Source organism: Granulicella sp. L46 (genome assembly GCF_009765785.1).
In the GTDB taxonomy this organism is placed as follows: Bacteria; Acidobacteriota; Terriglobia; order Terriglobales; family Acidobacteriaceae; genus Granulicella.
Genome location: NZ_LMUT01000005.1, coordinates 57,672 through 105,776, shown reverse-complemented (window position 1 = coordinate 105,776; position 48,105 = coordinate 57,672). Strand labels below are relative to the sequence as shown.

Annotated in this window: 41 protein-coding genes, 2 tRNA genes and 2 rRNA genes; 22 read left to right on the top strand and 23 right to left on the bottom strand. The window is 57.1% G+C overall.

The window, feature by feature from the left end:
• The 3 genes from GSQ80_RS04570 to GSQ80_RS04560 all read right to left on the bottom strand — a co-directional run.
• The coding region (locus tag GSQ80_RS04570) for a zf-HC2 domain-containing protein (protein WP_158786332.1) at window positions 1–211 on the bottom strand (211 nt) is incomplete at its 3' end.
• Entirely contained in the window at window positions 201–788 is a 588-nt protein-coding gene (locus GSQ80_RS04565; protein ID WP_158786331.1) for an RNA polymerase sigma factor, read from the bottom strand. The genes GSQ80_RS04570 and GSQ80_RS04565, both read right to left, overlap by 11 nt.
• Before the next feature lie 64 nt (window positions 789–852).
• A complete protein-coding gene (locus GSQ80_RS04560) occupies window positions 853–1,188 on the bottom strand; it encodes a hypothetical protein (protein WP_158786330.1) in 336 nt (111 codons plus the stop codon).
• A gap of 29 nt (window positions 1,189–1,217) precedes the next feature.
• Between GSQ80_RS04560 and GSQ80_RS04555 the strand changes: the two genes are divergently transcribed.
• Window positions 1,218–2,444, top strand: a complete 1,227-nt coding sequence (locus GSQ80_RS04555; RefSeq protein WP_254059438.1) for an SGNH/GDSL hydrolase family protein — start codon at window positions 1,218–1,220, stop codon at window positions 2,442–2,444.
• A gap of 31 nt (window positions 2,445–2,475) precedes the next feature.
• Here the strand turns inward: GSQ80_RS04555 and GSQ80_RS04550 are convergent, their stop codons facing one another.
• Both GSQ80_RS04550 and ndk read right to left on the bottom strand, forming a co-directional pair.
• Window positions 2,476–2,727 carry a hypothetical protein gene (locus GSQ80_RS04550; protein ID WP_158786329.1) on the bottom strand — a complete coding sequence of 84 codons (252 nt, stop codon included), beginning with the start codon at window positions 2,725–2,727 and terminating at the stop codon, window positions 2,476–2,478.
• Window positions 2,728–2,976: 249 nt separating this feature from the next.
• Window positions 2,977–3,393 carry a nucleoside-diphosphate kinase gene (gene ndk / locus GSQ80_RS04545; RefSeq protein ID WP_158786328.1) on the bottom strand — a complete coding sequence of 139 codons (417 nt, stop codon included), beginning with the start codon at window positions 3,391–3,393 and terminating at the stop codon, window positions 2,977–2,979.
• 260 nt (window positions 3,394–3,653) lie between these two features.
• On the opposite strand from ndk, the gene GSQ80_RS04540 reads away from it, so the two are divergent.
• Entirely contained in the window at window positions 3,654–4,055 is a 402-nt protein-coding gene (locus tag GSQ80_RS04540; RefSeq protein ID WP_158786327.1) for a VOC family protein, read from the top strand.
• A gap of 228 nt (window positions 4,056–4,283) precedes the next feature.
• Here the strand turns inward: GSQ80_RS04540 and GSQ80_RS04535 are convergent, their stop codons facing one another.
• Window positions 4,284–6,011, bottom strand: coding sequence for a hypothetical protein (locus tag GSQ80_RS04535; protein WP_158786326.1), 1,728 nt, complete (start codon window positions 6,009–6,011; stop codon window positions 4,284–4,286).
• A gap of 124 nt (window positions 6,012–6,135) precedes the next feature.
• Here GSQ80_RS04535 and GSQ80_RS04530 point away from each other — a divergent pair, with 124 nt between their 5' ends.
• Window positions 6,136–6,300 (top strand): hypothetical protein, encoded by a 165-nt coding sequence (locus tag GSQ80_RS04530; protein ID WP_158786325.1) that lies wholly within the window; start codon window positions 6,136–6,138, stop codon window positions 6,298–6,300.
• A 6-nt stretch (window positions 6,301–6,306) separates the two neighbouring features.
• Here the strand turns inward: GSQ80_RS04530 and GSQ80_RS04525 are convergent, their stop codons facing one another.
• From GSQ80_RS04525 to sucC, 4 genes are all read right to left on the bottom strand, one after another.
• On the bottom strand, window positions 6,307–6,690 hold the full coding sequence (locus GSQ80_RS04525) for a hypothetical protein (RefSeq protein WP_158786324.1): 384 nt from the start codon (window positions 6,688–6,690) through the stop codon (window positions 6,307–6,309).
• 165 nt (window positions 6,691–6,855) lie between these two features.
• Window positions 6,856–7,728: a succinate--CoA ligase subunit alpha gene (gene sucD, locus GSQ80_RS04520; protein ID WP_158786323.1), complete on the bottom strand. Its 873-nt coding sequence runs from the start codon at window positions 7,726–7,728 to the stop codon at window positions 6,856–6,858.
• 41 nt (window positions 7,729–7,769) lie between these two features.
• Window positions 7,770–8,945 carry an NAD(P)/FAD-dependent oxidoreductase gene (locus GSQ80_RS04515; protein WP_158786322.1) on the bottom strand — a complete coding sequence of 392 codons (1,176 nt, stop codon included), beginning with the start codon at window positions 8,943–8,945 and terminating at the stop codon, window positions 7,770–7,772.
• 28 nt (window positions 8,946–8,973) lie between these two features.
• Entirely contained in the window at window positions 8,974–10,146 is a 1,173-nt protein-coding gene (gene sucC, locus GSQ80_RS04510; protein WP_158786321.1) for an ADP-forming succinate--CoA ligase subunit beta, read from the bottom strand.
• 320 nt (window positions 10,147–10,466) lie between these two features.
• On the opposite strand from sucC, the gene trpD reads away from it, so the two are divergent.
• The 3 genes from trpD (at window position 10,467) to GSQ80_RS04495 (ending at window position 13,174) form a co-directional block, all read left to right on the top strand.
• Window positions 10,467–11,483: an anthranilate phosphoribosyltransferase gene (trpD, locus tag GSQ80_RS04505; RefSeq protein WP_158786320.1), complete on the top strand. Its 1,017-nt coding sequence runs from the start codon at window positions 10,467–10,469 to the stop codon at window positions 11,481–11,483.
• A gap of 9 nt (window positions 11,484–11,492) precedes the next feature.
• The gene (locus GSQ80_RS04500; protein WP_158786319.1) at window positions 11,493–11,873 is read left to right on the top strand and encodes a VOC family protein; all 381 of its coding nucleotides are present in this window, start codon (window positions 11,493–11,495) and stop codon (window positions 11,871–11,873) included.
• 71 nt (window positions 11,874–11,944) lie between these two features.
• The gene (locus GSQ80_RS04495; RefSeq protein WP_158786318.1) at window positions 11,945–13,174 is read left to right on the top strand and encodes an MFS transporter; all 1,230 of its coding nucleotides are present in this window, start codon (window positions 11,945–11,947) and stop codon (window positions 13,172–13,174) included.
• 14 nt (window positions 13,175–13,188) lie between these two features.
• On the opposite strand, the gene GSQ80_RS04490 is transcribed toward GSQ80_RS04495, so the two are convergent.
• Entirely contained in the window at window positions 13,189–13,815 is a 627-nt protein-coding gene (locus tag GSQ80_RS04490; protein WP_158786317.1) for a thymidine kinase, read from the bottom strand.
• Window positions 13,816–13,888: 73 nt separating this feature from the next.
• On the opposite strand from GSQ80_RS04490, the gene GSQ80_RS04485 reads away from it, so the two are divergent.
• The 6 genes from GSQ80_RS04485 to GSQ80_RS04460 all read left to right on the top strand — a co-directional run bounded on the left by GSQ80_RS04485 (window position 13,889) and on the right by GSQ80_RS04460 (window position 21,472).
• Window positions 13,889–14,419, top strand: a complete 531-nt coding sequence (locus GSQ80_RS04485) for a superoxide dismutase family protein (RefSeq protein WP_158786316.1) — start codon at window positions 13,889–13,891, stop codon at window positions 14,417–14,419.
• A gap of 124 nt (window positions 14,420–14,543) precedes the next feature.
• Window positions 14,544–15,356: an RNA polymerase sigma factor gene (locus GSQ80_RS04480; RefSeq protein ID WP_158786315.1), complete on the top strand. Its 813-nt coding sequence runs from the start codon at window positions 14,544–14,546 to the stop codon at window positions 15,354–15,356.
• A 9-nt stretch (window positions 15,357–15,365) separates the two neighbouring features.
• Window positions 15,366–16,040 carry an anti-sigma factor gene (locus tag GSQ80_RS04475; protein WP_158786314.1) on the top strand — a complete coding sequence of 225 codons (675 nt, stop codon included), beginning with the start codon at window positions 15,366–15,368 and terminating at the stop codon, window positions 16,038–16,040.
• 17 nt (window positions 16,041–16,057) lie between these two features.
• Window positions 16,058–17,446: a hypothetical protein gene (locus tag GSQ80_RS04470; RefSeq protein ID WP_158786313.1), complete on the top strand. Its 1,389-nt coding sequence runs from the start codon at window positions 16,058–16,060 to the stop codon at window positions 17,444–17,446.
• Window position 17,447: 1 nt separating this feature from the next.
• Window positions 17,448–19,088, top strand: coding sequence for a DUF4097 family beta strand repeat-containing protein (locus GSQ80_RS04465; RefSeq protein ID WP_158786312.1), 1,641 nt, complete (start codon window positions 17,448–17,450; stop codon window positions 19,086–19,088).
• Window positions 19,089–19,693: 605 nt separating this feature from the next.
• The gene (locus GSQ80_RS04460) at window positions 19,694–21,472 is read left to right on the top strand and encodes a bifunctional diguanylate cyclase/phosphodiesterase (protein WP_158786311.1); all 1,779 of its coding nucleotides are present in this window, start codon (window positions 19,694–19,696) and stop codon (window positions 21,470–21,472) included.
• Window positions 21,473–22,100: 628 nt separating this feature from the next.
• On the opposite strand, the gene GSQ80_RS04455 is transcribed toward GSQ80_RS04460, so the two are convergent.
• The 3 genes from GSQ80_RS04455 to xrtA form a co-directional block, all read right to left on the bottom strand.
• Window positions 22,101–24,398 (bottom strand): tetratricopeptide repeat protein, encoded by a 2,298-nt coding sequence (locus tag GSQ80_RS04455; protein ID WP_158786310.1) that lies wholly within the window; start codon window positions 24,396–24,398, stop codon window positions 22,101–22,103.
• Window positions 24,399–24,518: 120 nt separating this feature from the next.
• The gene (locus GSQ80_RS04450; RefSeq protein ID WP_158786309.1) at window positions 24,519–25,175 is read right to left on the bottom strand and encodes an exosortase C-terminal domain/associated protein EpsI; all 657 of its coding nucleotides are present in this window, start codon (window positions 25,173–25,175) and stop codon (window positions 24,519–24,521) included.
• Complete coding sequence (gene xrtA / locus GSQ80_RS04445; RefSeq protein ID WP_158786308.1) at window positions 25,172–26,095, bottom strand: exosortase A; 924 nt, start codon at window positions 26,093–26,095, stop codon at window positions 25,172–25,174. Before xrtA ends, GSQ80_RS04450 begins: the two co-directional genes overlap by 4 nt.
• Before the next feature lie 751 nt (window positions 26,096–26,846).
• Between xrtA and GSQ80_RS04440 the strand changes: the two genes are divergently transcribed.
• The 6 genes from GSQ80_RS04440 (at window position 26,847) to GSQ80_RS04415 (ending at window position 33,612) form a co-directional block, all read left to right on the top strand.
• Window positions 26,847–27,530: a polysaccharide biosynthesis/export family protein gene (locus GSQ80_RS04440; protein WP_254059437.1), complete on the top strand. Its 684-nt coding sequence runs from the start codon at window positions 26,847–26,849 to the stop codon at window positions 27,528–27,530.
• Window positions 27,531–27,538: 8 nt separating this feature from the next.
• Window positions 27,539–28,816: a hypothetical protein gene (locus tag GSQ80_RS04435; protein ID WP_158786307.1), complete on the top strand. Its 1,278-nt coding sequence runs from the start codon at window positions 27,539–27,541 to the stop codon at window positions 28,814–28,816.
• A 9-nt stretch (window positions 28,817–28,825) separates the two neighbouring features.
• Window positions 28,826–30,352: a GNVR domain-containing protein gene (locus GSQ80_RS04430; protein WP_158786306.1), complete on the top strand. Its 1,527-nt coding sequence runs from the start codon at window positions 28,826–28,828 to the stop codon at window positions 30,350–30,352.
• A 104-nt stretch (window positions 30,353–30,456) separates the two neighbouring features.
• Window positions 30,457–31,278, top strand: coding sequence for an ExeA family protein (locus GSQ80_RS04425; RefSeq protein WP_254059436.1), 822 nt, complete (start codon window positions 30,457–30,459; stop codon window positions 31,276–31,278).
• The gene (locus tag GSQ80_RS04420) at window positions 31,275–32,219 is read left to right on the top strand and encodes a CpsD/CapB family tyrosine-protein kinase (RefSeq protein ID WP_158786304.1); all 945 of its coding nucleotides are present in this window, start codon (window positions 31,275–31,277) and stop codon (window positions 32,217–32,219) included. Before GSQ80_RS04425 ends, GSQ80_RS04420 begins: the two co-directional genes overlap by 4 nt.
• A 19-nt stretch (window positions 32,220–32,238) precedes the next feature.
• Window positions 32,239–33,612, top strand: a complete 1,374-nt coding sequence (locus GSQ80_RS04415; RefSeq protein ID WP_158786303.1) for a TIGR03013 family XrtA/PEP-CTERM system glycosyltransferase — start codon at window positions 32,239–32,241, stop codon at window positions 33,610–33,612.
• Between the two features lie 659 nt (window positions 33,613–34,271).
• Here the strand turns inward: GSQ80_RS04415 and GSQ80_RS04410 are convergent.
• Together GSQ80_RS04410 and GSQ80_RS04405 are read right to left on the bottom strand one after the other, a co-directional pair.
• The gene (locus GSQ80_RS04410; protein ID WP_158786302.1) at window positions 34,272–34,844 is read right to left on the bottom strand and encodes a PEP-CTERM sorting domain-containing protein; all 573 of its coding nucleotides are present in this window, start codon (window positions 34,842–34,844) and stop codon (window positions 34,272–34,274) included.
• Window positions 34,845–35,325: 481 nt separating this feature from the next.
• Window positions 35,326–36,063: a PEP-CTERM sorting domain-containing protein gene (locus tag GSQ80_RS04405; RefSeq protein ID WP_158786301.1), complete on the bottom strand. Its 738-nt coding sequence runs from the start codon at window positions 36,061–36,063 to the stop codon at window positions 35,326–35,328.
• A 551-nt stretch (window positions 36,064–36,614) separates the two neighbouring features.
• Here GSQ80_RS04405 and GSQ80_RS04400 point away from each other — a divergent pair.
• A complete protein-coding gene (locus tag GSQ80_RS04400) occupies window positions 36,615–37,979 on the top strand; it encodes a nucleotide sugar dehydrogenase (RefSeq protein WP_158786546.1) in 1,365 nt (454 codons plus the stop codon).
• Window positions 37,980–38,086: 107 nt separating this feature from the next.
• Here GSQ80_RS04400 and GSQ80_RS04395 read toward each other — a convergent pair whose 3' ends face one another.
• Both GSQ80_RS04395 and GSQ80_RS04390 read right to left on the bottom strand, forming a co-directional pair.
• Window positions 38,087–38,695: a PEP-CTERM sorting domain-containing protein gene (locus GSQ80_RS04395; RefSeq protein WP_158786300.1), complete on the bottom strand. Its 609-nt coding sequence runs from the start codon at window positions 38,693–38,695 to the stop codon at window positions 38,087–38,089.
• A gap of 71 nt (window positions 38,696–38,766) precedes the next feature.
• Window positions 38,767–39,846: a sigma-54-dependent Fis family transcriptional regulator gene (locus GSQ80_RS04390; RefSeq protein ID WP_254059435.1), complete on the bottom strand. Its 1,080-nt coding sequence runs from the start codon at window positions 39,844–39,846 to the stop codon at window positions 38,767–38,769.
• A 323-nt stretch (window positions 39,847–40,169) separates the two neighbouring features.
• Between GSQ80_RS04390 and GSQ80_RS04385 the strand changes: the two genes are divergently transcribed.
• The 3 genes from GSQ80_RS04385 (at window position 40,170) to GSQ80_RS04375 (ending at window position 42,882) form a co-directional block, all read left to right on the top strand.
• Entirely contained in the window at window positions 40,170–41,648 is a 1,479-nt protein-coding gene (locus GSQ80_RS04385) for a sigma-54 dependent transcriptional regulator (RefSeq protein WP_254059434.1), read from the top strand.
• Window positions 41,549–42,151, top strand: coding sequence for a hypothetical protein (locus tag GSQ80_RS04380; RefSeq protein ID WP_174241304.1), 603 nt, complete (start codon window positions 41,549–41,551; stop codon window positions 42,149–42,151). Before GSQ80_RS04385 ends, GSQ80_RS04380 begins: the two co-directional genes overlap by 100 nt.
• A 161-nt stretch (window positions 42,152–42,312) precedes the next feature.
• Window positions 42,313–42,882, top strand: coding sequence for a DNA polymerase ligase N-terminal domain-containing protein (locus tag GSQ80_RS04375; protein ID WP_158786297.1), 570 nt, complete (start codon window positions 42,313–42,315; stop codon window positions 42,880–42,882).
• A gap of 40 nt (window positions 42,883–42,922) precedes the next feature.
• On the opposite strand, the gene GSQ80_RS04370 is transcribed toward GSQ80_RS04375, so the two are convergent.
• From GSQ80_RS04370 to GSQ80_RS04350, 5 genes are all read right to left on the bottom strand, one after another.
• Window positions 42,923–43,873 carry an SDR family oxidoreductase gene (locus GSQ80_RS04370; RefSeq protein ID WP_158786296.1) on the bottom strand — a complete coding sequence of 317 codons (951 nt, stop codon included), beginning with the start codon at window positions 43,871–43,873 and terminating at the stop codon, window positions 42,923–42,925.
• A gap of 142 nt (window positions 43,874–44,015) precedes the next feature.
• Window positions 44,016–44,132 (bottom strand): 5S ribosomal RNA (gene rrf, locus GSQ80_RS04365).
• 186 nt (window positions 44,133–44,318) lie between these two features.
• Window positions 44,319–47,266 (bottom strand): 23S ribosomal RNA (locus GSQ80_RS04360).
• A 398-nt stretch (window positions 47,267–47,664) separates the two neighbouring features.
• Window positions 47,665–47,740 (bottom strand) — tRNA-Ala (locus GSQ80_RS04355).
• A gap of 30 nt (window positions 47,741–47,770) precedes the next feature.
• Window positions 47,771–47,847 (bottom strand) — tRNA-Ile (locus GSQ80_RS04350).
• Window positions 47,848–48,105 lie beyond the last annotated feature (258 nt).

Here is a 48,105-nt window from a genome sequence, read left to right as displayed (position 1 = left end):
CACCCACCCCCCGCGCATCCACCCCCCCCCCCGCCTCAAACGAGAAGCCCTTCAAGCCCGCAACAGCCCGCCGGCTAGCGCTCAAATACTCCGCACACGCCGCGCACGAACGCACATGCACTTCCACCAAACGCTCATCTTCAGGAGTCCCCGCCCCCGCCAAACTGCGGTCAATCCTCTGCTCAAAATCCTCATGCCTCTCAGCGCTCATGCCTCTCCTCCATCTGCGACCGCAACGCCGCCAATCCTCGATAAATCCTCGCCGCCACTGTAGGCACCGGCGCACCCACCATCGCCGCAATCTCCTGCAGCGACATGTCTTCCATAAACCTCAGCACCAACGCCTCGCGAGTAATCGCCTGCAGCCCCTGCAACGCCGCCGCCAGCCGCTCCGCATCCTCCGTCCGCGCCGCCAGCGCAAACGGAGACATCGCCTGCGACACCGGCGCCATCACAACCAGCCGCCCATCATCCTCCGCGTCGAAACTCACCTCGCGCCGCCGCCTCAAAAAATCAATCGCCAAATGCCGAGCCACCGTGAACAGCCAAGGCTCAAACCGCGACCGCCCATCATAGCTTTTGCCGCGCTCCATCACCCGCAGCCAAGTCTCCTGCACCAGGTCGTCGACCCCATCCCGCCGCCCCAACACATAAACCAGATACCGCACCAGCCGGTCCTGATACTCCTCCACCAGCATCTGCAGCAGCGCGACATCTCTATCGCGAAGGCCGCGTGCAATCTCCCGCGTATCCCCCGTATCTCGGTTCACCGTGCTCGCCAATGCCATATCGTATCCGTACATACGCGGTGTATACGAAGCAGTCCCCCCAAATTACGCATCCCCCAAAAAACTATTTCAATGCCTCTGCCTCTACCTTTGCCTTTCTGGCTGCCATTCCGACCCTGAGCAAAGCCGGAGGCGAGGAACCTGCTGTTGCCGTTGCAGTTGCAAGTTTCTCGCCGTCATCCTGAACGCAGTGAAGGACCCCCGTATTTGTCGTTGCTTTTGCTGTTGCTGTTGCTGTTGCCTTTCTGTCTGTCATTCCGAGCGCAGCGAGGAACCTGCTGTCTCCCGTTCTTCCAACACCCACCCCAATCCCCCTATGTTCCCCCGCAACGCGAAGCCTCCCGCCGTCCGCGCAGGACGTATGCTGGTACCCGACACAAAACCCAACCTCACCATCCACCGCTAGCCAACCCTCCAGGAGTCCCCGCCGTGCGCTTGTCCACCACCGCTCTACGCCTCACCCTCCTAGCCACCACCCTCCCCCTAACCACCCTCCCCGCCGCCGCCCAGACCCAACCTCACTGGGTAGCCACCTGGGGCACCGCTCCCGTCGCCCACGCCAACGACCACCACGCCTTCACCATGCCCACCACCCTCCGCCAGATCGTCCATGTCTCCATCGGCGGCTCCACCATCCGCGTAGTCCTCACCAACGAGCTAGGCGTCAGCTCCCTGGTCATTGACGCCGCCGCCACCCTCCCCGCCCCTGCCGGCGCCATCCAACCCAACTCCTCCGTTCCCCTCACCTTCAACGGCCATCCCGCCATCACCATCCCACCCGGCTCCATAGCCGTCAGCGACCCCATCCCCTTCAACCTCGCCCCCCTCTCCGACCTGGCAATATCCCTCTCCATCGCCGGCCAGGCCATCCCCACCCTCACCCAGCACGACCTCTCCCTCGAAACCAACTACATCGCCAGCTTCGACCAGGTCACCTCCCCCACCCTCAAAGACGCAGCCACCACCGAAGTCTGGGACTTCATCAAAGGCGTAGAAGTCGAAGCCCCGCAATCCCCATCCCAACCCGCCACCATCGTAGCCTTCGGAGACAGCATCACCGACGGCTGGCACAGCACCACCGGCACCCACAACACCTGGCCCGACCTCCTCGCCGCCCGCCTCCAGGCCAACCCCGCCACCAGCAACCTCGCCGTCATCAACGAAGGCATAGGAGGCAATCGCGTCCTCCACGACGGCTGGGGCCCCAACGCCCTCGCCCGCTTCGACTCGGACGTCCTGGCCCCCTCCGGCGTAAAGTACGTCATCCTCCTCGAAAGCATCAACGACATCGGCCACGCCTACGACCCCAAAAAGCAATACGACATCGTCTCCGCCGACGACCTGATCACCGGCCTCTCCCAGCTAGCGGCCCGCGCCCACGCCCACAACCTCAAAGTCATCGGAGCGACCCTCACGCCCTACATGGGCGCCGGCTACTCCTCCCCCGCCGGCGACGCCGTACGCCAAACCGTCAACCAGTGGATCCGCACCACCCCTCTCTTCGACGGAGTCATCGACTTCGACAAAGCCACCCGCGACCCCGCCAACCCCTCCGTCTTCCTCCCCGCCGCCGACTCCGGCGACCACCTCCACCCCAACGACGCCGGCTTCCACCTAATGGCCGACGCCATCGACCTAACCCTCTTCACCAAATAACCCAAGCCCGTTCGCCAGCGCCAATCCGCCGTCATCTCGACCGGAGCATCACGCTCTTGTCTTTGTGATGCGAAGCGGAGAGATCCCCGCATTGGCATTGGCCTTTTGCATTGCCTTTGCCTTTGCCTCTGCCTTTGCCTTTGCCTTTACCTTTACCTTTGCCTTGCTTTTGCCTCGACCCGCCACCAAAAATTTCGTCATCCTCGAGCGAAGCGAAGGATCCCTGTATTAGTCCTTGCATTTGCATTTGCATTTGCATTTGCATTTGCTTTTGCTTTTGCATTTGCTTTTCTGGCTGTCATCCCGCAGGGATCTGCTTCTTCCTTTGCCCTTGCATTAGCCCTAGCCTTTCTGGCTGTCATTCCGAGCGCAGCGAGGAACCCGCTGTCTCCCGTTCTTAACTGCCACCACCCGAACGCCCTAAAGCTTTCTGTCCCCCATCCGATAAAGAACTCGTATTCCCAGATGAAGAGCTAGGGGCGGCCCGCACATAATCTGCGAGCCGCCCCTGATTTTTCGCTCCCCGCGCGTTTTACTTCAACTCAAGCCCAGCAAAGAAGTACCCAATCTCGAACGCCGCAGTATCCTCCGCGTCCGAACCATGAATCGCATTCTCGCCAATCGAAGCCGCAAACATCTTGCGAATCGTACCCGCCTCAGCCTTAGCCGGATCGGTAGCGCCCATCAACTTGCGCAGATCAGCAATGGCATTGTCCTTCTCCAGAACCATCGGAACAATCGCCCCCGAGCTCATGAACTCCGTCAGCTCGCCAAAAAACGGCCGCGCCGAGTGCACATGATAAAACCCTTCGGCCTGGCTCTTCGAAATCGAAATCTTCTTGATCGAAACAATCTTGAATCCCGCCTTCACAATCTCCGCGAGAATAGCGCCGGCATCGCCCTTCTTAACGGCGTCCGGCTTAATGATGCTAAAAGTGCGCTCTGACACGTAAATCTCCTTAATTAGACTGCTCTACCAGTGTACCTGCTTAGCAACAAGCCCGGCCCTCCGAGGCTCCAGCGACAGACCAGGTACCCCGAGGCTTCAGCCTCGGGTCTCATGTCCCGGGAAACATCTGGGCTTTAGCCCCGAGGTATGCCTTTGCCTTTCCAGCTGTCCCCGCAGGGATCGGCCTCCGCCCTTGCCTTTGCCCTCGCCTTTAGTTAAAAGCTAGAGGGTAGAAGCTAAAAGCCGAACACGGACCCCACATGCCTCCCACCGACCAAACCCCCAACGAAATCCGCCTCCACCACGCCATCCCCATCTTCCGCGTCGCCAACCTGGCCACCAGCCTCGACTACTACACCCGCATCCTAGGCTTCGAAATCCCCTGGCAGCTCCCCTACTACGCCTCCGTCCGTCGAGGCACCTGCTCGATCATGCTCTGCGAAGGAGACCAGGGGAACCCCGGCACCTGGATCTGGGCCCCCGTCTCCGACGCCGACGCTCTCTACGAAGAATGGAAAGCCAGCGGAGCCAACATCCTGCAAGGCCCCACCAACTTCCCCTGGGGCTCCCGCGAAATCCAAGTCCTCGACCCCGACAACCACCGCCTCCGCTTCGCCGCCGACCTGAAAGAAGGCGAACCCATGGGCACCTTCATCGACTAACCACAGCGCTCGCGTTTGCCTTTGCGTTTGCGTTTCTTTCTGTCATTCCCTCTGGGAATCTGCTTCTTCCCTTGCTCTTACCCGTGTTCTTGCCTTTGCCTCTGAGATAGGTCCGGGCTTTAGCCCGGACATCCACCCACGCCCGCCGATAGGGCTTTAGCCCCTGGGACACCTCTGCCGCTACCCACGCCTTCTCTAGGCTCTACACTCTACCCTCTACACTCTGCCTCAGTACCTCCAGCTACTGAGGTCCGCCCCCGCCGGCGCGGTCTTCTCCATCCGCTCTACAATCTGCGGCACATACATCTGGTTGTAATGCATCCGCGAATAAGCATTCGGCTTCGCAGGATCCCCATTCCAGCAATGCTCCGCCCGAGGTCCATACTTCACCTCGCCCTCATAAGGAACCCCATACCCAGGAGTCCCTGTCTTATCCAAAAAGTCCTGCATCAGGTAAACCGCATTATTCAAAAAGTAAGTGTCATCCGACCCAACATAGATATGCAGTTTCCCCTGCAGCTTAGGCCCCAGCGTGCCCCAATCTTTCTGCAGTATCGCGTCGAGATCATAATGCTCCCGCCAATATTCCGCGGTCTTATGATCAATCACGCCGGTAGTCTTATCAAAAATCGGCAACGGATACCCATCCTTCCCCTGCGGCGAATACACAGCCTGCCAAATATCAAACTGGTCGCCCGACCGCCCGTGATCCCCCAACGCCGCCTCGTACGCAATGTTGTCGCGCATCGAGATCAACGTCTGCCCCAAATAATTCCGCATCGCCGGCTGCTCCACGCGCTTATTGGCACCCTGCGCATAAAACATGTTGTCGTCCTTATACAAATCCCTCGTCATATACGCATGAAAGTCAACGGGATCAGGGCAAGCCACAAACGCCCCGTTATAGTGATCCGGATAAAACATCTGCACAGCCAGCGACTCCCACCCACCCGTAGACCCGCCATAAAGAAACCGAGCCCACCCTTTACCAATCCCACGAAACTGCTTCTCAATCGCCGGAATCAGCTCAGTCTCAATCGCATCCCCATAAGGCCCAACATTAGCCGAGTTCACAGCATAGCTATCGTCATAAAACGGATTCGCATGCTGCAGCTTCACAATCAACATCCGCGGAGTCTTCGGCGCAATCCACTCTTGGTAATTTTTATAAGCCTCCTCCTGCATGATCCGGTTATACCCCGCAAGATGAAACCGATCCGAATACACCGGCTTCAAATTCGCATCCGGCGGCTCAGTCCGAAAGTCATCGAACTCCGAAACAAAATGATCCTGCGCCACAATCAGCGGATACCGCGCCTCCGGATGTTCATCGAACCCCCAAGGCACCATCACCACCGCCGACAGAAACACCGGCCTCCCCCAGAACTTCGTAAGCAGCGCCGACTGAATCCGAATATGCCGAATAAACTTCGTATCCGCCTCCGGCTTAATCTCCGGCATCACCTGGTCCATCGAAATCTCTAGCTTTGTCCCCGGCCCCACATGAACCTTCACCGGCTTCGAATACAAATTCCCCGGCGCCACACTCCACTGCTTCCCCTCGCCCCGATCCGCCGACAGCTTCACCACCGACCCATCCCCCCGATGGAACGTCTCATACACATTCAACACGGCCTGCACCGTGTAATCCCCGGGCGGCACATCCTTCAACGTAGCGCGCGGATACCCCGAGATTCCGTCACCGCCCTCGTCCGCAACCACCACCGTCTGCCCCGGCTTCATCCCATCCACCGTCACGCCAAACACCTGCTGCGACGCCATCGTATCGTTGATCTGCATCCTCGGCTCTTCACTCGGATCATTCGACAGCAGCACCATCAGCCGCCCATCCAGCGCCTTCCCCGACACCGCCGCCGGAAACCGCACCGCAACCGTCTGCGCACCCGCAGACACCGACACCAAGACCGCAACCAAACCCACAAGCACTCTGCGCATACGAGAGTATAGAACCTCCTCCAGCAACAACCCCAACCCCTCGCCCCGCAAATTCGCGCATAAAATGCTCTATACGCTCCACCGAGCGCGTCCTCCCGCGGCTTCCTGCGTCCAAGGAGAAATGATGCGTCGCACTGCATGGATATGGGCCGTCGGCTCCGCTGCCTGGACCTTCGACGCCATCGTCAACCTCTACTACCGCAACCGCCCCCACGCGGAACTTTCCTTCATGATAGCCGTCATGTTCGCCATCGCCTGGGCCTTCTACTCCCGCCAGCAAACCCGCTAGCCACGATCAATTCCCCTCGACAGCGAACGCTCCAAACGATCCTCCGAGCGGATCCGCACCGCCCAGCACCTCGTTCACCGCTTCCAGAACGTTGGTTGGAAACGAGTCCGTAATGCGCGAACAGAACATGCTCTTTGGCTCGCCCGCCTGCGCAATCTTCACAATCAATTGTTCGGGATAAATCGCCCGCACACGCTCATCCAGCCCCATCTCCGGCCAATGCGAGTTTCGCCCAATCACCACCACATCAAAGGTGTTCTGCACCATCAACGCCATCGCTTCATCATTGTGACCGACAGCGGACACCGCAAACCCGGCGTGCAGCAGCAACGCCGATCGTGAATCTCTCAACACCGGATCATGGGAAACAACCAGAATTCGCTTTTGCACAAAAGCCTCGCTCGGGCATCCACGCCCGCTGCAGAAGGCTCTTCAAAAATTGGGCCGACACTTCGTTAGATGCAAGCCCAGCCCCAACAACCGTGTCCCCACCAATCTCCGCCCAAGCCTCGCCTTTCTCTATCCTCTACACTCTATCCCCTATCCCCTGTTCTACTACTTCCCCATCACCCGCTGCATCGTCTCGCCAATCTCTGCCGGCGACTTCACCACGTGGATCCCCGCAGCCATCATCGCCGCCATCTTGCTCTCCGCCGTCCCCTCGCCGCCAGAAATAATCGCGCCCGCATGCCCCATCCGTCGCCCCGGAGGGGCCGTCTGCCCCGCAATAAATCCAACCACCGGCTTCTTCACGTACTGCTTAACAAAGTCAGCCGCAGCCTCTTCCGCTGTTCCACCAATCTCACCAATCATGATGATCGCCTCAGTATCCGGATCATCATTCAGCAACCGCAGCGCGTCGATATGATTCGTTCCAATAATCGGGTCGCCACCAATTCCAATCGCGGTCGACTGCCCAATCCCCCGCTGCGTCAGCTGATACACCGCCTCATACGTCAGCGTGCCCGACCGCGAAACAATCCCCACCGAACCCTCTTTATGAATCCGCCCCGGCATAATCCCGATCTTCGCCTTCCCCGGCGAAATCACCCCGGGACAATTCGGCCCAATCAGCCGTGACTTCGACTTCCGCACGACCTCCCAAACCTTCACCATATCCAGCACCGGAATCCCCTCAGTGATGCAAACGATCAGCGGAATCCCCGCAGCCGTCGCCTCCAGAATTCCATCCGCAGCAGCCGGTGGCGGCACAAAGATCATCGTCGCATTCGCACCCGTCTCCTTCACCGCTTCATCGACGGTATTAAAAACCGGCCACCCCTCAAACGTAGTCCCGCCCTTACCCGGCGTAACGCCGCCCACCACCTTCGTCCCATACTCCGCGCATCCCTTGGCATGAAACGACCCTTCACGCCCAGTAATCCCCTGCACAATAAGCCGCGTTCCCTTGCCAACCAATACTGACATTCACGTTCTCCTATCAAGCCCACGCAATGCGCGGCTTGTATTCAATTCTGTGCTGCAGAAGCGCTTGATGCCGCTCCCGCAAAACTTTGAAACAACCCAACCACGCGATCCGCTGCGTCCGTCGAGTAAAACATCTCGGTATTCATCATCGTGTCGCTCGTCATGCCCCGCATGCGCTCAAACATCTCTGCCTCGTAACGCGCGATCGCGCTTCCGGCATCGCCTTCCTGCAGCAACTCCCGCGACAGCACCAGCGCATCAAGCATCGCCATGTTCACGCCTTCGCCTGCATACGGTGGCATCACGTGCGCCGCATCTCCGATCAGCGTAACGTTCGGCTTTGGATCCCAATGCTGATCTTCAGGACACACCAACAGCGGCCGCCACACCGTCGACTTCGCCTTCGCAAACAGCGGTTCCCACAGCGCACTCCAGCCCTCGAAGTTCTCATGAAACCACGCCACGCGCTTGTCCGCGTCGTCGGCCGCTTCCAGCCTCTGTCTACCTTCCGCATCCGCGCTTTTCAGCCCGGCGTAGAACAGGATGCTTCCGTCAGGCTTGGTCCCCATCCCGATCGTTCGCTCGCTGCCCAGCGCAATTAACGCTGCTCCGCCCAACAGCTTCCACAACTCCGGCACCGCGTCTTTCGCCGCAACAACAACGCCTTCCACCAGCGCCACCCCGACATACTCAGGACGGATAGGCGTCACCACCGCCCGCAACCGCGAGTTCGCTCCGTCGCAACCAATCGCCACATCGGCCAACACACTTTCCCCACCAGCAAACTGCAGCTTTACCTTTTCGCCGGAAATCTCTGCACCCTCCAGCCTCCGGTCCCAATGCACCGTCCCAGGCCGCAGCGAATCCAGCAACAGATCGCGCAGCGGACCGCGCTCGATCTCAGGACGCTTGCCCGCCCCCGACATCTTCCGCTCGTGATCGTGCAGAATCACGCCGTCCTGATCCGTCAACCGAAGGCGATCAAGATCCGCACGGTGATTCGCCCAGAACGCATCCATCAGTCCCCCGGCATCGAGCGCCGCCAGCCCGGAATCCTCATGCAAATCCAGCGCACTCCCCTGCACGCGTGCCTCGCGGCTCTGGTCACGCTCATAAACCGCAACGTCCGCGCCACCCATTTGAAGCAGCCGTGCCAGCGTAAGTCCTCCCGGACCTCCGCCGACAAGTGCGATCTTCTTTCCGTCAATAGCGCGCATGCGTGGTATCCAATAAATCAGTCGGAGCTCAACCCTTCGCCGCAGCAACCGCCAAATCCGCCGCTTCCTTCATCGTCGCGCCAATCTGCACCTTCATTCCAGATTCCGCAATAATCTTCCGGCCCTCCTCAACGTTCGTTCCTTCAAGCCGAAGAATAATCGGCAAGTGAACGTTGAGTTTTTTCGCCGCAGCAACAACCGCAGTAGCCAGCACATCCACACGAAGGATGCCGCCAAAAATATTAATGAAAATCGCCTTCACATTCGGGTCACTCAACAAAATCCCAAACGCATTCTCAATCTGTTCCTGATTCGCGCCGCCGCCCACATCCAAAAAGTTCGCCGGCGCTCCACCCGCATACTTGATGATGTCCATAGTCGCCATAGCCAACCCAGCGCCATTCACCATGCACGCAATCGACCCATCCAGCTTGATGTAATTCAGCGCAAACTTGCTCGCCTCAACCTCCAGCGGATCCTCTTCCGAAATATCCCGCAGCTCCTTCAAATCCTTATGCCGGAACATCGCGTTATCGTCGAAGTTCATCTTGCAATCCAGCGCCAGCAGTTTCCCATCCTTCGTCGTGATGAACGGATTGATCTCCATCAACGTCGAGTCGGTATCCATGAACGCCTTGTACATCCCCATCATGAGCCGAGCCGCTTCGCCAATCTGCGCCGGCGCCAGCCCCAGCTTGAACGCCAGCTTGCGAGCCTGGTACGGCTGAAATCCAATCGCCGGATCCACATACTCCTTGAAGATCTTCTCCGGCGTATCGTGCGCCACCTCTTCAATGTCCATGCCGCCCGCCTGCGACGCCATAAACACCACCTGCGCCGACGCACGATCCAGCACCAACCCCAAATAAAGCTCGCGCTCAATCGCCGACCCAGCCTCGATCAGCAGCCGCTGCACCTTCTGCCCCTGCGGCCCCGTCTGGTGAGTCACCAACTGCATTCCCAAAATCGCCTTCGACGCGGCAGCCGCCTCCGTCATCGACTTCGCCAGCTTCACCCCGCCGCCCTTCCCACGTCCCCCCGCGTGAATCTGCGCCTTGACGACAACCACCGCGTTCCCCTCAGAGAAAAGCTGCTTCGCCGCCGTGTCTGCCTCCTCCAGGGTCGTCGCCATCTCCCCATTGGGAACAGTCACTCCATACTTGCGCAGAATCTCTTTCCCTTGGTACTCGTGGATCTTCATGCGGACTCCAGCCTTGCAGTTTCAAGTAGGACGGCTTTTCTTCACGCCATCGAAATCATCCTAGTGACTCGCTCGAACGACTAGCAAACCCACGCGGCGATAATCGGAAAGATTGTGCGATTTCTATCAATGTCAAGGAAGCTTGACTTTCGTTAGGTCGGCTGTAAAGCACGCTTTACATTGACGCCCAAAAGTGTCAAGCACGCTTTACATTTCGACCCAAAACCTGCCCGCCGCACCGCGTAAAACTATGCTAAACACCCCGATTTGGAGCCCGAAACAGGGCTAAGTCATACACGTTTGATACGCTCAGAAGCGCAATGTCTATCCAGAACGAGCTCCGCCGCATCCTCGAACAGCGCGAAACCCTCTCGCGTTCCGAGGCCTCCGCGCTCATGGAACGCATCCTCGCCGGCCAAGCCAGCGACATTGAATTAGCCGCCCTCCTCGGCGCCCTGGCCGCCCGCGGCGAGACCTCCGCCGAGATCGCCGGCTTCGCCTCCACCCTCCGTAATGCGGCGAACATCCTTCCCCTCAGCCAGATAGAGCAGCAGGAGCTCGTCGACACCTGCGGCACCGGAGGCGATGCCAGCGGCACCTTCAACATCTCCACCGCCGCCGCCCTTGTCGCTGCAGCCGCCGGAATCCGCGTAGCCAAGCACGGCAACCGCGCCGTCACTTCGATCTGCGGCTCCGGAGACGTCCTCGAAGCCCTCGGCATCCCCATCCACCTCTCCCCCACCGAAGCCGCCCAGGCCCTCCGCACCCGCCACTTTGCCTTCCTCCTGGCCCCTTCGCATCATCCTCAATTGAAAGCAGTTATGCCAGTCCGCAAAGCCCTCGGCGTGCGCTCCATCCTGCACATCTTGGGCCCCCTCCTCAACCCCGCCGGAGCCCGCCGCCAGGTCATGGGCGTCTACCAGTCCCGCCTAGTCCCCCTAGTCGCCAACGCCATGATTCTACTTGACATCCACCACGCCATGGTAGTCCACGGCGACGGTGGCCTAGACGAGCTAGCCCTCTCCGGTCCCTCCGAAATTGCCGAACTCCGCAACGGAAACGTCACCGAATACACCATAACCCCCGAAGATTTAGGCCTCCAGCGCGCCCCCCTCTCCGCCCTGGCCGGTGGCAACGCTTCCGACAACGCCCTGATTCTAAAAGCGATCTTCACCGGAAAACAAGGCCCGGCCAGAGACGTAGTCCTGCTGAACGCAGCCGCCGTCCTGGTTGTCGGCGGCCTCGCCAGCAACCTTCGCGACGGCATCCAACTGGCAGCCACTACCATCGACACCGGCGCCGTCACCCACCTCATCAACGCTCTCCAGCAAACCTAAGAGGCTCATATGGCAAGAGTTACAGGCATCGGCGGAGTCTTCCTCCGCTCCAACGACCCAAAGGCAACGGCAAAATGGTACGCCGAACACCTCGGCATCACCCTCAGCGACTTCAACGGCGCCGCCTTCCAGTGGTCTGACGAAGTCCCCGCCGGCACCGGCATGACCGCCTGGTCCGCCTTCCCCCAGGACACCAGCTACTTCGGCGACGGCCAGCAGCAGTTCATGGTCAACTACCGCGTAGACGACCTAGATGCCCTGCTTGCATCACTTAGCGCAGCGGGCGTATGGATCGACCCCAAGCGCGACGACGCTTCCTACGGAAAATTCGCTTGGATCAAGGACTGCGACGGCAATCGCGTAGAACTCTGGCAACCGCTGGAATCTTAGGAACAACCACTCTGCCGTACACTGTGGCGATGCCCCCCAGCACCCATCGCCGACGAGCCCCCGTGTGGCTGATGGGCCTCTCAAACGCCACCATCGGCCTCGCGGGCGGCTTCATCGTGCTGCCCTTGCCCCAGATGCTCGCTGCACAGGGCGTCCCCGAAATCAAAATCGCCGCCATCAGCGCCGCCTGCCTCTCCCCCGGGTTCTGGGTCTTCCTGCTCGGCCCCATGCTCGACATCCGTTTCACCCGCCGCTTCTATGCCACTCTCTTTGCAGCACTTGCGGGTATCGGACTGATGACAGCTGTACTTATGCGCGGGCACCTGCTCACACTGGAAATCCTGCTGATGATCGCCTACGCAGCCTCCGTCCTGAGCTCCAACGCCCTCGGTGGATGGCTAGCAGGCGTCATCCCGGACGTTGCCGAATCTGACGGAGACAATCCGAACCACGAAGGCGCCCGCCTAAGCGCCTGGACCCAGGTCGGGCTCTTTCTAGGCAACGGTCTGATGGCCGGCCTCGCAGCCGAAGGCATGCGCCGCTTACCCCTAACCATCATCGCCCCACTCCTTGGTGCCCTCGTCGTGCTTCCCGCCGCCGTCTTCCCTTGGATCCCGGTTCCAGAGCTAACCTCCCCAGACGCCGCGAAATCCACCCTGAATCTAGCCCGGGACGGCTTCAAAAAGCTGTTCTCAGAACTCGCTTCCCTCGTCAAGCGACGCGAGGTAGTCCTTACGCTGCTATTGTTTGCCGCGCCCACAGGCTCTTTCGCCCTCACCAACCAACTCGGTGGCGTCTCCGCAGACTTTCACACCTCGCCAGCTTTCGTTGGTCGCATGGGCGGAGTTGTCCTCGCACTAGCAGGGGCCACCGCTTGCCTCCTGCTACCCCTCTTCGCCCGCTGGATCAAATCCCTTCCCCTTTACTTACTGATCGGTACAGTAGGCAGCCTCTTCACCCTGACCCTCCTTCTGCTCCCTCGAACACCCGCCACCTTCGCCCTGGCGTTTCTAGGCGAGAACGTGGTTCAAGCCCTCAGCTTCACAGCCGCGGTAGCCATTTGTTTTGCCACCATCGGGAGAAACAATCCCCTCGCCGCAACCCAGTTCAGCCTGCTTACCTCCGCGACCGTGATTCCGATCCTCTACATGGGCGTCCTGGACGGGCGGGTCTACGACAGCCACGGGCTGGCGCGTATGTATCTGATTGACGGCGGTTTAAGCATTGCCGCTTGCGCTTTGATGGCAGTCGTTATGTGGCATTTTGCCCGACAGCCGAAGGCCTTCCCAGCGGAGCCCTAGTGAAGACGAAACTCTTAGGCGGTCCTGGGAATTTCTACCACCGACGTCAGTTCCAGCTGCTCTGAGGCGTGCTCGTCCTGATACGGATGGAAATGCGCGCGGCAACGGGCTTCATAAAGCCCCGCCGCCCCAACGACAACAAGCTCCTGGCTCTGCCCCAGCCGCTGGGTATGAATTGCAGCAGCGCCACAAACCATGCACACAGCCGAGAGCTTCGTAACCGTGTCAGCAATGGCCATCAGGTTAGGGACAGGCCCAAACGGCTCGGCTGCGAACGTAGTGTCGAGGCCCGCCATGAGGACGCGTTTTCCCAGCGCAATAAGATCGACCGCGAGTGGAACAATTCCCGCATCGAAGAACTGGACCTCATCGATGCCGATGACTTCGATCGTATCGAGCTGCGGATAGAGCGCCTCCCGTAGGTATTCGACATTGGCCACGGTGGTTGCCTCATGCGTCTGCGCGCTGTGGCTGGCGATGGCGGACCGGTGGTAGCGGAGGTCAATATCGGGTTTGAAACAGGCGACGCGCTGGCGAGCAATCCGGGCGCGCTTCAGACGCCGTATCAATTCCTCGCTCTTGCCCGAAAACATCGGACCCGTGATGACTTCGAGAACACCGGGAAGATTCGTGGATGCCATAGGTGCCTATCGTAAATTGGTGCGAAGCGGTGGACAACTGAGGTATGCTGACCGATGTATCGGGAGGTCTCTTATGCGCTTTGGATGGTTGACGACAGGTTTGATCTTAACGGCTATGGCAGCCTCTGGAGCTCGCGGCCAAGAAGCTCCCAAGCAAATAAAGGTTCCGATTTTGAGCGCGACCGGCCAGGACGCCGGCTCTGCAACCTTCAAGGCCGTGAAGAAGGGCGTGAAAGTCAAAATCGAACTGAAAAACCTCGAATTTGGACTCCATGCCGTGCATATCCACCAAAATCCGGTCTGTGATGCACCCGACTTCAAGGGTGCTGGCGGACACTTCAACCCCGATGGCAAACACCACGGCTACCAGAACCCTATGGGACACCACAACGGCGACATGCCAGAAAGTGTCTCCGTCGGCGAGAATCATATGGGGTCGGCGACCTTTGTACTTCAGTCGATTTCGATGGACCCGGCAGCACCTAATTCGCTGTTTCTAAACGGGGGGACTTCGATCGTGGTCCATGCCAAGGCCGACGACCAAAAGACCGATCCAAGCGGGGATTCAGGAAACAGGATCGCCTGCGGAGTGATCAAACCCTAGGCCAATAAACGCGAAAAAGGCGCCAGCGGCCGGTCAAAGCCAGATACCATGGGCTGATACCGGTTCGCTGCAGCCTGCTTTGCCCCAATGGAACCGCTCCCGCAGCTTTTACGTATGACAATCTATGGCGAGCGCGACCATTCCGGCACTCTTTGGACGGTGTGCAAAGACACCTCTGGCGGTGCCGCCCGCACGCTTCGGGTCAACCCCGCTGACGCGCGACAAGACCCATCGGATACAACAGCCGCTTTCCAAGGAGATTCGCCTCGCCGAGGCGCACATGTCGCCCGAAGAGCCAAAGTCGCAGACCCAGCTACAGGGCGACCGAACTGCGGCTCTCGCCGAGCAGAAAGCGTTAGCGGACCTGGCAGTTCGTTGCCTTGCTGGAGACGCCCAGGCCTGGGAGCAACTAGCCAAGTCGCAGCATCGTAGAATCTATGGGATCTGCTACAGGTTTACTGGGTCGCAGAGCGATGCAGAGGATTTGTCCCAGGAAGCTTTTCTGAAGATGTATAAGAACTTAGCAAGTTTCGATCCGGAAAAGGGCAGTTTCACGACTTGGCTCACGACTCTTACCCGGAATCTGCTCGTCGACAATTATCGTCGGTCACGCCTGGAACGTGTGAGCGATTCGCTGGACGAAGGCTACGAAGGCGAAGAAGATGGACCGACCAAAGCGGAACGCCTGACCGATGGCGGCAAGAGTCAGGAGCAGCATGTTGCCGGGTTGGAACTGAAGGCACAGATTCAAGAGGCACTCAAGCAGGTGTCTCCCGATTTGCGGGAAGCGGTAATTTTGCGTGATCTGGAAGATATGGATTACAAAGAGATCGCAGAGATTTTAGGTGTACCCCAAGGCACCGTGAAGAGCCGGATCAGCCGTGGGCGCAGTGAACTTGCAAGGCTTTTGAAACGTATAGAAGGGCAGGTGATGTGAGTGGCAAACATGAACCAATTCGAAGAGTTTGAGGGTCGCTCCGGAGCGTGTTCCGTCTGCGAGGCGATGCTGCCCGAGGCTGTCGATGGCATGTTGAGTGAGACCGAGCAGAGTGCATTCGATAAGCACGTTGCAGGCTGCGTGGAGTGTGCGCGCGAGCTGGCGGAGGCACGCCGGGGTGCGGCCTGGTTGAGCATGCTGAAGAGCCAGGCCCCTGAACCGCCTGCCGGACTGCTCGCAAAGATCCTGGCCGAAACAACCGGCGCAGCTCAGAACCACGTGCTCCCTGCTGCCGCTCGCACCGCATTTATTCCTGCGCTCCCCGCTGTGGCTCCTGCGGTAGTCGAATTGCAAAAAGGATTCGCCGACCAAAGACCGCCGCTTCGCAAGCTGTGGGACGGTTTTCTTGCGACCAACAGCGCGCGGATTATGTTTCAACCTCGACTCGCGATGACGGCTGCCATGGCGTTTTTCTCGCTCGCGTTGACGTTGAATCTCACTGGGGTCCGGTTACGCGATCTGCGAGCGTCGAACTTTACGCCGTCTGCCATCAAGCGGACAGTAGCGGACATGAATGCTTCAGCTACACGGAGGTTTGAGAACAATCGGGCGGTATACCAGGTGGAATCACGGCTGAGCGACTTGCACAATGATGAGGATGCATCCCCGGCCGGGCGTCGGTAAGGAAGGGTGTGGCAGGCATGAACGACGACACGACAAGAACGGACGGGTGGGGTCCGACAGAAACCTCAAGTGACACCGAAAAATCAAGTCAAGGAGAGCCGCAAGCTGATCCGCAACGGGTGGGCTTCTGCCAGGACTGCGGAAAGCCGCTGACCCAGGAAACCCTCCGCGCAGTAGGTGCTGGTGTGTTCTGCGAGCCATGTCTCACCACACGCGTCGGCGCTTCGGCTCCTCCGGCAGGGTATACGACTGTTCCCCCCTACTCCACCGTCCCACCCTCACCGGCACCGGCGAGTGATCCGAGCCCGGCACTGGCGGCCCTGCTGGGTTTTATTCCCGGTGTCGGCGCCATGTATAACGGGCAGTTTGCTAAAGGACTTGCGCATCTCGCCGTCTTTGCTGTTTTTATTTCGTTGTCTGATCATGTAAACGATATCTTCGGACTATTTGCTGCTGGCTGGATCTTCTACATGGCATTTGAGGCCTACCACACCGCGGTGGCGCGACGCGACGGCTTGCCCCTGCCGAATGCTTTCGGCTTCAACGACATCGGTGAACGCATGGGCTTCGGGAAGTCGTGGGGAACGGTGAATCCCGTGAGACCGGTCCCAGGCAGCGCGCCACCTGTAGCCGCCGGCCAAGCCCAGGCAACAAATCCGGTCGCTGGCCCACCCTACACGCCGGTGACCCCCATCCCCGTGGGCACTGCTCCCGATTGGGTCGGTTACGTTCCACCATCCAGCTTTGGAAATGCGGCAGCAACACCAGAGGCGACCGCCGCTGCTGCAATGTCAGCCCAGATTCGCGCACAGGCGACGAAGGACGCCGGCTTCGGTCATGCCCCCTACGCGGAGACCTACACAGGTACTACGCAGACATACGGAGCAGCAACCACTCCCACGGCGTCCAGCGTCCCGTTTACGGCAGGTCGGCGATTTCCAACCGGAGCTATCTGGCTGATCGCACTCGGAGTTTTGATCCTTGTCGCGAATCTTCTACCGGACTGGAAATTGACCGCGCAGTGGTGGCCCCCGATCTTCTTAGCTGGCCTGTCCGTATGGTTGTTTACCCGTCGGCTGCATTCAGGAGCCAGGCTGGTGTGCATCATTCGCTGGCCGGTAATTCTGATGGTGCTCGCCGTCCTGCTGATCTTGCATGCGGCCTACGTACCGATAACGATCGGACTCGCAGGCTCGATATTGTTGATCGCTTTTGGAGCGCTCTTGCTGCTCGAGCGCGCGGCCGGTGCGATCCCCATAGCTCCACCCCCGCTCGAACCAGCTCCCTACACCGTCACCCCAGATGGCAATGTACAGGCGGCAGAATCTCCCGCACGCGCCGCATGGGGAGCACCAGGCAGCGAGCAAGTCCCACACAATGCCGACGATATTAAGGGTGGACAGTGAGATGAGTTCCTATCCGCCACCGCCCCCGCCGGGCCAATACCCGCCTGTGTATGATCGCAATGCCCTGCGGGCGCAGCGACAGATCTTGCGTGCCCAGGCAAGAGCCCAACAAGCGCAGCAACGCGCACTGCGTTACCAGTTGCGAGCTCAACGCCGCGGCCTTCGTCGAGGATCCATTGTTGGGCCGCTGATCATTCTCGGCATTGGTGTGATGTTCCTCCTGGCTGAGATGGGCAGAATCTCCTGGGGACAATCTCTGGAGTGGTACGGCCGCTGGTGGCCTGCTGTCCTGATCGTTGCAGGTGTCGTTCTGCTCTTGGAATGGTTTCTCGATCAACAGCGAGGAAGCGAGACAGGTCATGTCCGGGTCCTGGGTGGCGGCGTTGTGTTCCTGCTGATTTTGCTGGTCGTCGCCGGCCTGGCATCCCGCACGGTGGAATATGGGATGACATGGCGAGACCATACGTTTGGAAACGGCTATAACAAGCTGGATTATCTGTTGGGCGATCGCCATGAAGCAGACAGCACATTGACCTCTCCGCTTGGAACGGCAACGCCCCTTGTAATCATCAACCCGCATGGAGACGTGACGGTCACGGGTTCGAGCAGCGACGGCCAGGTGCATGTAAACCTGCACACTCAAACCTATGCGTGGAAAGAATCCGATATCGAGCGCAAGACAAAGGATCTTCAACCAACGTTCTCAAGCGATGGAGGGGTTCTAAAACTCAATGTCAACTCTGTAGAAGGTGGAGAGGCGGATCTCACGATCACCGTTCCGCATTCTGCTCCGCTGACGGTTCAGGCGGACCATGGCGACGTAAACGTGAGCGAGATGGCAGCAGCCGTAACAATCACCGCCAACCATGGCGATGTGGACGTGAGTGGAATCGATAGCAACGTTACGCTTCACATGAACGACGACGACGGCAGCGTTACGCTGCACAGCATTCATGGGGGCGCCTCGGTTCAGGGCCATAGCGGCGATATCGATATCTCGGATGTGACGGGCGGCCTCACACTGCAAGGCGATTTCTTTGGCTCAACCGAGCTGGAACACATCAATGGTCCAATTCACTTCACTACAACCAGGACACAGTTCAGTGCCGCGCGGTTGGATGATGAATTCAACGTCGACAAAGACAGCCTGAATGCCAGCGAGTTGCTCGGCCCGGTAGTCCTGAAAACAGAGAATAAAAACATAACGCTCGACCGCATTCAGGGGAGTGCGGATGTCTCGAATCGTAATGGATCCGTGGAATTGACCCATGCTCCGCCACTCGACGCTATCTCGATACAAAATCAGCATGGGTCCGTCGATCTGGGATTGCCGGGGGGTGTCGGGTTCACGCTGAATGCGCAGACGAAAAACGGCGATATGGAGAACGACTTCGACCTTTCCCCTGTTGGAGATGACGACGTTCACACGCTGCGAGGTCGGATCGGCGGAGGCGGCCCCACGGTGACCATTACGACGACCGACGGGGATGTAACGGTACGGCGGAGCACCGTTGCACCACTGCCACCTGCACCTCCGGCTGCACCACGCATTACGATGAAACCTCCGCCTCGTAAGGCTGGTACGGCTCCGCGCGCTCCTGTTCCTCCTGCTGCGCCTGCTCCTCCTGCGGATGAGGACTAAATGCCGCACTCCCAGTAACGCCTGGTCTTGTGCTTTCAGGACATAACCAACTATCCATTGCGAAGAAACGATAGTTTCGATTTGGCGGGATTCGCTGACTTTCGGGTGAAATTTCGTGCGACTTAGCCTCGTTTCGGGTTACGCATCGACAGGTTTAGCCCTGTTTCGGGACGCGCGTTTCTAAATTACCTCGCAGAGCAAGCCACCATACCCCGACATCGGCCGAGGTCGCGAGGGCGAGCAATCCCTTCGCGCCCGCTGGCATCGAACTCCCTTGAGATACTTAATAGATTGGCCATACGATTGCTCTCAATAGAAAGCAAGTTGAATTGTTAAAAAATGCAAATAGGTAGTCGCCAACGTATTAACTTTAGCGGTAAGCTATCAACAAATTGTTCGTACTATCCGGAAGCAGAGCTCACGGTCACGATAGAGTCCATGGCCCGGTATGTACTTCTAACTTGCACGTCTTGATTGTCTCGATCTCCCAATGCCCGGATGGGGTGTGATAACCGCACCAAATCTGACGTTTGTATGCGGATACCGTCCCTCGCATGGCTAGCTGCCACTCAATTGTTTTCGGAATCATTTTGAGGTATTCAGTAATGCGACCTGACGTTCTGCAAGAACAAGACGATCTGCCGCCTGAGTCTCCGATCTCCGCGGTGAGTATCTTGTTCAATGGCAACCCTCTGGCAATCTGGATATACGACGCCATAACCTTCCAGTTTCTAGATGCAAACGAGAGCGCGCTCTCCCAATATGGGTACACGCGCGTGGACTTTCTGCAGCTCACACTGAGCGATGTTGTTCTTTCTACGCAGCAGCCATCGCTGGGAAGTGACGACGGCGACCGCGTCCGATCGCAGGCCAACGTAGTGCAGCGGCACCTGCGCAGCGATGGTACCCAGATTGATGTCGCGGTGCGATCCAACGACGTGTCTTACGGCGGTCGTCCCTGCAAGCTGGTGATCGCCGAAGACGTGACGGAGCGGCGCCACGTGGATGCGGAGCTGATCCAGATGGCGCATCACGATGCGCTGACGGGGCTCCCGAACCGGATGCTGCTTTCGGACCGCATGGCGCAGGCACTTTCGACGGCACAGAGGCTGAAGCACAAGACTGCCGTGATCTCGATCGACCTGGACCACTTCAAGAAGGTGAATGACTGGTATGGGCACGCGATCGGTGATGCCTATCTGAAGCATGTGGCGGGACTCCTGACTAGCCGGCTACGGGGCATGGACACGGTGGCGCGCATGGGCGGCGACGAGTTTGCAATCGTGCTGGGAGAGATCAGCACCGTAGAGTCTGCCGGCCTGGTAGGGAAGATGTTGTTGCAGGCGTTGAATAAGCCGACGGTGATTGGCGGCTATACGATTCAGCCGCGCGGCAGCCTGGGGATTGCGATCTATCCGGAGCATGGCTCGGATATGGACGAGGTCTGGCGCTGCGCGGACGCGGCAATGTACCGCGCGAAACGAGCTGGCGGCAATCGCTATATTGTTGCCGGGCCGGATGCATCTAGCTCTGCGGATGATAGCGCGGCCCTGGACAAGCGGCTGCGCGAGATGCTGGAGAAAGAGCGGCTGTTGCTGCACTATCAGCTTCAGTATTCGCCGAATGACGCCGTGCGCGGGATGGAAGCGCTGCTCCGCATGCAGGATTTGGGGCAGGGATATGTGAGCCCGGATCGAATCATCGCGCGAGCCGAAGACAACGGCATGATCTACCCGGTGGGGCGGTGTGTGGTGGAAGAGGTGTGCCGGCAGATGGATTCGTGGAAGTCGGTCTCAGCGTCGCCAATGCGGGTGGCCGTGAATGTGTCGCCGTCGCAACTGATGCGCAAGGAGTTTGCGTCAGAGGTTGCTGACTCGCTGGCGAAGTGGAAGATCGATCCGTCGTGCCTGGAGATGGAGATTACGGAGCGAGCGATTCTGAACTTCGACGAGATCAGCACGGAGATGCATGAGCTTGCGGGGATGGGTGTTCGCTTTGCCGTGGATGACTTCGGAACGGGCTATTCGTCGCTTCAGCATCTACATCGGCTGCCCATTTCGACGGTAAAGATTGATCGTTCGTTCGTGCAGCGGCTATGCGATTCTTCCAGCAGCTATCCCATTGTGAAGGCGATTATCGCGGTGGGACACAGCATGAAGATGGAAGTGATTGCAGAGGGCGTAGAGCAGGAAGAACAGAGGACGATTCTCGACCGGCTGGGATGCGACGGGATGCAGGGTTACCTGTTTGCAAAGCCTATGTCGCCGGAAGAGATTTCGCAGGCGCTGGGGAAGGCGCATCCCAACACCGACACTGACCACAAGATCTCTCCGCCGTCGATCCGTCAGCCTGCGTCGCGGCAGGTGCGGTCAATCAGCGCATAAGCCGGATCGCAATCCAAGCAGCAGACGCCAAATAAAGGCCCGCGTTTTGCAAAACGCTGAACAGGCGCGCGCAGCCGGTGCAGCGCCTTGTGAGACAAAGCACTGCACGCGGCGCGGGACTCCCACAACCAAGACTGGTTGGAGGTAGGCGATGCTGCGATGCCTGATCAGGCATGGAGGTAGGCAGCAGTGTAGAGCAGAAGGCTGGCAGCCATGCTTACCACCACACCACAGATCAGCAGGACTGGACCATTGTCGGACACGAAATTGAATACGGGCTTCATAAGAACCTTTCTTGGTTAGTTCCAGATTTTCAGCCTCTGCCGCTGCTCTCAAACGGTTGTGTTGAGAACAGAATCGATGCCAGCCGAATCCAGGTACAACCCTTCTAAGGCAACTCGGTCGCCAATCGTAGATGGCTTGAAATGAGTCACTTGCAAGGCATGAAGACTGCTTGTATGCAGAACTTTGCGGAGCTTCCTCGGCTTACGTACCACTTTGCTGCACGCGAGCGGGAAAGGCGGGCGATACGAAGGCAAACGCACGCTGGCCGCGCTGAAACGCATTGCAGATTCTGCAAAACATTTCAACGCGGCCAGCGTGCGTTTACTCTCTAGTTCGTGAGGGGTTAGCCGAGGGTTTGAAGCGCCTGATCCGCGTCTTTCTGCGTCTTGGTATTGGGAGCGAGGGCGGACGCTTTCTTGAGATGGGTGATGGCGCTGGGCTTATCACCGAGTTTGGCGTAGATCATTCCCAGGTGGTATTCGATGGAAGGATTGTTGAGATCGGTTTTCTCGACGCTCTCGAGGAGATCGCGAGCTGATCCATAGGTGCCCTTGTGGTAGTAGGCCCAGGCGAGGGTGTCGGCGGTACTGGGAGAGTTCGGCAAGCCGCGGTGGGCGGTCTCGGCCAGCGACAGCGCGACATCGATGTCCTGACCGCGCTCCATCATGAGGTAGGCAAGGTTGTTGGCGGCGAGCGGCTGATCGGGTTGATTGGCGAGGGCCTTTTTGTAGGAATCCTCAGCTGCGTTGGAGTCGCCCTGGGCTTCCTGAAGCGTTCCGAGGATAGAGTAGGCGCGCGCATCGGTGGGATGCGCGTTGAGCCAGTTTTTCCAGGTGGCGATGGCGGCCGGGACGTTCCCCTGCATGACCTGGGCGCGGGTGAAATCGGTGAGAGCGCTGCCATCGGAGGGATCGATCTGCATGGCCTTCTGTGCCGCGGCAAGGGCTTCGGGACCATTCTTGGCGCCAAGCTGCAGCTCGGAGAGGAGGTCGTACATTTGGCTGTTGGACGGGGCCTTGGCAATCTGCTGCTGAACGACGGCGATGGCCTGCGGAAGCTGCTTTTCGTGCAGGTAATAGGCTGCGAGGACGCGCAGAGCGGCGGCATCATTGGGATTGGCGGCAAGCGCCTGTTCGAGCAACTGCTTGCCTTGCGGCAGCTTGTTTTGAGAGAGGCGGAGAGCGCCAAGCTCCTGCATGGCGACGGCATTATTGGGGCCCTTGTTGATGGCGGTCTGCAGGTCGGCAGCGGCCTGGTCGAGTTGCTGCTGATGGAGCTCAGCGACACCCTTCCAGAGGTAAGCGTCGGAGGAGTCGGGGTTGTGTGCGAGGACGGTGGTGGCGACCTGCATCAGGAGGTTGTAGTCGTGCAGCTGGTTGGCTACGCTGGCAAGGCCGCGGGCGGCATCGATATTGTTGGGATCCTTGCTGAGCGCGGCCTGAAAGTTCTTCTCGGCATCACTGAGGTCACCCTTGGCCTGTGCAGCCTGGGCAAGCCAGAGCTTGAGGGGAACATTGTCTGGAGCATTCTTCTCGGCCTTGTCCAGAGCGATGAAGGCGTCATTGGCCTTGCCGGCGCGGAGCAGAAGCATGCCGTTGAGGACAGCCACCTGGGGATCATTGGAGTTGGATTTCATGAGGTCATCAGAGACCTTGGTAGCCTCGGCGTAGTTCTTCTGCTGGATGAGAATGTGCGCGTAGGTGACCTTGAGCGGAACGCTCTTAGGATGCTTGGCCACGAGGTTGGCGTAGGCAGACGCAGCTTGATCGACCTGGCCGGTGCGGGCGTAGTAATCCCAGAGTAGCTCGGCGCCTTCGGGGGTGTCGGAGAGCAGGTCGGTGCCCTGGAGGAGAGTGGCTTCGGCGGCCGCCTTGTCGCCGGCACGGAGTTCGAGGCCAACGAGGGCGACGCGTGCGCGGATGTTTTTGGGGTCGAGATCGACGGCCGCGGAGGCCTGCTGACGGGCACCCTGGAGATCGCCCTTCTTTTGCAGGAGGCTGGAGAGAATGAGATGCGCCATCGAATTTTTCGGATCGATGGAGATGGCCTTCTGCAGCTCGGCTTCGGCGGTTGCTTCCTGGGCCGGGTCACCGGCTTGGATCAGGGCGAGCGCCGTGTGGAAGTTGGAACGGTTGGGATCGATGGCGAGCGCTTTCTGGATCTGCGCGAGAGCCTCGGCATGATCGCCCTGGGCTAGCGCATTGCTGGCGAGGAGAGCGAAGGCGTCCGCGTTGTTGGGCTGTTGAGCAAGGACGGCGTCAGCCTGTTCTTTCGCGCGGGGATACTGTTTGGCGGCGAGCAGGAGAGAGCCGAGATCGAGCCTGGCCTGGATGTTTTTAGGGTCGAGTGCAACGGTCCGCTGGAGTTCCTGATAGCCGCCGGCGAAGGCGCCGAGCTTCATGTAGGCCTTGGCGAGATCGTAGTGGGCGGCGGCGTAGTTCTTGTCAATCTTGATGGCGTTGGAGAACTGAATGATGGCCTCCTGCTGCTTGCCTTGCGCAGCATAGTTCTCGCCACTCTTCAGATACTTCGCCTTCTTGACGTTAGGATCGCGGGTGCATCCCTGGAGAAGACCTGCGCTGATCGATACGAGCAACAGCGCTGAACAGCGAATCGTTCCCTGACTCCGTAGCATTTTCATCGAACTTCCTTCCATTCTGTAAATCAAACTTTGCGGGTTCTGAGAGCTGGCGAGCGTGACTGACTTGTTGCTAAGACTGTTGCAATCCAACTACCACTCCAGTGAAGGACGGGGTGTTCATTAGTTGGGAATAAAGCGCGGCAGCGTTGGGACTAAACGATCGGCAAACTTGACGACGCGAGCTTGTGCGGTTGCGAAGGACTCATTGGGTTCGAGCGGTGTGACCAGGCGGACGAGCGCGCCGTCGGTGCGGTTGTAGCGAATCGCGTCGGCCATCATGTAGGCCTTGGCGACGTAGTCGTTGGCAATGCTGCGGCCGTGGGCGAGGTACCAGTAGAGAACGACTTGCTTGGCGGTTCCGTTCGCGATGACATATTGTCCGACAGCGTAGTTCTTGAGTTCCGGACCCTGCAGGTAAATCTTTCCGGAAGAGACAAACGTCCAGCCGGCGCCGGGCAGACAGTTCTGCGGAGAGTGGATGGATTGGCCGGTGCGCTGGGTCGGGAAGTACCCAATGAAGAGAGACACGGGCGGTTCAGCCAGCCGACCGCTGGGCATGGATTTGGTATAGAGGCGGTTGAGGAAGCGGCCATCCCCGAGGATATCGAGGGTGTCCTGGCTGATGGGAACGTCCTGACTGGACCATGAATCGATGGTCTGCGGGAGCAGGTTGAGGGGCTCGCTGGGCGGTACGCGATCTACGCTGGCGCGCAGGTGAAGCGTAGTGAACGCCGCCAACAATAGAAGCAAGACTACCCAGAAGCGAGGGCTTTTCATTTTGCGTTCCTGCTTGAGGGAATTTTGAGACGCATCAAGGTGTGGACGAAATACAGGCAGCAGAGAGAGACGATGAACATCAGCCAGCCGGAGAATTCGTGGAAGAAGCCGACGGCTTTATCGGGATTCCAATATTGAACGCACAGGCCGGTGCCAACAATGCGGGCAGCGTTGGCAAAGACAGCAATGGGAATGCTGGCTAGCGCGAGCACCACACGGCGCCAGGTGTTGCGCTCCAGAAAGTAGCCATAGAAGATCGCGACTGCGAAAAGGCTCATCAGCGAACGAATGCCGCTGCAGGCCTCTGCGACCTCCAACTGCATGGAGGGAAGCTGGATGATGTTGCCATCGCGGAGAACTGGAACACCAAAGATTGGGAGGATCGCGCTAGCCATCCGGGAAGCCAGTAGCTGCAGGGGGAAGGTGATCTGATTGAAGATTACGGCCGGAATGGGAATGGCGAGCAGGAGAACGAGAATGGCAAATCGCATCTCGCGCAGCATGGCCCGTCCGCAGAGCGTCCAGACGATGCCGGCGAGAAGCATAACGAACGAGAGGCGGGAGAGGAAGAGTTCTGCGCCGTAGACGCCCATGAACAGGACGAAGATGGCGGCGATGAGCAGCCAGATGCCTGACCAGGTTTGCTGGATTGGCGTGTCGCGCAGAACTTTGCGCTTGTCCCACAGCAGGAAGACCGCGAAGGGAGCGACCAGAAAGCCGTGAGAGAAGTCAGGGTTGTCATACCAATCCATTACCAGCTTGCCGATGACCTGGTAGTAGAGGGCGGTAACGACCAGCGCGAGAATGATGTACGGCAGCCACGGGAGCCAGGATTCGGTCGCCCGCGAGGGTGCCGGGGCGTGCTCGTTCTCGTTCTCGATCGTCGGCGCTGGGATGGTGGCGGATTGAATGTCCGGCATGCTGAAAGGTACCTTCTTAGAGAAGTCAAGCAATTCCGCTGCCACAACCGTGCGCCGGGACGAGTTTATCTGTCAATCACAAGACCCGCGAGCCGGGAGGGGTCTGGCTTTGAAGCTGATCTGTTCGCGTTGGAGTGCTGGCTATCGCAATTCTGAAGTGCTCTTAGCTCGTTGCGAAGACTGGTGATCGGGGCCATCCAATGCGTCGACTCGATTTCGATCGTCCTTATCAATATCACAACAAAAGAGTTATGACTACGCTTGGGCGGAGCCCGGCGTCTGGACGCGCCTGCAAAGCGTCGGGAACGTAGTGGCGAGATTCAATCCAAGCGAGGATTGTGGGCGTAACTTCATCGACAGCCAGCGCATTCCAGGGGATTTCCTGCCCGCCCGTCTGAGGTGACGCAGCGAGCTATAGAGCCTTGTTTCTCCTAAGAGGGCAGCTTCCAAGGGGGCTAAAAGAGCGACCGATCAACGGGCGCCACCAGGCATGAGTCCGATTCGGGAAGGAGAAAGGAAGTCTCCTTGCCAATGTGGAATAGATTTACCACTTTTAACAACGTCGTGCATCACTTTGCACCTGCAGTTGAAAGCCGTCGTGACATCGTGCTTAGTCGGCAGCCTATTCCTGGATGGTAACCAGCACAAAACAAGTTACTTGCCGTAGAAGCGCGATTTTGATTGAAAGAGTACATGCAACTTTTTGCGTTTGGCCCACGCGGTGCTATCAGTATTTGCCTAAGGAGTTCTCATGAGTGGTGTAGTGCGACCTAGAGGAAGATTGACCGAGTTTGCCTCTTCCTTTGTTCTGATCTCGGGGATGGCGCTGTTGCTGGCGCCTGCTGGGTTAGCCCAGACGACGGCGAAGCCTGTGATCACCCCAGCGGCAAAGCCGGAGTCGGCTCCCCAAGTGGCGGCTCCCAAGGCGGACGCCGCGGCGGTAGATACGGACGCCACACGGTACATCATCGGGCCCGATGACTCATTGCAGATTACGGTTTGGCAGGAGCCGAGCGTTTCAGGAACGTTCCCGGTGCGTCCAGACGGAATGATCTCCCTGGTACTTGTGGGTGATATCCCTGCGGCTGGTTTAACGCCGATGCACCTGGCTCATGACATTACGTTGAAGCTGAAGAAGTATATTCAGGATCCGATTGTCTCGGTCGTGGTTGCTGCGGTGAGAAGTCAGCGGGTGTACCTGGTGGGAGAGATACAGCACGCGGGGCCGATTGAGTTGACGGCGGGGATGACCCCGTTGCAGGCGATTGCCCAGGCAGGTGGTCTGACTCCTTACACCAGCGGAAAGCATATCTATATTCTGCGCGGGCCCCAGGGAAAGCAGACCAAAATTCCGTTCAACTACAAGCTCGCGCTTAAGGGCGACAACTCTCAGGACGTTCCTCTGCTTCCAGGGGATACGATCGTGGTCCCATGAGGAGAACGATGAAGGCATACCTTGTGGCGCCGGTTCTGTTGTTGGCGCTTGGATGGCGGGCTGAGGCACAGGCGCCGCCCATGTCGACACCTCCGAGCTTCGGGTTCTCTCTGCCATCGGTCGAGGGAACGCTGACGTACTCGTTGAGCGCTTCGGAATCGTTCTTGACGGGATATAACAGCGGAACCAATTACTCGACCGCCTTGAGTGGAAGTCTCGGCTATCTTTCTTCGAGTCCGGATAAGCCGTTCAGCCTGGTGTATTCGGGCGGCTATTTGTATTCCTCGGTACCGGGATATCCGCCGAACTCAACCTTCCAGAACCTGGCGGCGAGCCAGGTGGTGGCCACCAAGAACTGGAACTTTGTGATCGACGATGCGGTGAGTTATCTGCCGGAATCGCCGACGACCGGGCTCTCGGGAATACCAGGGGTGGGAGATATCGGAGTTGAGCCAGTGCAGATTGGAGACCAGCCGACGCAGAGCATCTTCACGAACTATGCGACGCGCGTGGGGAATGGACTCAACGGAGGCGTCACACGCACCGTGAACCGGAGTCTATCGATCAACGGTTCGGCTTCATGGCAGATCCTGCACTTTCTAAGCAACCAAGGCATCGACTCCTCGACGTTTACCGGAAGCGTTGGGCCCACGTATCGAATCGATGCGCGAAGTTCAGCGAGCGCCAACGTCATCTACAGCTACACGGATAACAAGTACCTTGGAAAAAGCTACCCTTTTGAAACCGAAGGCATCACCTTCGAGTATCAACGTCAGTTGACGCGCTTCCTGACGATGATCGTCACGGCAGGTCCGCAGAGAACGTTTGGATCCGGCTCTACCTCCAATTTAATTCCCTCGGAGATAACTCCGGTAGCGAGTGCAAGCCTCACGTACAGCCGCAGAACCACAACTGCCAGCGTAGCTTACTCTCGCGCCACAAACGCAGGGTCGGGAGTGGTGTTTGGAGCGCTTACGAGCACGATTGGGGGCACCGTTCGAGAGCAGTTCAGCCGCAACTGGCAGGGAGCGCTGACGGCATCCTACGCACAGAGCTCGTCGCTGGCGAATATCGCTGGAGTCGACGAAGACTATCACTCAACGTACGGCGGAGGCCAGGTATCACGCAGACTCAGCCGCTCGTTTTCCGCATATTTCAGCTATACGGCCGTAACTCAGAACCAAAGCAATGTTGTAGTCGTACAGCCGGCCTACAGTGGTCTTAGCCAGACGTTTTCGGTTGGAATTACGTATTCACCGGGCGCACAACATTTCGGGCACTTCTAAGGAAATCGCATGCTTGGTCATCGTCCACTCGTAATTGAAGACTATTTCGCCATCCTGAAGCGCCGCGGCTGGATGATCATTATCCCCGCGCTGCTGTTGCCGATCATCGCGGTCGCGATCACGTACAAGATCACGCCGATTTACACGTCGCAGACGCTGGTGCTGATTGAGCCGCAGACGGTGCCGGACACGTATGTGAAGCCGATCATCGAGCAAGACCTCGATAGCCGGCTGGCTTCAATGAAGGAGCAAATTCTGAGCCGCTCAAGGTTGGAGCCAATCATTGAGCGGTTCAATCTTGGCACGCCCGGAATGGATATGGACGACAAGGTCGTCAGCACGCGGAAGAACATCGGCATCACGCCGATTCATTCCGAGATCCAAGGAGCGGGCGGGCTGCCGGGATTCTTCATCTCGTTCACGGCGTCGGATCCACACACGGCGCAGCTGGTGTGCCGCGAAATTACATCGCTGTTTGTTAGTGAAAACCTGCAGGCTCGCGAGCAGTCGGCTGAAGGTACTACAGCGTTTATTAAGGGCCAACTGGAGCAGGCAAAGGCCAACCTGGATCAGCAGGACCAGAAGCTGGCCGAGTTCCAGAAGCAATACATGGGGACGCTGCCAGAGCAGCAGGCGCCGAACATGGAGATGCTCAATACCCTGAATACGCAGCTGGACGCAACCACGCAGACGCTGACGCGCATGGAGAGTGAAAAGACCCTGGTTGAGTCGATGCTTGCGCAGGAGTCGCGGCAGTCGCCGGCGGCGCCGGGAATGAGGTCGACGCCACAAGCCGATACGCTCGAGCTACAGAGGCTTGAAGACAAGGAAGCGGATCTGAAAGCGCGCTACACACCGGATTATCCAGATGTGATTGCGGTTCAGCGGCAGATCGACGATTTGAAGAAGCAGATGGCAGTAGCGGCAGCACCAGCGGCGTCTTCCGCAGCAACCCCGGCAGCGCCACACTACGACACGCCCGGTACGATGCAACTGCGCGCGCAGGTTACGGCAATGACCCAGGCGATCGCGCAGAAGAAGCAGCAGCAGGGCGAGCTGCAGGCCCAGATTCGTCAGTATCAAGGCAAGATCCAATCCACACCGCTGGTTGAGGCTAAGATGAAAGACCTTACGCGCGATCATGACCAAGCACAGGAGTTCTATAACAGTCTGCTCGGCAAAATGAACAACTCACAGATGGCAACCGACCTGGAACGCCGCCAGGAGGGTGAGAATTTCAAAATCATGGACGACGCAAATCTTCCGGATGCGCCGACGTTCCCGAATCGCAGCATGTTTGCGATTGGCGGATTGGTGCTCGGTCTCGGATTTGGTGTACTGCTGATAGCGTTCCTTGAGTTCAAGGACAAATCTTTGCGGACAGAGCGCGATGTATGGACGTTCACGAAGCTTCCGACGCTGGCCACGATTGCCTTGATTCATGAAACCAAAGGCAAAGGGAAGGGTTCCCTCAAAAACCTGCTGAAAGACGATGCTCCTGCCGCAAACAAATCGCTTGCGAATGTTGGTAGCTAGCCATGTATAGAAAATTTTTCAATCTGCAAACCAGTCCATTCGGCACGAGTCCAGACCCTCGTTTCCTGTACATGATGCCGCACACGCGAGAGGCTCTCGCGGGGTTGGAGTATGGCATCTCGGAGCGCAAGGGATTCACGGTCCTCACGGGCGAAGTGGGAACGGGCAAGACGACGCTGCTGAGAAGCGCGCTCGGATCGCTTGGCCAACGACGCGTACACACATCGTTCGTGTTCAATCCCCTGCTCGATCCGCTCGACTTCCTGGAGTTCGTCCTGACGGATTTCGGGCTCACGCCGAATTCGCGCACCAAGTCGGGCATGCTGCTGCAACTCAATCGCTGGCTGATCGAGCGGTATCGCGCGCAGGAGACATGCGTGGTGGTGGTCGACGAGGCGCAGAATCTTTCGTGGGAGCTGCTGGAGGAGATTCGCCTGCTCACGAACCTCGAATCGTCGTCCGAGAAACTGTTGCAGATCGTGCTTTCCGGCCAACCGGAGTTGGAGGAGAAGCTGCGGCATCCCAGCGTGCGGCAGCTGCGGCAACGAATTTTCCTATGGTGCCGCACGCAGTCGCTTACTGCTGAGCAGACTGGCGAATACATCGCGGAGCGTTTGCGGATTGCGGGCACCACGAATGCAATCTTTTCGCCAGAAGCGATCCAGCTGATCTACACGTACAGCCAGGGGATTCCCCGGACGATCAACTTGATCTGTGAGCATTCGCTGATTCTTGGCTATGTTGAGCAGATCAACGTGATCCCGGGATCGCTGATCGCTCAGGTGGCGGCAGATCTGGAACTGGACATGCAGTCCTTTCTGATGGCTCCTTCACAGCACGGAGAAGGGCTGCACAATCCACTTCGTCCGATGGAAACGGGAAAGTTTATGAACTCCTTTAATAGAGAACCTGGGGGCGGCCGATGAGCCACATCTACGAAGCGCTACAACGAGCAGAGGCGGAGCGGAAGTCTGGCGCGCAAGCCGTTGCAACACCTGAGGAGCCAGAGCACAAAAGTCTGGCGTTCGCGGCGGCAATGCCACCGGTGGTTGCGGATGTTGTGCAGGCGCCGGAGGTAACAGCCTCGGCATTGACAGAGGAACCTGTAACGGTCGACTCTTCGTTCCTTAGCGATGTACGCCGGAGGCCATGGAATCCGTCGTTTGAGCGGTTGCCTGCGCTGGAGCGCGGCGGTGTAGGCGTCGAGCAGTTCCGCAGCCTCCGATCGCGGATCCAGGAGTTTCGAGATCTTCGCAACCTGAAGACTGTCTTGATCAGCAGCGGCCTTCCACAGGAAGGCAAGAGCTTCATCGCGGTCAACCTGGCGATCAACCTGGCTCGCCACAAGAGCAGCAAGGTGTTGCTGATCGACGGCGATATGCGGTGCTCCAGTCTGCATCATTATTTGGGGAGCGAGTTTCATCCTGGGCTTCCGGATTATCTGTCGGGGAAAGCCAGCCTGCAGGAGGTTATGCAATTTCCTGAAGAGGCAAAGGACCGCGACCCCTCGATGACCGCGGTGTTGAATAACATTGCATTCATTCCGGGCGGCGATGGTGGAGACCTCGCTGCCGATCTTTCGGCGAGCAAGCGATTTGATGAGTTGCTGACAGCCGTAAAGCCGCACTTCGACTGGATCATTGTCGACTCACCTCCGGTGTTGCTGGTTTCCGATGCGGTGAACCTGGCGCGATCGTGTGATGCGGTGCTCTTGGTAGCCCGCTCCGGTGTAACGACGTTCCCAGTAGCACAGCGCGCACAGCAGGAGTTGAAGGCTTCGAATGTTATTGGGTTTGTACTGAATGCCGTCGAAAAGCCACCCATGAGCGGAAGCTACTACTACCGCTACGAAACAAAGAAAGAGTAGGGCAGAGTACGGTGCACGCATGATAAAGCTACTGAATGTTTACTATCCGACCCGGACGGTCGTTCTGATTCTGTGCGAAGCCTTCATCGTATGCGGCTCGTTCGTACTGGCGTCGGCGATCGTACTTGGTGGACAGACGTTCAATGTGCTCGGGCATGACCACGGGATAGTGAAGATTGCGGCCCTGACGGTGTGCACCATTTTGTGCGCCTACTACTTCGATCTTTACGAGCCGCAACATATCTCAGCACGCTGGGAGATCTATTTCCGGCTTCTGCTGGTGATGGGATGCCTGGCATTCGCGCTGTCGGCTATTGTGTACGTATTTCCGCAAGCGGCGATTGCGCGGTTTGTATTTCTGCTCGGCCTGATCCTGGTGGTGGCGGGGTTGATTGTATGGCGCAGCGCGTTTGAGTGGATCAGCGGACATGCTGTGTTTCAGGAACGGGTATATGTACTGGGCGAGGGCGAGCGAGCGAACTCGATCATCGAGACCATCCGCGAACACCGCGAGTGCGGCATGGTGGTCGTTGGGTGGGACGCCCCCGCGCTGGATAAGGCGGGGCGTAAACGGACGTTCGCCACAGCCGTTGAGCAGATGGCGTCGGAGACATCGATCGATCGCATCGTGATTGCGCTGGACGACCGCCGCGGAGAGCTACCCGTCGACGGCCTGCTCTCAATGCGCTTTCGCGGAGTGACGATTGAAGAGGTAGGCAGTGTGCTCGAGCGGCTGACCGGCAAACTGCAGCTGGATGGGCTCCGCCCAAGCGACCTTCTGTTTTGCGAAGGCTTTCGGATGAAGCCGTCGCAACAGTTCCTGTTGAGGATCGCTTCAACACTGGTGGCAGCGATCGGCCTCATTCTCTTTTTGCCGCTATTTCCGTTTGTGGTTTTGCTGGTGAGGCTTTCCTCGCCAGGGCCGGTATTTTTTCGGCAGGAACGGGTTGGCCTGAACGGCAAGATATTCAACGTGTACAAGTTCCGTACGATGGTGGTGGACGCAGAGGCCGAAGGCGCACAGTGGGCTCAGAAGAACGATCCTCGTGTGACGCGGGTGGGACAGTTCATGCGCAAGACGCGCCTGGATGAGGTTCCGCAGTTGTGGAATGTGTTGCGCGGCGATATGAGCTTTGTTGGACCTCGGCCTGAGCGTCCCGAGTTCGTATCCTGGCTCGCGCAGGAGCTGCCCTTCTATGACGTACGGAACATGATCCGTCCCGGCCTTACCGGATGGGCGCAGATCCGCTACGGCTACGGAGCGACCCTTGAACAGAGTCGCGAGAAGCTGGCCTATGACTTGTACTACGTGAAGCATCAGACGCTGGGCCTCGATCTGTTGATCATGTTCGAGACCATCAAGACGATCCTTCGGCGCCGCGGAGCACAGTAATCGCTGGCAGAGCGCAGTAGTCGCAGACGGACCGCTTCCCTGCCCGACCCGATGTACGTCATCGCATTCAATCAACGATCACTTGAGAGATTATGGAGCAGCCGCGCGCGCGCGACGCGTCCGCGCTGAAGCCGAGGGTCCGGCGCTGGGGTTGCCGTTGAACTACGTGACGGATGGGCTCACGAGGCAGGGTTGCGCGGCTGGATCGCGATTGGAGGCCGGCAACCAGAGTCCTGACCGCCTGCCGAAGTCGTGGAGTCTGGTGGGCTAGATGAGGGGGCCCTGAGGTGGAAGGGCTCCGATGCGCATGGGCCTCGATCCAGAAGGCCATCGATACGGCATCAGGGCGTGAGCCGGGGCTATGCGATCAGTGCATTGTTGATCTCGGATGCGGGCCGTCGGTCGAGGGTGAAGATAAAGGTTGGTGGAGTGGCCACTTAACATGAGAAGAGCCACCCCGGGAGAGGTGGCTCTCATAACGTGAACGACAGCTCTTGAATCGCTGCGGCTCATGTTTCTCACGATGCAACAGCCGCGTTTTTAGTCAACCCACAATCTTCCTCATCGGGACGAGGCTTTCAAGATCGCATAAGTGCAAACTTATCAAGTAGAGCAGGGGGCCCCCATCGAGGCGCCCTGCCGAACCTGGAGATGGACTGTTAGACAATCTTTGAAGCAAACTTACGACGTGCGACTCCAGCTGCACTGAGCAGGCCGGTGCCGAGCAGAAGAAGACTGCCGGGCTCAGGCGTGGGTGCGATAGCTGAGGTGGTTTCAAAGTTGGTAACGCCGTCACTGGAAGCGCTAAGGATCATGTTGGCAGGCGTGTTGTCAAAACCGGCCTCCACGAAATAGCCCGAACCTTCGAGAACCAGCTCCGAAGAGCTCTCGAACGAAACGCTAACGGACGTCAAGAAATACTCGAGTGTATTCGCGCCAGCATTCGCCGTGTACATCTCAATTGGCGTTGCTGCCGAGACCCAGCTGTATTGAAAACCGAAGACATCTGCACTGTCGTTCAGGAAGCCGGCAAGGCTGCCTGAGGCTTCGTTAACAGCACCGTCTCCACCACCCGGATAAGAGATTCCGGTAGCAGTCCATGCAATGTTTGGTGAGTCGGCGAAAGGAGCGATACCAATTGCTCCAACACCAAGGAGCGGGTCGGCATACGCCATCGAGGTTGAAACTGCGAGTGCTGCACCTAAAACGAGTAATTTCGAAAATATCCTCATTACATCCTCCTGAAAAAAATTACCGCTGTCGCGGGTCGAGCTGAAAGCATTGCGGCATGCTGCAAAGAACCCTCTGCTTCGGAAGGGGGCTACAGCATGCCTTCCAACCGATTCCTGAGTTTCCCTAGCACTCTACTTAGAGCATCTGGATAGCCAAACATTAATTCTGTCTAATCAATCACTTATAGGAATCTAATGACGGCGTTAAGCAACAGTTTGCACAGTCCTTGCCCCACATATTCCCTCAGATAAAAGGAACGCTCCGCAGGTCCCGGATCGTTGGCCTCATAAGGGAGGTTCCCTTTGGTCCGCGGACCGTTTGCAAGGAGGTGTTCGGGTTGCGAGATGGAGATTGGTTGTCATAGATCGGAAGCGGAGCGAGGACGATTGCGCACGGGAAGAAGGATCGTACGCTCAGTCCGAAAAAGATAAGGAAGCCTCCGAAGAGGCTTCCTCATGTATTCACTGGCTTGAGCGTGGATTACGCAGCAAACCGTCTACGCACGGCTCCACAGGCTCCGAGGAGGCCCGTGCCGAGCAGGAAGAGAGAGCTGGGCTCAGGGGTAACCGTCGGAGTGAAGGAAGCGTCGAAGTCAACGCCAGAAGGATCGCTGCCGGGCGAGCCGGACACCGTCCCTGCCTGCTCAACGATGAACTCCAGGGTGTTGCTTGAGCCCAAGGAAACGCCCGGCAAGAGCAGGGTGTCTTCCGTTGAAGCCAAGCAGCCGGGGGTGAACTGTGCACAGGTCGAGTCGTTGCCAAGGGCACCGAAGGGGACAATGGGAGTACCGTTGAGCAACACTTCCACGGTATCGTCCGCGAGCACATTCAGGCTCCCGTTATAGGTACCGGCTGTGGCGTCGAAGGTGGTAGTGAACTCATAGTAACCGTAGGGTGGATTGACAAAAGCAGCACCGGAGCCAGGACCTGCCGTAGGCGCTGCGCCAACCCAGGTGGAGTTGGAGAGCGCTGCGTCCCAAACGCTGCCTGGACTGAGGGTGTAGGTGCTGCTGGAACCGGGACTGCTGAAGCTGGTGAAAGCAGTGAGGCTGCTGCCCGTGAGATCTACCCCGGTAAGGGTCAGAGCAGAGTTGGCATTTCCCAAACTGGAGCCAGCGGTGGATGCATAGCTGCCGAGCTGGATGGGAGACGCGGAGGCCAAGGTTGTAGACGCGGCAAGAACCGCGCCGAGGATTGTGAACTTGCCGAGATATTTCATTTAAATCTCCTGAGATTACCGCTGGAAAGCGGGCAAAACGGTACAGCGTACAAGCCTGCCTGCACCTGCGCGCAAGCAGAAAAACCTTAGAAGCAATTGCCGTTTGAGAGACGAACTCCCAACGGTTACAACTCTGTGACGATGACTTACTAGAAGCACGTTATGCGCCAAACTATTTCTTTTAGAATCAATGGTTTGCGTTTGCTGGGTCAGAATAGGTGCAAAGTTTTGCATACATTGGCCGGCCATTCTGCGTAGACGATCCAATTGTGGGGTTATGCGTAGAAAGGAGTTGAGGGCCACCGCAATACTTCAGCGAGTGCTGAGGCCGTTGGATTGGCTGCAGTCGGCGACAAGAATTTATCTGCGATGGGGGACGTGCGATGGGTGCGCCGCAGGCTGAGCATCGCGATGAGAGAGGCCTCACTGCGTAACGAATGCTTTGGAATGGACGGGTCTCAGCGCTGTCTCTTTCGAGTTCATAGTTAGTAATGAAGCGATGGTGAATACGAATCATTGCCTGCGGGCGAGATGCAATAATTGTCCACATGATGAAAAACGAAACGCTTGCCCTGCCTGACATCGCTCGGGAACGCATGGAGCGCCTGCAGGCTCACACAGCAAAGATCGGGGTCATTGGTCTCGGATATGTAGGGTTACCGCTCTCGCTTCTGCTCTCGGGTGCAGGCTTCCAGGTGACGGGCTTTGATATCGACGAGAAGAAGGTTACAGACCTGGAAGCGGGTCGCACCTACATCATCAAAATTCCGCAGGAAGAGATTCAGACGGCGCGCAAGCAGGGTCTCCGCGCCACTACCGACTTTTCGAATCTGTCGGAGCAGGACGTTGTGATCATGTGCGTTCCGACGCCGCTGACGGAACATCGCGAACCGGATTTGAGTTTCATTGAGAAGACAGCGAAGTCAGTAGCGCCGTGGCTTTGCGAGGGACAGCTCGTCGTGCTCGAGAGCAGCACCTATCCCGGAACGACTGAGGATCTGCTGATTCCGATTCTCGAAGCGGAGAATCCTCGAGGACTGAAGGTGCAGGGAAACGGTCCTGCATTGGACAAAGGCGTGTTTTATGTAGCTTTCTCGCCAGAGCGCGAAGACCCGGGCAACACGACGGTAGCGCGGCATGACATTCCTAAGGTCGTCGGCGGACATGACACGATTGCGACCGAGCTAGCGGCGACGCTGTACGAGGGAATCTTCACGAAGTCGGTACGCGTGACGTCGACGAAGACGGCAGAGATGACCAAGCTGCTTGAGAACATCTATCGCTGCGTCAATATTGCGCTGGTCAACGAACTGAAAATTCTGTCGCTGCGCATGGGCGTGGACATTTGGGAGGTAATCGACGCGGCTTCGACCAAGCCGTTCGGCTTCCATCCGTTTTATCCGGGGCCTGGCCTGGGGGGACACTGCATCCCGATCGATCCTTTTTACCTGAGCTGGAAGGCGAAAGAATACGACTTCAATACTCGATTCATCGAACTGGCCGGCGAGGTGAATGGAGCGATGCCGGAGTTTGTTGCTCAGACGGTCGGCAAGGCGCTTAATCAGCGCAAGAAGGCTTTGAACGGGTCGAAAATTCTGATGTTGGGGATGGCTTACAAGAAGGACATTGATGATTTGCGTGAGTCTCCGTCGCTGACCATCATCGAACTGCTGCGCCACGAAGGGGCGGAGGTCTTGTATAACGACCCCTACTTCCCCACAGTCGGAAGAGGCAGGCACTACAACCTGAACATGACCTGCACGCCGCTGGAGAATTTAGAACAATATGATTGCGTGCTGATCGTCACGGATCACTCGGACTATAACTATCAGGAGATCGTCAAAAACTCTCAACTGGTGGTGGACTCGCGCAATGCGACGAAGGGAATTGTTTCTGACAAGATCGTCAAATGCTAGTTTGCCGTGTGAAGAAATAGGGAGCCGCCGCTAGTAGCGTTGGGGCGCTCACAATCGAAAGGGCTGCCACTGGCAGCCCTTCTTGTTTTCCATGATGGAAAAGTCGATTAGCCATTAATGAGCTTGGCCTGTTCTTTGGTTTTGTTGCGATAGATCAAGACTGACATGAGTCCAAGTGCGGTTGCCATCAACAACAGACTCGCCGGCTCCGGTGTGGGGGCGCTAAACGTGGTCGGCGGAGGGGGGGCATCGCCAGAGAAGATCGTCGGTGGGCCCGGGTAATAGACAGGCGGATAGATTGGATTCGCAACAGGCGGCTGCACTGGGTTATCCGGCGGCACGAGATTGCTCACGACGATATTAGGCTGAGACGGAGCCGCAAAGGTATCGGCCATCGAGTTGAGCAGCGGAGGCAGAGCAATCGGTGGCAAGTCATCCGTCATCGGAGCATCGTCCATGGGGACCTGGCAGACAAAGTCGATCTTGTCCATGGATTCCTTCTTCGTCGGATGGTAGTGGGGATGGGCCTTATTCCACGCGGCCCAACGCGCAAGCGTCTCCGGACTTACTTTGTGGTGAAGGTGCTTGGCGAGCTGATCCTTGTACGTATGAAATAGATGCTGGCAGTCCGTTGAGGCATGGACGCCTACGGTACCAATACCGACACTGGCAACTACCAGTGTGATGAAGAGCGGTATTCGGAAATTGAGTTTCATCTGGGTCCCTTGCGAATGCCTTACTGGCTGATCCTGGAATTTTTGTTTCAACGTCCTTGAAAGCTTTGCTGTCAGATATGTGTTGGTACGCTCAACTTGCGTCGCAAGGTTTCATCCATTGTGGCTTTGACTGGACCGTGCTTCTGAGACGACGGCATAAGAAGAACAGGCGCGCTCTCTTCGCTTAGCTTGTACAGCAGCGATCGGTAGCTAATGTGAAGCCATTTTGCAGTCTTCTGGCGATTCCAACTGTTGGCCTGGAGAGCCTTCAAGATAATGTGCCTCTCCAGATCGAGGGTCGCCTTTTTTGTAATATGCCTTAGCGAGACAGGCTCACTTAGATCGATATCCGCCATAATTCTGTCGGCCGTGTGCTGTTGCGGCAGAAGTTCGTCCGCCAGGATATCTTCATTACCGATGAGAACGTAGCTACGGATAATGTTTTCCAACTGACGGATATTTCCCGGCCACTCATAGCGCTGCATCAGTTCAATTGCATTGCGGGAGAGCGGCTTGGGAGAAAGGCTGAAGGTCCGGGCGTGCTGATCGATGAAGTAGTCCACCAGCTGCGGGATATCTTCTTTCCGCGCGCGCAATGGCGGAAGATTAATGGTTACGGCATTGATGCGATACAGGAAATCGAGCCGAAACGATCCATCTTCTACCTGTGCGCGGAGATCCTGGTTGGCGACCGAAACAAGGCGCGTCTCGATGGTCAACGTTGTGTGGCCGCCAACGCGGACGAAGGTGCCATCCTGAAGCACCTGCAATAGCTTGGATTGAACCATCAGATCTAGGCTGCCGACCTCATCCAGAAATAGAGTGCCCATGTGGGCTTGCTCGACACGGCCACGCTTGGTGGAGTGCGCGCCGGTAAATGCACCCTTTTCATAGCCGAATAGCTCGGTCTCAAGCAGCGTCTGGGGGATGGAGGGGCAACTTACCTTAACCAGGGAGTCTTTTGAGCGTCGCGAGAAAGCATGCAAAAGACGCGCGCAGATCTCCTTGCCGGTACCGGTCTCTCCCTGGAGAAGAACAGGCACGTCCGTGGTGGCGACGCGCTCCAGCTTCTGACGGATTGCCTGCATGCCGGGTGTACGCCCAAAGACGATGTCTAAAGGAGGGAGATCCAGAAAAGCGGCCGAGTTCACGAAATGGTCCAAGGGATGTCCTACCAACGAGCTTGATTTAGCAAACCTAGCTTGGAGGTAGCACGTTAGAGGCCATATAGGTGAGAAGCACAACTTAGGGCCAAATCCCGTGTTTGAATCTGCATGTGCCTATCGTTGCATCTTGAAGGGATACAAATCCCCTTTGTTTACCGAGTGATTAACGCTACCAATGTGGAACTTTTTTTCTCTTTTTGACTGCAAAGTTCTTCCTTTTGTGGCAACGTTCGGCTAGACTAAATCCACCTTGAGGCGCCTAAGAACCGAGTCGATTCATGTCTTCACGGTCTAGAATTGGCGCCAAGATGCGAAAAGCTGATGAACGTCATCCGCACGCAGCCGCCGCCGAGTGTTGGAGTCCTTTGATGTCTACCGCATTGCCTTTTGGTGTTCCGAAACTCGCGCAGGCACCAAAGCCCAGACTGTTCGTCCTGGATACGAACCTCGCTGTTCTCGAGTACCTTCGCGCGGTACTGAGCAACCAGTATAGTCTCAGCCTCTTTTCCGACGAAACCGCTCTGTTGCACCAATGCACCAATGGCCCAGAGCCGCATCTGGTCTTGCTGGCATGGGAGAGCATTGAACAATCTCTGCCGATTTTGTCGCACGTTCGCGCCTCAATTCCCGACGTACCTATCATCATCCTTTCTACCTCTGCTGAGGTGAAAAATCTTGAAATAGTGACCCGAATCGGCTCTCGGGGCGTGGTTTTGAAGCCGTTTGTGGATGGAAACCTCGAAATCGCGATCGAGGAGCATCTCGAGTGCGTGGACCGCGCCACCTCCGCGGAGCCTCAGGAGATCCAGTTAGACGATAGTCATTCTTTTGTGTGGTCTAACAAGCGGATGCGCGAGTTGCAGGCCCAGGCCGCCCTCGTGGCAAAGTCCGATATTCCAGTACTCATCATGGGTGAAAGCGGGACGGGTAAAGAGATCCTGGCGATGTATACCCACAAGATGTCGCTGCGCAGCGAACGCATGTTCCTGAAGGTAAACTGCGCTGCTATGCCGGCCGATCTGCTTGAAAGCGAACTGTTTGGCTACGAGCAGGGAGCGTTTACGGGCGCGATCAAGGCCAAGCCGGGTAAGTTTGAAATCTGCACGGGTGGAACTATTTTTCTCGACGAGATCGGGGAAATGCCCGCGATTCTGCAGGCCAAGCTGCTCCAGGTGTTGCAGGACGGAACATTCTCCCGGTTGGGAAGCCGGGCGCCGATGAAGGTGGATGTTCGCGTGATTGCGGCGACGAACATCAACATGAAGGCGGCGATCGCGCAAAAAAGCTTCCGTGAAGATCTCTATTACCGGCTTAACGGCTTCTCATTGGTCATTCCCCCTCTTCGTGATCGTCGGGATGAGATTTGCATTCTGGCGCAGCACTTTGTGCGTAAGGGAGCCGCAAAATATGGGAGCAAACCGCTAACACTTTCGCATAACCTGCTGGATGCGCTGACTCGCTATTCCTGGCCGGGCAATAGCCGAGAACTGGAGCACGTAATCAACCGCTTCTTGATTCTGGGCGACGAAATGGCGATTCTGGCCGATTTGAGTCCCTTTTCGAACCTGCATGCCGAGGCGAATTCGTCCCAGGATCAGATGAAAGGCGCAGGGTTGAAGCAGCTCGTCCGCAGTTTGAAGGGCGATGCTGAGGCGTCGGCGATTGAACGGATTCTGGAGGCAAATGGATGGAACCGGAAAGCAGCGGCAAACGAACTGCAGATCAGCTACAAGGCATTGCTGTACAAGATCAAGCAATACGACCTCGCGCCCAGACGGCGAGCTTAAATCACTTTCCACCCCAAGAGCCTTCAGACGATCCTTACATGATCGTGATCCGCGGCGAAGATTACACGATCAAGGGATACGCTGACCGCAGTCAGTGGCCATCCGATATGGATGACGTTCATGCACGGGGTTTGAGTTCGATTCGCCTGAAACACTTTCAATCGGGCGTGGTGGAAGATGTTTCGCTCGACAATGTTAAGGCCGTCTTTTTTGTGAAGGACTTCTCGGGCCAGACCAGTCACGTGGATCTTCTCTTCCATGATCGGCTGCCACCGATGGAGTGCCTATGGATTCGCATCCGCTTTGACGACGGCGAGACGGTTGAAGGAATCATTCACAACGCGCTGGACTATATCGTCGGTCCAGGCTTTTTTATGGCGCCGGCGGATCCCATCGGGAACAATTGGCTGATCTATGTGTCGAAGAGCAAGCTCACGGGGTTTGAGATCCTTGGCTTGCGCCCTAGAGTCAAGAGCCTGCACCGCGCCAAGAGCGCCTCCTAATCCCGAATCACTATAAGCGTGTGGTCTTTCCCTCTGGCATCTCAGCCAAGCCGCGAGATAAATACCGCACGGGCATGTGCCGCATTCTATGAGGATCTTCGCTCTGGTATCCTTCCCACCTGCTAGAAGCAGGCCGATAGGAAGGAGGAAGACGCTCCGAGATGGAACCAGAAGCCAAGCGTCGTGTTCTTTGCGAGCACGCCTATGCGATGAAAAAGCATCACGCAACGCGCCTCCATTACGACCTCAGACTGGAGTGGAACGGAGTGCTGCTGAGCTGGGCCCTTCCGGAAGGGCCCAGTTGCTGTGCCGGAACGATTCGTAAAGCCATCGAGATGGAGGATCACAGCAGGGCAAACCTACTGTTCGAGGGCGTGCATGAAACAGGTCCCATCATGCTCTGGGATCGCGGAACGTGGGAGCCACAGCTGGAATCCGACGATATCCGGAGTGCTCTGAGCAGGGGCGTCCTGCGATTTACGTTGCGTGGAGAAAAGCTGAAAGGTGGCTGGACGCTCACCAGGATCAACAGCACTGGAAATGCCCCCCGGCCTATTTGGACCCTTTGCAAGCAAGCCGATTCGTTTGCCAAAAGCCGCGCGGACAAGTGCGTGTTGGAAGAACGGCCGAACAGTGTCAGCACAGGAAAGACTATGAGAGAAATTGTTCGAGATTGGACAAGCCCCAAGGACAGACACGAGCGGCAAACGAGACTTTTCGACAAGACATAGATCATAAGAACTATTTCTTTGCGGGCTCGGACACTGGCGTCTATCGAGCCGGCGCCTGCGAGATATACCAGGCTACGGTCTTTTCGAGGCCTTCGTAGAAGTCGTCCTTTGGTTTGTACCCTAGTTCGTTGCGAGCGCGATCAATGCTCGCCAGCGAATGCTGGATATCGCCTTGGCGGGGCGGCCCATAAATTGGCTTTCCTGAGAATCCTAAAATCTTTGCGATGCCCGCATACACGTCATTGAGCGTCTGGCTCTTACCAGTTCCGATATTGAACACCCGGCCCGTCGCCACTTCATCAGGAGCCACGCAAGCCAGCAGGTTCGCATTCACCGCATTATCGACGTAGGTGAAGTCCCTGCTAGTACTTCCATCGCCAAAGATTGTGGGAGTTTCGCCGGCCATCATCTTGTGAATGAACTGCGCAATGACTCCTGAATACGGAGAGTCTGCAGCCTGCCGCGGGCCGAAAATGTTGAAGTAGCGAGTGCAGACACCCTGTAGACCGTAGACACGATTGAAGGTCTGAATGTAATACTCGCAGGTCAGCTTTTGTACGGCATAGGGAGACAAGGGCATCGGCAACATGTCTTCGCGTTTGGGCTGGATAGGCTGATCTCCGTAAGCAGAGGACGAGGCCGCATAAACGATTCGCCGCACCCCTGCATCTTTCGCCGCCAACAGCAGGTTCAAGGTGCCATTGATATTGGACTCGTGCGAGGTGAGGGGATCTTTCACAGACCGGGGCACCGAAGCTAATGCGCCCTGGTGAAGAATGTAGTCGATGCCTTTGCAGGCCTCCCTGACTCCATCTTTATCCTGAAGATCCATCTCCTGGAAATTGACGGAGGAGCGAATGTCAGTCAGGTTCTCGAGATTTCCTGTAGACAAGTTATCGAAGCCGCTGACGTCGTGTCCTTGATTGACGAGCTCGTGCGCTAAAGAAGAACCGATGAACCCCGCAATTCCAGTAATAAGATACCGTGCCATGATTTCCTCGCCCAATGATTATAGGGCTCCGCGAACGATCGAAAGAGAAGGCAAAAGCAGATTCTAGTGAACGAATCCTAGAGGAAACGGGCCACAATCTTAAACGAAAAGCCCACCGCAAGGGTGGGCTTTTCTTGAATTATGCCGGCGATCACCTAATCTCCCACACACTTACGCGTGCAGTACCATCGGCCCAACGAGGCTTAACTTCCGTGTTCGGGATGGGAACGGGTGGAACCCTCGTAGTAAACTCACCGGCAAACTTTAGAAAGATGCGCCGCAGCGCGATCGTTCACAACTGAATAGATTGAGCAGACTATATACCAAATTTCTTGCGTATTAGTTATTGTCTGAAAGCCACGAATGGCGATCATTTTATAACTACAAAGCTTGTATTGAATGACTCTAGAACAATGAACGAAATACATTGCGCAGAGTAAATTCTATGGACAAGCCGAACGGGCGATTAGTACTGGTAAGCTACATGCATTACTGCACTTCAACCTCCAGCCTATCAACCAGGTGGTCTTCCTGGGCCCTTCATTTCCCTTACGGGTTGGGAGATCTCATCTTAGAGCGTGCTTCCCGCTTATATGCATTCAGCGGTTATCACAACCGAACTTCGCTACCCAGCCGTGCCATTGGCATGACAACTGGAACACAAGAGGTTCGTCCATCCCGGTCCTCTCGTACTAAGGACAGCCCTCTTCAAATCTCCTACGCCCACAGCAGATAGAGACCGAACTGTCTCGCGACGTTCTGAACCCAGCTCACGTACCGCTTTAATAGGCGAACAGCCTAACCCTTGGAACCTTCTACAGCTCCAGGATGCGATGAGCCGACATCGAGGTGCCAAACCGAAGCGTCGATATGAACTCTTGGCTTCGATCAGCCTGTTATCCCCGGCGTACCTTTTATCCGTTGAGCGATGGCCATTCCATACAGAACCACCGGATCACTAAGGCCTGCTTTCGCATCTGCTCGACTTGTAGGTCTTGCAGTTAACCACACTTATGCCTTTGCACTCGACGGTCGATTTCCAAACGACCTGAGTGTAGCTTCGCGCGCCTCCGTTACAATTTAGGAGGCGACCGCCCCAGTCAAACTACCCGTCTTACTATGTCCCTCACCCCGATAAGGGGTGGAGGTTAGAATCACAACAATCGCAGGGTGGTATCTCACCGTTGGCTCCACCGAACCCAAAAGTCCGGTCTCAAAGCCTCCCACCTATCCTGCGCAGCAAGTGCCGTAACTCATAGTAAAAGTATAGTAAAGGTGCACGGGGTCTTTTCGTCTAGCTGCGGGTAACCGGCATCTTCACCGGTACTACAAGTTCGCCGAGCAACTCGTTAAGACAGTCGAACGATCGTTACTCCATTCGTGCAGGTCGGAACTTACCCGACAAGGAATTTCGCTACCTTAGGACCGTTATAGTTACGGCCGCCGTTCACCGGGGCTTCAGTTCAAAGCTTCGCCTTGCGGCTAACCTCTCTCTTTAACCTTCCGGCACCGGGCAGGAGTCAGCCCCTATACGTCGTTTTTGACTTTGCAGAGACCTGTGTTTTTGTTAAACAGTCGCCGTTCGCGTTTCACTGCGGCCCCCCTAGGCTTGCACCCACGGGGGCGACCCTTCTCCCGAAGTTACGGGTCTAATTTGCCGAGTTCCTTAACAAGCTTTCACTCGAGCGCCTTTGGATATTCTCCTCGTCTACCTGTGTCGGTTTGTGGTACGGTTCCCAATCTCTCTCCTTAGAGGTTTTTCTTGGCACCATGAAATCAGCAGCTTTCAGCCCTACGGCTTACTGTTTTACGCCTCACTGTTAAGACTCTCCGGATTTGCCTAGAGAATCCAGCTTACGCGTATCAAACCCCATAGCCATATGAGGTCCTGCTTATCCTTATGCGTCACCCCATCGTAATAACGAGGTATTGGGAGGTCCGGAATATTAACCGGATATCCATCGCTTACGCCTTTCGGCCTCAGCTTAGGGACCGCCTAACCCTGAGCGGATTAACCTTCCTCAGGAAACCTTAGACTTTCGGCGTGAAGGGTTCTCACCTTCATTATCGCTACTTATGCCGGCAGGGTCTCTTCTCTAATGTCCACGTATCTTCACAGTTACGCTTCATTCACGAGAGAATGCTCTCCTACCACGCACACCAAAGGTGTGCATTCGCTGCTTCGGTATATAGTTTTAGCCCCGTTGTATTGTCGGCACCGGACCGCTTGACCAGTGAGCTATTACGCTTTCTTTAAAGGATGGCTGCTTCTAAGCCAACCTCCTGGCTGTCTGAGCGTTCCGACTTCCTTTCCCACTTAACTATAATTTTGGGACCTTAGCAGGCGATCTGGACTGTTTTCCTCTCGACTGTGAAGCTTAGCCCCCACAGTCTGACTGCCGTGCTGGTTGTGATCGGCATTCGAAGTTTGGTTGGATTCAGTAAGCCGGAAAGCCCCCTAGTCCATCCATGTCTCTACCACCGATCCAAATCACACGACGCTAGCCCTAAAGCTATTTCGGAGAGAACGAGCTATCACGGAATTTGATTAGCCTTTCACCCCTACCCTCAGCTCATCCGAGCTTTTTTCAACAAACACCGGTTCGGTCCTCCATTGGGTGTTACCCCAACTTCAACCTGGCCAAGGGTAGATCATCCCGCTTCGCGTCTATTCCTGCCAACTGAACGCCCTATTCAGACTCGCTTTCGCTGCGGCTCGCTCACGCTTAACCTTGCTGACAAGAATAACTAGCCGGCTCATTATGCAATAGGCACGCGGTCAGACATTCCCTTACGGGCATAGTCCTCCCACTGCTTGTAGGCACACGGTTTCAGGTACTATTTCACTCCCCTCTCGGGGTTCTTTTCGCCTTTCCCTCACGGTACTGGTTCACTATCGGTCAGAAACGAGTATTTAGCCTTACGGGATGGTCCCCGTGGATTCAAGCAGGGTTTCTCGTGCCCCGCCTTACTCAGGTACCTGCTTCGAGTCTGGATCAATTTCGTCTACGCGCCTGTCACGCTGTATCGGGTCACTTTCCAATGACTTCGACTATCGACCAGATTGGTAACTCTACTGTTGCAGGCCCTACAACCCCCGAACTACCGAAATAGTACGGGTTTGGGCTGTTCCGAGTTCGCTCGCCACTACTATCGGAATCGAGGTTTCTTTCTTCTCCTGGAGGTACTGAGATGGTTCACTTCCCTCCGTTCGCTTGTTCCTACCTATGTATTCAGTAGGACATAACATGGGTTTGCCATGTTGGGTTTCCCCATTCGGAAATCTCCGGATCAACGCCTGTGTGCGGCTCCCCGAAGCTTATCGCAGCTTGCCACGTCCTTCATCGCCTGTTTCTGCCAAGGCATCCACCGTGCGCCCTTAGTAGCTTGACCATAGAATTTACTCGCACGCATCAGAGAAACTACCTCTGACCGTAGAGACATCTACGTTGTTTTCGTCCGCCTTCTGTAACATGTCCTCACTGGATTAGGGTGAGGGGTTACGAGAATATTCTAAAGACACTCAATACTGATAATCAGCTATCCCTCATAGAAACTACCTATAAGTTCAAAGCTGCTCAGCCTTGTAGTTATATTTACCCAATCTATTCAGTTGTCAAAAATCGTCTGCGGCAACCTTAGTTGCTGCTACGCGCCACTAGGGCGCGCTGGAGACGAGCGGTCCACCACCAAGGCGGACCACAAGCTCAAGGATCAGTGTCTGAACCGTTGACTTCACAGTGCAGAGACTCAACCTCGAGCTGGTTTGCTTCGATGACCTTCAGAGAAAATGGTGGAGCTGACCGGGATCGAACCGATGACATCCTGCTTGCAAAGCAGGCGCTCTCCCAACTGAGCTACAGCCCCGTCTGATCAGTATAACCGATACAGATAAAGTGGTGGGCCTGGATAGATTCGAACTATCGACCTCACCCTTATCAGGGGTGCGCTCTAGCCAACTGAGCTACAGGCCCGGCATCGCCCGACCGGCATTAGCCGCTCTGGCTTGCTTGCTCTGTCGCCCGCGCCGCCAGTTCCGAAGAACAGGGGCCACAGGCTTGTGAGCTCTCTCGAAGGTTTTCGAGGACACAGTTGAACGTGCGAAACGGCTACGCCGAATCTGACCATCGTTGTTGATGGATCGTAAAGAAAAGAAGGTTGTGTTCAGATTCTCCATCTCTTGCCTCCCCGACCAAGATCGGTTCAGCGCAATCAGGAGTTGTCTGGCACAT

Excerpts from the sequence above, each read along its gene's own strand:
- GSQ80_RS04400 (WP_158786546.1), top strand. The coding sequence starts at position 36,615 with ATGAAAAACGAAACGCTTGCCCTGCCTGACATCGCTCGGGAACGCATG.
- GSQ80_RS04420 (WP_158786304.1), top strand. The coding sequence starts at position 31,275 with ATGAGCCACATCTACGAAGCGCTACAACGAGCAGAGGCGGAGCGGAAG.
- xrtA (WP_158786308.1), bottom strand. The coding sequence starts at position 26,095 with ATGCCGGACATTCAATCCGCCACCATCCCAGCGCCGACGATCGAGAAC.
- GSQ80_RS04385 (WP_254059434.1), top strand. The coding sequence starts at position 40,170 with ATGCGAAAAGCTGATGAACGTCATCCGCACGCAGCCGCCGCCGAGTGT.
- GSQ80_RS04550 (WP_158786329.1), bottom strand. The coding sequence starts at position 2,727 with ATGCAAAAGCAAAAGCAAATGCAAATGCAAATGCAAATGCAAATGCAA.
- GSQ80_RS04465 (WP_158786312.1), top strand. The coding sequence starts at position 17,448 with ATGAGTTCCTATCCGCCACCGCCCCCGCCGGGCCAATACCCGCCTGTG.
- GSQ80_RS04460 (WP_158786311.1), top strand. The coding sequence starts at position 19,694 with ATGCGACCTGACGTTCTGCAAGAACAAGACGATCTGCCGCCTGAGTCT.
- GSQ80_RS04455 (WP_158786310.1), bottom strand. The coding sequence starts at position 24,398 with ATGAAAATGCTACGGAGTCAGGGAACGATTCGCTGTTCAGCGCTGTTG.
- GSQ80_RS04500 (WP_158786319.1), top strand. The coding sequence starts at position 11,493 with ATGGCAAGAGTTACAGGCATCGGCGGAGTCTTCCTCCGCTCCAACGAC.
- GSQ80_RS04490 (WP_158786317.1), bottom strand. The coding sequence starts at position 13,815 with ATGGCATCCACGAATCTTCCCGGTGTTCTCGAAGTCATCACGGGTCCG.
- GSQ80_RS04470 (WP_158786313.1), top strand. The coding sequence starts at position 16,058 with ATGAACGACGACACGACAAGAACGGACGGGTGGGGTCCGACAGAAACC.
- trpD (WP_158786320.1), top strand. The coding sequence starts at position 10,467 with ATGTCTATCCAGAACGAGCTCCGCCGCATCCTCGAACAGCGCGAAACC.
- GSQ80_RS04540 (WP_158786327.1), top strand. The coding sequence starts at position 3,654 with ATGCCTCCCACCGACCAAACCCCCAACGAAATCCGCCTCCACCACGCC.
- GSQ80_RS04480 (WP_158786315.1), top strand. The coding sequence starts at position 14,544 with ATGGCGAGCGCGACCATTCCGGCACTCTTTGGACGGTGTGCAAAGACA.
- sucD (WP_158786323.1), bottom strand. The coding sequence starts at position 7,728 with ATGTCAGTATTGGTTGGCAAGGGAACGCGGCTTATTGTGCAGGGGATT.
- GSQ80_RS04530 (WP_158786325.1), top strand. The coding sequence starts at position 6,136 with ATGCGTCGCACTGCATGGATATGGGCCGTCGGCTCCGCTGCCTGGACC.
- sucC (WP_158786321.1), bottom strand. The coding sequence starts at position 10,146 with ATGAAGATCCACGAGTACCAAGGGAAAGAGATTCTGCGCAAGTATGGA.
- GSQ80_RS04495 (WP_158786318.1), top strand. The coding sequence starts at position 11,945 with ATGGGCCTCTCAAACGCCACCATCGGCCTCGCGGGCGGCTTCATCGTG.
- GSQ80_RS04370 (WP_158786296.1), bottom strand. The coding sequence starts at position 43,873 with ATGGCACGGTATCTTATTACTGGAATTGCGGGGTTCATCGGTTCTTCT.
- GSQ80_RS04415 (WP_158786303.1), top strand. The coding sequence starts at position 32,239 with ATGATAAAGCTACTGAATGTTTACTATCCGACCCGGACGGTCGTTCTG.
- GSQ80_RS04485 (WP_158786316.1), top strand. The coding sequence starts at position 13,889 with ATGCGCTTTGGATGGTTGACGACAGGTTTGATCTTAACGGCTATGGCA.
- GSQ80_RS04440 (WP_254059437.1), top strand. The coding sequence starts at position 26,847 with ATGAGTGGTGTAGTGCGACCTAGAGGAAGATTGACCGAGTTTGCCTCT.
- GSQ80_RS04515 (WP_158786322.1), bottom strand. The coding sequence starts at position 8,945 with ATGCGCGCTATTGACGGAAAGAAGATCGCACTTGTCGGCGGAGGTCCG.
- GSQ80_RS04475 (WP_158786314.1), top strand. The coding sequence starts at position 15,366 with ATGAACCAATTCGAAGAGTTTGAGGGTCGCTCCGGAGCGTGTTCCGTC.
- GSQ80_RS04435 (WP_158786307.1), top strand. The coding sequence starts at position 27,539 with ATGAAGGCATACCTTGTGGCGCCGGTTCTGTTGTTGGCGCTTGGATGG.
- GSQ80_RS04410 (WP_158786302.1), bottom strand. The coding sequence starts at position 34,844 with ATGAGGATATTTTCGAAATTACTCGTTTTAGGTGCAGCACTCGCAGTT.
- GSQ80_RS04375 (WP_158786297.1), top strand. The coding sequence starts at position 42,313 with ATGGAACCAGAAGCCAAGCGTCGTGTTCTTTGCGAGCACGCCTATGCG.
- GSQ80_RS04450 (WP_158786309.1), bottom strand. The coding sequence starts at position 25,175 with ATGAAAAGCCCTCGCTTCTGGGTAGTCTTGCTTCTATTGTTGGCGGCG.
- GSQ80_RS04565 (WP_158786331.1), bottom strand. The coding sequence starts at position 788 with ATGGCATTGGCGAGCACGGTGAACCGAGATACGGGGGATACGCGGGAG.
- GSQ80_RS04380 (WP_174241304.1), top strand. The coding sequence starts at position 41,549 with ATGGAACCGGAAAGCAGCGGCAAACGAACTGCAGATCAGCTACAAGGC.
- GSQ80_RS04535 (WP_158786326.1), bottom strand. The coding sequence starts at position 6,011 with ATGCGCAGAGTGCTTGTGGGTTTGGTTGCGGTCTTGGTGTCGGTGTCT.
- GSQ80_RS04430 (WP_158786306.1), top strand. The coding sequence starts at position 28,826 with ATGCTTGGTCATCGTCCACTCGTAATTGAAGACTATTTCGCCATCCTG.
- GSQ80_RS04395 (WP_158786300.1), bottom strand. The coding sequence starts at position 38,695 with ATGAAACTCAATTTCCGAATACCGCTCTTCATCACACTGGTAGTTGCC.
- GSQ80_RS04405 (WP_158786301.1), bottom strand. The coding sequence starts at position 36,063 with ATGAAATATCTCGGCAAGTTCACAATCCTCGGCGCGGTTCTTGCCGCG.